This window comes from Streptomyces aurantiacus JA 4570, from assembly GCF_000414115.1.
GTDB classification, from domain to species: Bacteria; Actinomycetota; Actinomycetes; order Streptomycetales; family Streptomycetaceae; genus Streptomyces; species Streptomyces aurantiacus_A.
The window spans coordinates 1-56,756 of sequence record NZ_AOPZ01000228.1; the positions used below are offsets into that span (position 1 = coordinate 1).

Below are 56,756 nucleotides of genomic sequence, written 5' to 3' on the forward strand. Positions count from 1 at the left end.
CCGCGTACGGCTACCCGCCGGAGCCGCCCCGCTATCCCGCGCCGCAGCCCGCCTACGGCTATCCGCAGCCCGCGCCCACCCAGCCCCCGGTGCCGGCGTACGGCTACCCGCACCCGGTCGCGCCCGTGCCCGACCCGAACTTCCGGCTGCCTCCGCAGGGGCCGCAGTTCCTGCCCCGCTGAGCGGGACGCGCGGGGCGGTCACCGGCCGGGCCCCGGCCGGTGACCGCCCGCCCGGCGCGGCTCAGCTGCCGCCCACCTTGGTCTTGTAGCCGCGGCCCCACTGCAGCCCCCAGCCGTACAGTCGGTCGAGCTCGGCCTGGAAGCCGTACACGTACCGCACCTCGCGGCGCACGATCAGCTCGTCCTTGACGTTCTCGATCGTGAGGACCGCGCAGGAGCGGGCCTGCGGGGCGCGTTCCTCCAGGTCGATCTCGACGCGCGGGCCGTTGCTGGGGTACAGCGTCACCTTGGCGTGGGTGCGGTCGAACGCGGGCGTCTGGTCGTAGATGTAGACGAACACGAGGAGTCGCTTGATCGACTCGCGGTGGTCGAGGTTGACGTAGAGCGTCTCGCCGGAGCCCGAGCCGAACCTGTCGTCGCCGCTGCCCTTCACATACGGCGGGGAGTTGAGGCTCCCGAAGAAGTTGCCGAGGGGCTGCACCACGCCCTTGCTGCCGTCCATCAGCTCGTACAGGCAGCCCAGGTCCAGGTCCACGTTGACCATGCTCTGGGTGTGGGCCTGCACCGGCTCGGGCTGGAACAGCTTCAGCGGGTGCCGCAGCAGGCTGACGCCCCCGCGCTTCTTGCCGACCAGGTCGGACGTCCGCATCTGCCAGGTCAGGGTGACGCGGAGATTGCCGGTGGCCGCGCCCTGTTTGGTCAGGGAGACCGTCGGATGCCGTTTGGTCAGCTCGATGGAGTTGGTCGCGGCGCTGCCCGATGCGAAGTCCATCGAACGCCCCGGCCGCAGACCGTCCCAGAAGGACATGCCACCCCCAGAAGAAATGCCCCGTGTTCCTGTGCGTACGTCACGGGGCGGCCCGCGGGCCTCGCCTCAACTTCCGCCCCGCACAAGAGCGTTCCTCACCGAAGCGGGCCCCACACGTCCGGATCCCGAAGTCGGCTCACCGTACGACATCGTGGGTACGCCGATGGCGGCGCCCCCGGGTCGGGGACGCCGCCATCGCGGTGTTCGAGTCGGCGGCCGCCCGGCCGCCCCGGCGCCTAGACGCCGGACGAGACCTCGGCCTTGTCGCCCGAGTCCGCGCCTTCCTCGGCCGCGAGCCGCTTGTTGCGGCGCACGGAGGACCAGAAGGAGGCACCGATGAGGAGGACACCGATCGAGCCGGTGATGAACTCGTTGATCTCGTACTGGATGGTGACCAGCAGGATCGCGGCGAGGGCGCCGATGGCGTAGTGCGCGCCGTGCTCCAGGTAGACGTAGTCGTCGAGGGTGCCCTCGCGGACCAGATAGACCGTGAGGGACCGGACGTACATCGCGCCGATGCCGAGGCCGAGTGCCATCAGGACGATGTCGTTGGTGATGGCGAAGGCGCCGATGACACCGTCGAAGGAGAAGGACGCGTCCAGGACCTCGAGGTAGAGGAACATGAAGAACGCGGCCTTGCCCGAGAGCGCGATGGCCGAGACGGGCTTGCCGGCCTTCTTGGCCTTCTCCTCCTCCTCGTGCTCACGCTCCTCCTCTTCCTCGAGTTTGTCCTCGAAGAAGCCGGAGAGACCGCCCACGATGAGATAGGTGATCAGGCCCGCGAGTCCTGAGATGAGGACTGTCTCCGCCTTGTCGGCATGGACGCCGCCGTGCTGGTGCGCGTGCTTGGCGAAGGTCATCGAGGAGGCGAGCAGCACGATGAGCGCGATGCACACCGAGAGCATGTCGACCTTGCCGAGCTTGGCGAGGGGGCGCTCCAGCCAGCCGAGCCACTTGATGTCCCGGTCCTCGAAGATGAAGTCCAGGAAGATCATCAGCAGGAACATGCCACCGAAGGCGGCGATCGACGGGTGTGCGTCGGTGACCAGCTGCTGGTACTTGTCCTTGTCGTTGAGCGCGAGCCTGACCGCTTCGATCGGGCCCATCTTGGCGCTGACAGCGACGATCACGACCGGGAAGACGAGGCGCATGCCGAAGACGGCGATGACGATGCCGATGGTGAGGAAGATCTTCTGCCAGAAGGCATTCATCTTCTTCAGGATTCCGGCGTTGACCACCGCGTTGTCGAAGGACAGCGAGATCTCCATGATGGAGAGGATCGCCACGAGTCCGAGCGCCGCCCACCCCCCGAAGAGCACCGCTGCGACCAGGCCGAGCGCAGTGACTGCGAACGACCAGCCGAAGGTTTTCAGTACCACTGGCTACCCAATCGTATGTGTACGGGTCTCCCCCGCGCCGTCCCCGGTGATACGGCCTCCGGGGGACGCCCCCGGCCTTCCCAGTCGGCTGCCGGGCAAACCCGTCAGCCGTTTGGGGAACCCGGGGAGAGTCCTTTAGGAAACATTGACTCCGAAGTCTAGAGCGATGCCCCGCAGGCCGGACGCGTACCCCTGGCCCACGGCGCGGAACTTCCACTCGCCGCCGTAGCGATAGACCTCGCCGAAGATCATCGCGGTCTCCGTGGAGGCGTCCTCACTGAGGTCGTAGCGTGCGAGTTCCTGGCCGTCGGCCTGGTTCACCACGCGGATGAAGGCATTGCTGACCTGGCCGAACGTCTGCCCCCGGTTGTCCGCCTCATGGATGGACACGGGGAAGACGATCTTGTCGCAGTGGGCCGGGACCTGGGAGAGGTCGATGATCAGCGACTCGTCGTCGCCGTCGCCCTCGCCGGTCAGGTTGTCGCCGGTGTGCTCGACGGAGCCGTCCGGGCTGGTCAGATTGTTGTAGAACACGAACCATTCGTCACCGAGGACCCGGCCGGACTGGCACATCAGGGCACTGGCGTCGAGATCGAACGGGGCTCCGGTGGTGGAGCGAGCGTCCCAGCCGAGGCCGACCATCACCTTCGTGAGATCGGGTGCGGCCTTGGACAGGGAGACATTGCCTCCCTTGGCGAGCGTGACGCCCATGATGCTGGTCCTCCCCGAGGTGCTGGAGCGTTGGGCTGCCGCCGGGTCCCGGCGCGGCGGGCGGGGCACGGCGGCCATGCGGTGCCTAGCGCGTCCGGCGCCGCACTGTCGTGTGCGGCGCCGGACGACCCAGGCGATGGGGTGGTGCTGACTCGGCTCAGACGTTGACGCCGAAGTCCTGCGCGATGCCGCGCAGACCTGAGGCATACCCCTGGCCGACGGCGCGGAACTTCCACTCCGCGCCGTGGCGGTACAGCTCGCCGAAGACCATGGCCGTCTCCGTGGAGGCGTCCTCGGAGAGGTCGTAGCGGGCGAGCTCGGCCTCGCCGGCCTGGTTCACCACGCGGATGAAGGCGTTGCGGACCTGGCCGAAGGACTGCTGGCGGTTCTCCGCGTCGTAGATCGAGACGGGGAAGACGATCTTCTCGATGTCCGCCGGGACCGCCGCGAGGTTGACCTTGATCTGCTCGTCGTCGCCCTCGCCCTCACCGGTGATGTTGTCGCCGGTGTGCTCCACGGAGCCGTCCGGGCTCTTCAGGTTGTTGAAGAACACGAAGTTGGCGTCACTGCTGACCTTGCCCTCCGCGTTCGTCAGGATGGCGCTGGCGTCCAGGTCGAAGTCCGTCCCGGTGGTGGTACGGACGTCCCAGCCGAGGCCGACCGTGACGGCGGTCAGGCCAGGCGCCTCCTTGCTCAGCGATACGTTGCCGCCCTTGCTGAGGCTGACTCCCACGAGTCCTCCCAATTGGTGTCCAGGGGCGGGGAGCCCCAGTCGTGCTTGCCATCGGATCAACGTGTGGATCCTAGTGACCGGTTCCCGGTGGCCACAGGCTTCCACACGGGTGTTCTCAGAGGTTCTCGATCGCCTTCACGTAGTCGTTCAGGTCCCGCGCGTCGGGCAGGCCGTTGATCACGGTCCAGCGCACCACGCCGTCCTTGTCGATGATGAAGGTCCCGCGCACCGCGCAGCCCTTGTCCTCGTCGAGGACGCCGTACGCGCGCGAGGTCTCGCCGTGCGGCCAGAAGTCCGAAAGAAGCGGGTACTCCAGGCCCTCCTGCTCGGCGAAGACGCGCAGGGTGTGGATGGAGTCGTTCGAGACGGCGAGGAGCTGGGTGTCGTCGTTGACGAACTTCGGCAGCTCGTCGCGCAGGGCGCAGAGCTCGCCCGTGCACACCCCGGTGAACGCGAACGGGTAGAAGAGCAGCACCACGTTCTTGTGTCCCCGGAAATCCGCGAGCCGCACGGTGCGCCCGTGGTTGTCCTTCAGCTCGAACTCAGGGGCCTTCTCGCCCACCTCGAGAGCCACGGATACCCACTTCCCTTCGCATCGGCCATTGGGGTGCCCCTCAGCGTACGGGTGGCCCCCGAGCCGCCGCGGGGCGCCCCGGCCTTGCCCTCAAACGCCGGACGGGCTGAAGAGAAGAGGCCGACGGGTGGGAAAAAGCCCGTCCGGCGTTTGAGGACGAGCGCGCCAGCGCGACAAAAAGGCCCGCCCCCACGCACGTGAGGCCCCCGACGAACCCAATCGTCGGGGGCCTCACGGACAACTGCGGAGGGCCTACGGCCAGCTAGCGCTTCTTGGCGGCACCCTTCGGCGTGAGCAGTCGCGAGCCGTTCCAGTCCTTGCCCGCGTTGATGCTCTTGGTCTGGGACAGGCCCGCCGTGGTGGCGGCCTCCCCGATCTCGCTGGGCTCGACGTACCCGTCCCGCCCTGTCTTGGGTGTGAGGAGGAGGATCGAACCGCCTTCTTCCATGTACGCGATGGCATCCACCAGCGCGTCGGTCAGGTCCCCGTCTTCCTCACGGAACCAGAGCACCACGGCATCAGCCACGTCGTCGTAGTCCTCGTCGACGAGCTCCGTGCCGGTGGTCTGCTCGATGGCCTCGCGGAGCTCCTGGTCGACGTCGTCGTCGTAGCCGATCTCCTGGACCACCATGTCGGGCTGGAAACCCAGCCTTACGGCAAGGTTCGTCTCCGCGTGGTCCGCGGTCGCGCTCACGGATTGCCTCCTGATCGTGTTCTTGGGAATGCCTTCAGCCACGCGCGTGCGCGGGGCATTGGCCGTAGTCCACACGGGCGGGACGGATCGCGCAAGTACCCGGCCGTCGAGACCGCCGAAACGGTGACGTTCCCGACCGTGTCGCCGCAACTGTCGCCACATCCGGAAGGGGCCGGACGGCTCCACGGAGCCGCTGGGCAGGATGGGCGTATCGTTGCGATTTGGCCGAGCCTACCCCAGGGACGGCGGCCGTCGTCCCGGTTACCTGGAGGTAGAGATGACGTATCCACTGCCGGGGTAGACGATGGTGAGCGTCGTACGCACCGGTACGTCCGGACACCGTACGGGCAGGAAACGGCACCCGTGCCGGCACCGACGACAGAGTCCTGAGCAGACCCCAGGGACCCCAGAGTCCCCAGACAGTACAGAGCAGCGCCCAGCCAGAGCACGAATCCGCTCGCGCCGCACCGCGCGACAACACAGCGAAGGAACAGCGTGGCTTCCGGATCCGATCGCAACCCGATCATCATTGGCGGCCTTCCCAGCCAGGTCCCGGATTTCGATCCAGAAGAGACCCAGGAATGGCTCGACTCCCTCGACGCCGCCGTCGACGAGCGCGGCCGTGAGCGGGCCCGCTATCTGATGCTCCGCCTGATCGAGCGGGCCCGCGAGAAGCGCGTGGCCGTGCCCGAGATGCGCAGCACGGACTACGTCAACACGATCGCCACCAAGGACGAGCCGTTCTTCCCCGGCAACGAGGAGATCGAGCGCAAGGTCCTGAACGCGACCCGCTGGAACGCCGCGGTGATGGTCTCGCGCGCCCAGCGCCCCGGCATCGGGGTCGGCGGCCACATCGCCACGTTCGCCTCCTCGGCGTCGCTGTACGACGTGGGGTTCAACCACTTCTTCCGCGGCAAGGACGAGGGCGACGGCGGCGACCAGATCTTCTTCCAGGGGCACGCCTCCCCCGGGATCTACGCCCGCGCCTTCCTGCTCGACCGGCTCTCGGAGCGGCAGCTCGACGGGTTCCGGCAGGAGAAGTCCAAGGCTCCGCACGCCCTGTCGTCCTACCCCCATCCGCGCAGCATGCCGGACTTCTGGGAGTTCCCGACGGTCTCCATGGGGCTCGGCCCGCTCGGCGCGATCTTCCAGGCGCGGATGAACCGCTACATGGAGGCGCGCGGCATCGCCGACACCTCCAAGTCGCACGTCTGGGCGTTCCTCGGCGACGGTGAGATGGACGAGCCGGAGTCCCTCGGCCAGCTCTCCATCGCCGCCCGCGAGGGGCTCGACAACCTCACCTTCGTCGTCAACTGCAATCTGCAGCGCCTGGACGGCCCGGTGCGCGGCAACGGCAAGATCATCCAGGAGCTGGAGTCGCAGTTCCGGGGCGCCGGGTGGAACGTCATCAAGCTGGTGTGGGACCGCAGTTGGGACCCGCTGCTCGCGCAGGACCGGGACGGCGTGCTCGTCAACAGGATGAACACCACGCCGGACGGGCAGTACCAGACGTACGCCACCGAGACCGGTGCCTACATCCGCGACCACTTCTTCGGCGACGACCAGCGGCTGCGGGCGATGGTCGAGGGCATGACCGACGACCAGATCCTGCACCTGGGTCGCGGCGGCCACGACCACCGGAAGATCTTCGCGGCGTTCTCCGCGGCCAAGGCGCACAAGGGGCAGCCGACGGTCATCCTGGCCAAGACGATCAAGGGCTGGACGCTGGGTCCGAACTTCGAGGGCCGCAACGCCACGCACCAGATGAAGAAGCTGACGGTCGACGACCTCAAGGGCTTCCGGGACCGGCTGCACCTGCCGATCACGGACAAGCAGCTGGAGGACGGCCCGCCGCCGTACTACCACCCGGGGCGGGACTCCGAGGAGATCCAGTACATGCACGACCGGCGCAAGGGCCTGGGCGGTTATGTCCCGACCCGCGTCGTGCGCGCGAAGCCGCTGCCGTTGCCCGAGGACAAGACGTACGCATCCGTGAAGAAGGGCTCCGGTCAGCAGTCCATCGCCACGACCATGGCGTTTGTGCGGCTCCTCAAGGACCTCATGCGGGACAAGGAGATCGGCAAGCGGTTTGTGCTGATCGCGCCCGATGAGTACCGCACGTTCGGCATGGACTCGTTCTTCCCGAGTGCGAAGATCTACAACCCGCTCGGCCAGCAGTACGAGGCGGTGGACCGTGAGCTGCTGCTCGCGTACAAGGAGTCGCCGACCGGGCAGATGCTGCACGACGGCATCTCCGAGGCGGGCTGCACGGCGTCCCTGATCGCCGCGGGCTCGGCCTACGCCACGCACGGCGAACCGCTGGTCCCGGTGTACGTCTTCTACTCGATGTTCGGGTTCCAGCGCACCGGCGATCAGTTCTGGCAGATGGCCGACCAGCTCGCGCGCGGTTTCGTGCTCGGCGCGACCGCCGGCCGCACGACGCTGACCGGCGAGGGGCTCCAGCACGCCGACGGGCACTCGCAGCTGCTCGCCTCCACCAACCCGGGCTGTGTCGCCTACGACCCGGCCTTCGGCTTCGAGATCGCCCATATCGTCAAGGACGGTCTGCGCCGGATGTACGGCGAGACGGCGGACGGCAAGCCCGGCGAGGACGTCTTCTACTACCTGACCGTCTACAACGAGCCGATCCAGCACCCGGCGGAGCCGGACGACGTGGACGTCGAGGGCATCCTCAAGGGCATCCACCGCTTCAAGGCCGGGGAACACGGCGCCATCCCGGCCCAGATCATGGCCTCCGGCGTCGCGGTGCCCTGGGCCCTGGAGGCGCAGCGGATCCTGGCCTCCGAGTGGAACGTCAAGGCGGACGTCTGGTCGGCGACCTCCTGGAACGAGCTGCGCCGCGAGGCCGTCGACGCGGAGCGGCACAACCTGCTGCACCCGGAGGAGGAGCAGCGCGTGCCCTATGTGACGCGGAAGCTCTCCGGGGCCGAGGGGCCGTTCGTGGCCGTCTCCGACTGGATGCGGAGCGTGCCCGACCAGATCTCCCGCTGGGTGCCCGGCACCTACCAGTCGCTGGGCGCGGACGGCTTCGGGTTCGCGGACACGCGGGGCGCGGCGCGGCGGTTCTTCCACATCGACGCGCAGTCCATCGTGGTCGCGGTCCTCACCGAGCTGGCCCGCGAGGGCAAGGTCGACCGCTCCCTGCTGAAGCAGGCGATCGACCGCTATCAGCTCCTGGACGTCGCGGCGGCCGACCCGGGCGCCGCGGGAGGCGACGCGTGACGCCTGGCTCTGGCTCATAACACCTCCGTCCGGTGAGGGGCGGCGGGCCACCGGGCTCGCCGCCCCTCACCGTTTCCTTACGATGCGGGCATGAGGGATGAGACGGCACAGCCGACAGAGCAGGAGCGGTCGGCGCCGGAGCGGTCGGCGCAGGCCCGCTGGGAACGGCGCACCCAGCGTCCGCTGCTCGCGCTCGCCGTGGCGTTCGCCGTCGCCTACGCCGTGCCCATAGTGCGGCCCGAGGCGGGCGCGCCGGTGACGCGGGCGTGCACCGCGGTGGAGTGGTTCGTCTGGGGCGCGTTCGCCGCGGACTATGTGGTGCGGCTCGCGCTCGCCGAGCGCCGTGCGCGATTCGTCCGCACGCACTGGCTCGATCTGTGCGCCGTGGTGCTGCCGATGATCCAGCCGCTGCGGCTGCTGCGGCTGGTCTCGACGCTGTTGCTCGTCGGGCGGCGCGCCCGCATGGCGTCGCAGATCAAGCTGACGACGTATGTGGTGGGCGCCGTGGTGGGGCTGCTGATGTTCGGCTCGCTGGCCGTGCTCTCGGTGGAACGGGAGTCGCCGGACGGCAACATCAAGACGCTGGGCGACGCCGTGTGGTGGTCGTTCACCACGATGACGACCGTGGGCTACGGCGACCACGCACCGACGACCGGGCTCGGCCGGGTCCTCGCGGTCGGCCTGATGCTGTCGGGCATCGCGCTGCTCGGTGTCGTCACCGCCAACATCGCGGCGTGGTTCATCGCCCGCTTCGAGAAGGACGACGCCGAGGAGCGCCGCCAGACCGCCGCGATCGAGGCCCTCACCGCGGAGATCACGGCCCTGCGCGCGCAGGTGAGCGCGCTGTCCGGCGGTGCCGTGACCGCCACCGTGCCGCGTCAGCCGTCCGGTCAGGACGCCGTCGGCGGCGCCTCCTCCGTCAACGCTCCCAGATCTTGAACGCCCGCACCCGATACGGCGACTCGGGTGCCCAAGTGCCGTTGCCGGGATAGGTGTTGAACTCCGCCGTCTCGTCGCACTCGGCGGACTGATACGTGGTGACGGGCCGGCCGGTGCGGTTGGCGAGGGCCGCCGCGCTGTCCCCCTCCGGCAGCGCGACGCAGCTCTCGATGTCCGTACCGGCCAGCTCGTACGTATGCCGCTGGCCCTTGAACTCCGCCTTCTCCCAGAGGCAGAGCTCGCCCGGGCCGCAGCCGCGGAGCCGTGGTGGTCCGGCGGCTCCGGCGTGCGTCGGCGTCAGGACCGCGGCGGCCAGGGCGGCCGCGGTCAGGGCCAGGACGGCCGCGGTGCCGGGCATGGCGGAACGCATGGTCGTACGCATATGGATCAACCCCCGTGTCGCGAAAGCTCACTTGCCGCCACTCTCAGCCGTGGGACACGGAGGCGGGAAGGGGTTTTCGGGCGCCTCACCCTGATAGGCGAAAGCCCCCCGAGCGGACCCGGAGGGCTTTCCCTTGGACGGCTTCACTTGGCGGCGGGGTTCCCCCCTAGGGGTGGCGCCACCGACCTGACCGCGGCCGGACACGCCGGACGACTAAGCGCTCCGCTGGATGTGCCACACCATGCCGTCGCGAGCCCGCGGGTGCGTCGTGGCGCGGCGGAGCCGCATGTGTCAGGGCCCCGCGCCCCCTCAGGGCGCCACCGAACCGCGGCTTCACCGGGACCGCTCAGATGTGTGCCGCGCCCGCACCCGCCTCCGCGTTCGCCCCGCGCTTGGTGAGCGTCGCGACGACCGCCGCGATCACGCCGACGACGCCCGCGACGGTGAAGGCCACGCCCATGCCCGACATGAAGGTGTCGTGCACGACGTCCGAGATCTTGGCGAAGACGCCCTGGTCGACGCCGGGTGCCTGGGCGACCTGCTCCGGCACGGACCCGGTCGCGGCGGCCTTGTCGAGGCCGGGCGGCGGGGTGCCGGGCAGGCCCGCGTCCTGCCAGTTGCCCTTGAGGTCGGAGTCGACGGTGTTGGACATCACCGCACCGAGCACCGCCGTGCCGAGGCTGCCGCCGACCTGCATGCCCGCCTGCTGGAGGCCGCCCGCGACACCGGAGAGCTCCAACGGGGCGTTGCCCACGATGACTTCGGTCGCGCCGACCATGACGGGCGCGAGGCCGAGACCGAGGAGCGCGAACCAGACGGACATGGGCAGCGTGCCGGTCCCCGTCGTCATGGTGGTCATGCCGAACATCGCGACCGCCGTGCAGACCATGCCGCCCACCAGCGGGATCCGCGGTCCGAACTTGGTGATCAGGGCCCCGGCCAGCGGCGAGGAGACGATCATCATGGCCGTCAGCGGAAGCAGGTGCAGACCGCTGTCTACGGGGCTCATGCCGTGCACGTTCTGCAGATAGAAGGTGACGAAGAACAGGCCGCCCATGAAGGCGAAGGCCATCAGGACCATCAGGGCGGTGCCCGCGGACAGCGGCACCGAGCGGAACAGGCCGAGCGGGATCAGCGGCTCCGCGACCCGCTTCTCCCACAGCGCGAACAGCACGAAGCACACGACCGACGCCCCCAGGAACGCCCAGGTCTTGCCGCTGCCCCAGCCCCATGGGTCGCCCGCCTTGATGAGCGCCCAGATCAGGGCGAACATCGCGGCCGACAGCAGCACGATGCCCGGGATGTCGAAGGAGCGCGGCGCCTTCTCGGCCCGGTGGTCCAGGAGGATCAGTAGGCCGAGGAGCAGCGCGAGAGCGCCGACCGGCACGTTGATGAAGAACACCGACTGCCAGTTGACGTGCTCGACCAGGACGCCGCCGAGGATGGGACCGCCCGCCGTGGAGGCGCCGATGACCATGCCCCAGATGCCGATGGCCATGTTCAGCTTCTCGGCCGGGAAGGTGGCCCGCAGCAGGCCGAGCGCGGCCGGCATCAGCAGGGCGCCGAACAGCCCCTGGAGCACGCGGAAGGCGATGACCAGGGAGACGCTGCCGGACAGGCCGATGGCGCCGGAGGCCAGGGCGAAGCCGACGACACCGATGAGGAAGGTCTGCCGGTGGCCGAAGCGGTCCCCGAGCTTTCCGGCCGTGATGAGGGCGACGGCGAGCGCCAGGAGATAGCCGTTGGTGATCCATTGGACGTCCGCGAGGGAGGCGCCCAGGTCCTTGGTGATGGCGGGGTTGGCGACCGCGACGATCGTGCCGTCCAGGGCCACCATCATCACGCCGATCGCGACGGAGAACAGCGTGAGCCATGGATGACCGCGAAGTCCCTTGACCGGGGCCGGAGTCGGCACGGGCTCCGGCGCTCTGTCCGCCTTGTCGACGGTGGTCTGGCTTGTCATGCGTCGAGGTTAGAGTCAGTCGCTGACACTTGACAAAGAATCTCAGAAGTCGGCCGCTGTCATTTAGCTCACAGGTACGCCGCCACAGGTAGGGTGAGCCGGCAAAACGGGTGGGAAATCGGGAGAAACGGGGTACACGGCGTGACCGGTCCGGGCTTGCGCGAACGCAAGAAGCAGCGCACGCGGGACGCGTTGCTGCGGGCGGCGCTCGAACTGTTCACCACCAAGGGGTACGAGGAGACGACGGTCGACGAGATCGTCGAGGCCGTCGACGTCTCCCAGCGCACCTTCTTCCGGCACTTCGCGGGCAAGCAGGAGGCCGCCTTCGCCATGCAGGAGATGGTGGAGGCGCGGTTCATGCGGGCGCTGCGCGAACGCCCCGCCGGCGAGGGCCCGTTGGCGGCGCTGCGCGGAGCCGTGCTCGGCTCCTGGGACGCGGTGGGCGAGTCCATCGAGGCGATCGTCCCGGTCGAACTCCACATGCGGACCTACCAGATGATCGAGTCGACCCCCTCCCTGCTCGCCGTCCACATGCGCCGCTCCATCGAGATGGAGGAGCAGATCGCGGGCGTGATCGCCGAGCGCGAGGGCGTCGACCTCGCCACCGACTCGCGCCCGCGCGTGGCGGTCGCCGCGTTCAGCGGGGTCATGCGGGTCACCGGGCGGATGTGGGGCGCGGGCGAGGACATCAGCGTCGCGTCGATCCGCGCGATCACAGAGACGTACCTCGACCACCTGGGCCCGGCCCTCGCGGAGGACTGGCGCGAGCACTGACAGCGCCGCACGTGCGCCGACGACGCCCCGGTGCACCCCCCGACCACAACACCCTGATTCCACTCGTACGTTGAGTGGCCACGGGCGCACTCCGCGTCACCGCGCGCCGCACGCGCACCACGTACACGCCCCGCCTACACACCGTGACGAACACGCCCGCGAAGTGTCCGGTTCACCACAATTACCCCTCCGGAAACGTGATCTGCCTCACCCCGCGCACGGAGGGCAGCGCGCTTCTCCTAGGGTGTCCCGCAGTGACTTCCTTCGACTCCTCCCCTCAACTCGGCGTTTGGCGCGCTCTGCTCGCACTCACCGTGGTCTTCGTCATGCTCGCGACCACCGGCTGGACCGCGGTGCGCCAGCACAGAGGCGCCGCCTCGCCCCTCGAAGCCGCGGTCTCCGCCTGGGAGCGGGGACGCATCGACGGCCGGGACCTCCCCGACGCCGGCGCCCCGGCCGCCAGGCTCACGCACTTCTTCGCCTCCCTCACGGCCCGCCAGCGCGACCGGCTCGCCGCCCGCTACCCCCTCGCGGTCGGCAACATGAACGGCGCCCCCGTGGAGCTGCGTTATCAGGCGAACCGCATCGCCCTGCGCGAGGCGCGCGCGATCGAACGCGAACGCATGCACGACGACCGCCTGTCACCCGTCGGGAAACAGGAGGCGGAACGCCGGATGAAGCGGTTCGGCGTGATGATGCGCCAGGACCGCCAAGTGCTCGCCTTCGACCCGATGGGCTCGGGACGCATGGCCGAGGTCTTCGGAGACCTCGACCGGGCCGCCCGCGTGTCGGTCGTGGTGCCCGGAGTCGACACGAACGTCCTCACCTTCGAACGCACCCAGCGCAAGTACGCGGCCCCCGTCGGCATGGCGAAGTCCCTGTACCGCGCGGAGCGCAGCGCGAACCCCCGCACGCGTACCGCCGTGATCGCCTGGGCCGACTACACCGCGCCCGTCGGCCTCGGCGTGGACGCGGCCACCTCCATGCGCGCCGACGACGGGGCGGTGCGCCTCGACTCGATGGTGCGCGCGCTGCCCGGCCGGACCGGGGTGGCGCTGTACTGCCACAGCTACGGCTCCGTGGTCTGCGGAGTCGCGGCCCGCCGGCTGCCGCCGCGGGTCACCGACATCGCGGTCGCGGGCAGCCCCGGCATGCGCGCCGACAGCGCCGCAGGGCTCGGCTCGGGCGCGCGGATCTGGGCCGCACGGGACAGCGACGACTGGATCCAGGATGTGCCGCACATGGAAGTCGGCGGGCTCGGCCACGGCGCCGACCCCGTCTCGGCGGGCTTCGGCGCGCGCGTGGTGTCCGCCGACCGGGCCCGCGGTCACACCGGCTACTTCGTGCCGGGCACGGACAGCCTCCGCAACTTCGCCGAGATCGGCGTCGGCGCGTACGACGCGGTGCGCTGCGCCGGCGCGGACGGAGCCTGCCGGGAAGGTATTTCCGGTACGGCGACGGCCTGACGCGCGTAGAAATCGATGAAACAGCGGCCCGCCGCAGGAGAGACGGAGAAGCGCGTGCCGCATACGATGAGCCGCATGGGTGATGTACTGGCCGGATTTCACGCCGCCTGGGAGTTCGAGTCCGACTCCGTGCTCATCCGCTTCGAACGGGGGATCCGTACGCCGAAGCTGTTCCAGGCTCTCGGTGAGCGCCGCATCCCTCATGAGGCGATCGCGGCGGTGACGCTCACACCGGGCAAACGCGGGACGACCGTCCTGCACGCCGTCCCGAGACCGGGCGCCGACCCGCTCATGGAGGCGGCGGCGGGACAGCTCAAGGACGGCTCGGATCCGTACCGCCTGGTGCTGCCGGCGGAGCGCGAGACGCTCGCCGAGTACTACGCGGACGAACTGCGCGCCGCGCTCCCCACGGCCGACCCCGGCCCGGCGGACCGCCATCTGGTGGCCGTGCCCGAGGCGCCGCTGCAGTTCAAGGCGTACGACGGCAAGGCGTCCTTCGACGGCAAGTCGGTGGCCTTCCGCTGGTTCTGGACGGGGGCCTCGTCGGCGAAGTGGAAGGCCGGTGACCAGAGTTTCCCGGTCACCGACCTGAGCGGGGTCGAGTGGCGCTCGCCGGAGGTCTTCGAGGGCCATCTGCGGCTGCTGCGTCGCGAGGCGCAGCCCGCGCAGCCGTCGCAGGCCGACCAGGATCCGGCGGCCGTCGTGTTCGGCCTCGGCTACGGGCCGGTGCACGAGTCGCTGCCGTTCGCCGCGGCCGTGCTTGCCGCGGTGCGCTCGTCGGGGCCCGCGCCCGCCGTCGTCCCTGCCGCCGCGCCCGCCGTTCGGCGTGATCCTGCCGATATCGCCGAGCGGATCCGGCATCTCGGGGAGTTGCATCAGGCTGGTCTGCTGACCGATGACGAGTTCACGGCCAAGAAGGCCGAGCTGCTGGCCGAGCTTTAGCTGGCCCCTGGGCCCTGGGTAGCCCACCGGGGTGGGGGGGCTTTCTTGTTCGGCGGCCGCGGGTGCTTTGTGGCTGGGCGCGCAGTTCCCCGCGCCCCTTAAGGGCGCCTCCTGCGGGCGCCCTTACCGGTCCCGGCTACTGTTCCCGGCCCGCCGACGTGAACGTCATGTCCGCGTAGCGGTCGCCCGCCACCTGGGCTGCGATCGGGTCCAGGAGGGCGAGTTCGGTGGGCGTCAGCTCGATCCTCGTGGCCGCCGTGTTCTCCTCCAGGCGGGTGCGCTTGCGGGTGCCGGGGATCGGTACGACCGGCAGGCCGTGGACCTCGGCGCGCTGCTGCACCCAGGCCAGGGCGATCTGGGCCGGGGTCGCGCCGTGCGCGGCGGCGACCGTGCGCACCGGCTCCAGGAGCGCCGCGTTGGCGGCGGCGTTGGCGCCGGTGAAGCGGGGCTGCTGCCGGCGGAAGTCGTCCTCGCCGAGCTCCTTGTCGGCGCTGACGAAGGCGCCGGTGAGGAAGCCGCGGCCGAGCGGGGAGTACGGCACGAGGGTCACGCCGAGCTCGGCGGCGGCCGGGACGACACCGCGCTCGATGTCCCGGCTGAACAGCGACCACTCCGACTGCAGGGCCGCGATGGGGTGCACGGCGTGGGCGGCACGCAGCTCGTCGCCGGTGACCTCGCTGAGCCCGAGGTGCTTGACCTTGCCGGCGGCGACCAGCTCGGCCATCACGCCGACCGTCTCCTCGATCGGCACGTTCGGGTCCCTGCGGTGCATGTAGTAGAGGTCGATGGTGTCCACGCCGAGGCGGCGCAGGCTGGCGTCGACGCAGGCCCGGATGTAGTCCGGGGAGTTGTTGATGATGCGCTTCGTCGGCTCGTCCGGGTCCATGGCCAGGGCGAACTTGGTGGCGATGACGACGTCGTCGCGGTGCGCCTTGACGAAGGGGGCGAGGAACTCCTCGTTCTCCCCGCCGGCGTACGCGTCGGCGGTGTCGTAGAGCGTGACGCCCAGCTCCAGGGCCCGTTCCAGGGTGGCCCGTGCCTCATCGGCGTCCGTGGGGCCGTACGCGAAGCTCATGCCCATGCAGCCGAGGCCCTGGGCGCCTACCTCGGGGCCGTCCGTGCCGAGCCGTGCGGTGGTGATGCTCACTGTGGTCAGTGCCTCCGGTCGGAGTAGATGTCGATCTTGTGGTCGAGGACGGCGAGTGTGTCCTGGAGCTCGGCGATGCGGGCCCGCACGTCGTGGCGGGTCTGTTCGAGGAGGTCGCGGCGCTGCGCGAAGGTGTGGTCGCCCTCGCGCACCAGCTCGGCGTAGCGCACCATGTCCGCGACCGGCATGCCGGTCAGGCGCAGCTTGCCGACGAGGTTCAGCCAGTCCAGGTCGCGGTTGCGGTAGCGGCGCTGGCCGGTGTGGGAGCGGTCGATGTGCGGCATCAGGCCGATCCGCTCGTACCAGCGCAGGGTGTGCGCGGTCAGTCCGGTCACCGCGACGACCTCGCTGATCGTGTAGTGGTCCCGGCCCTCCGGACGCGGGTGCGGGGGCGGGGGCGTGGCGCAGACCTCGGGCGCGGTCCGGTCTGCCCGGCTCCGGGTGGGGGCGGGGGTGGTCTCCATCACCGTCATGACCCCCACGCTAAAACCTTCGAGTGCACTCCAAGCAAGGGGAAATCCGCGGGACGGCGCCGGGGTGCGCTGACTACCGTGCCGCCATGAGTCTTGTACGCCGCGCCGCCGCCGCGGACGCCGAGGAAGTCATACGCCTGCGCCAGGTCATGATCGACTCGGTGTTCACGCTGGACGGCACCGTCCCCAGCACGTCCGCCACCGACTGGCAGGACGAGTCCCTGCCCACCGTGCGCGCGCACCTCGCCGACCCCGAAGGGAACTTCGCCGCGTTCGTCGTCGACCACCCCGAGCGGCCCGGCGCCCTCGCCGCGCTCGCCGTGGGCACCCTGGAGTACCGCATCGGGCGCGCGGGCAATCCGCACGGCGTCGCGGGCTACCTCTTCAGCGTCGCCACCGACCCCGGCATGCGCCGCCGGGGCTTCTCCCGCGCCTGCGTGGAGGCGCTGCTCGACTGGTTCCGCGAGCGGGGCGCCGGACAGGTGGACCTCACCGCGTCCCCCGACGCCGAGCCGCTGTACGCCTCGCTCGGCTTCGTCCGCAAGCCCGACCCCTACATGCAGCTCAAGTTGTAGGGCGCTTAGGCTTCTGCGCATGCAGAGCCTGGCACTGATCGAGAACTGGCCGGTCCCGACCGCTGCCGCCGCCGTAGTCCGCGCGGACGGCACGGTGGCCGGGACCCACGGGCCCACCGAGCGCAGCTTCGCGCTCGCCTCGGTCACCAAACCCCTCGCGGCGTACGCGGTCCTCGTCGCGTACGAGGAGGGGGCGATCGAGCTGGACGAGCCCGCCGGACCCGAGGGGGCGACCGTGCGGCACCTGCTCGCGCACACCAGTGGGCTCGCCTTCGACGAGCACGAGGTGGTGGCGGCGCCGGGGACGCGGCGGCTGTACTCCAACGCCGGGTTCGAGGTGCTCGGCGAGCACATCGCCAAGGCGACCGAGATTCCCTTCGCCGACTATCTGCGGCAGGCCGTGCTCGAGCCGCTCGGGATGTCCTCGACGTACCTCGACGGCGGGGCTTCGCCCGCGAAGGACGGGGTGTCGACGGTGGACGACCTCGTGCGGTTCGCGGCCGAGGTGCAGCTGCCGCGGCTGCTCGATCCGCGGACCGTCGCGGCCGCGATGTCCGTGACCTACCCCGGGCTCAAGGGCGTACTGCCGGGGTACGGGCATCAGAACCCCAACGACTGGGGGCTCGGGTTCGAGATCCGGGACGGGAAGTCGCCGCACTGGACGGGCAGTTCGTCCTCGCCGCGGACCTTCGGTCACTTCGGACAGGCCGGAACGTTCCTGTGGATCGACCCCGACGCGGGAGCGGCGTGCGTGGCCCTGGCGGACCGGGCCTTCGGGCCGTGGGCCGTGGAGGTCTGGCCCCCGTTCACCGACGCGGTGCTGGCCGAGCTGTAGGCCCGCCGCGGACCTAGCTCATCTCCCACACCAGCAGCTCCGCCCGCCCCCCGTACGACACCACGTCCAACCCCGACTCCCCCGTCACCCGCGCCGAGTCCCCCGGGCCCAACTCCTCCTCCGCCAGGGCCACTTCGCCGTGGACCACGTGGACGTAGAGCGCGGGGGCGTCCGGGAGGGCCGTGCGTTCGCCGGGGGTGAGGCGGCGTACGTGGAGGAGGGCGCCCGCCGCGGGGACGGCGTAGGGGGTGGAGTCGGCGATGCCGCGGACGATGCCGTAGGACGGGGTGCCGCCGGGCTCCAGGGGGGCCAGCCACATCTGGAGGAAGGCCAGCGGCTCCGGGCCCGCGTTGCGCTCGACGTGCCGGACGCCGGCGCCCGCGCTGAGGTGCTGGACGTCGCCGGGGCGGATCACCGATTCGTGGCCCGCGGAGTCGCGGTGGGTGAGCTCGCCCGTGACCACCCAGGTGACGATCTCGGTGTGGCTGTGCGGGTGTTCGTCGAAGCCGGCGCCCGGCGCCAGATGCTCCTCGTTGCAGGCGAGCAGCGCGCCGAAGCGGAGGTTGTGGGGCTCGTAGTAGGGCCCGAAGGAGAAGGCGTGGAAGGAGTCGATCCCCGCCATGGGGTCACCCCCGGGATAGCGCTCGCCGGAGCGCCGTACATCAATCACGTCCCCACGTTAGACCCGGCACCGCACGCCGCCGTCCCGATAAGGCAGTCTTGTCCCCGTGCCCGAACCCTCAGCGAACGAAGCCCACCAGGACGCCGGCCACGACGCCCGGCGCGGCCACCGCGCCCACGCGCACGCCGCGACCCTGAAGCGCCTGGAGAAGTCGTCCGGCAGCCTCGCGGCGCAGGCGATCGCGCGCATGGACGAGACGCTGTCCTGGTACCGGGCGATGCCACCGGAGAACCGCTCCTGGATCGGTCTGGTCGCGCAGGCCGGTATCGCCGCGTTCACGGAGTGGTTCCGGCATCCGGACGCCCCGCAGGCGATCTCCACGGACGTCTTCGGGACCGCGCCGCGCGAGCTGACCCGGGCGATCACGCTGCGCCAGACCGTGGAAATGGTGCGGACCACCATCGAGGTGATGGAGTCCGCCATCGACGAGGTGGCGGCGCCCGGCGACGAGGGCGTGCTGCGCGAGGCGCTGCTCGTCTACGCCCGCGAGATCGCCTTCGCCACCGCGCAGGTGTACGCACAGGCCGCCGAGGCACGCGGTGCCTGGGACGCGCGCCTGGAGTCGCTCGTGGTGAACGCGGTCCTCTCCGGGGAGGCCGATGAAGGGGCCGTCTCGCGTGCCGCGGCCCTTGGCTGGAATTCGCCGGAACATGTGTGTGTGGTGCTCGGCACCGCGCCCGACGGTGACAGCGAGCTCACCGTCGAGGCCATCCGCCGGGCCGCGCGGCACGCGAAGCTCCAGGTCCTCACCGGTGTGCTCGGCGCCCGTCTGGTCGTCATCGCGGGCGGCAACGACAACCCCCTGGCCGTGGCCAAGGCCCTGATCGGCCCGTACGCGGCCGGTCCCGTCGTGGCCGGCCCCATCGTGCCGGACCTGCTCGCCGCCACCCGCTCCGCGCAGGCCGCCGCCGCGGGCCTGAAGGCGTGCGGTGCCTGGCAGGACGCCCCGCGCCCGGTGCTCGCGGACGATCTGCTGCCCGAGCGGGCGATGGCGGGCGATCCGGCGGCGCGCGAACAACTGGTGGAGGAGATCTACAGACCGCTCGAAGAGGCCGGTTCCGCGCTCCTGGAGACCCTCAGCGTCTATCTGGAACAGGCGAGCAGCCTGGAGGGCGCCGCCCGGATGCTGTTCGTGCATCCCAACACCGTGCGCTACCGGCTTCGACGTGTGACTGACGTCACCGGCTGGTCCCCCTCGGATGTGCGCTCGGCGTTCACGCTGCGCATCGCGCTGATCCTGGGACGTCTCGCCGACGGTGATCCCCAGAGCTGAGTCTTTGTCGGGGCCCTACAATTCCCTCAGCCGTTCTTCGTCCCTGTCCCCACGGGCGGTTCGTACTGTCCACAAGAGAGAGTGTGAGAGTGCTCGTACTCGTCGCTCCCGGCCAAGGCGCTCAGACGCCCGGCTTCCTGACCCCCTGGCTCGACCTCCCCGGCGCCGCCGACCGCCTCGCCGCCTGGTCGGACGCCATCGGGCTCGACCTCGCCCACTACGGCACGCAGGCGGACGCGGACGCGATCCGTGACACCGCCGTGGCGCAGCCGCTCCTTGTGGCCGCCGGCCTGCTCTCCGCCGCGGCACTGGGTGACAGCGGACCCGTCTCGCCGGGCGCCGTCGCGGGTCACAGCGTGGGTGAGATCACCGCCGCCGCGTACGCGGGGGTGCTGTCGGAGGACGCCGCGCTGCGCTTCGTACGCAAGCGGGGTCTGGCCATGGCCGACGCCGCGGCCGTGACGGAGACCGGCATGGCGGCGCTGCTCGGCGGCGACCCCGAGGTCACCCTGGCGCACCTGGAGAAGCTCGGCCTGACCCCGGCGAACGTGAACGGCGCGGGCCAGATCGTGGCCGCCGGCACCGCCGAACAGCTGGCCGCGCTCGCCGAGGACAAGCCCGAGGGCGTCCGCAAGGTCGTGCCCCTGAAGGTCGCGGGCGCGTTCCACACGCACCACATGGCGCCCGCGGTCGCCGCGCTCGAGGAGGCCGCCAAGGACCTCGACGTCGCGGACCCGAAGCTGACGTACCTCTCGAACCGCGACGGCAAGGCCGTCACCCAGGGCTCCGACGTCGTGGCCCGTCTGGTCGGCCAGGTCGCCAATCCGGTGCGCTGGGACCTGTGCATGGACACGTTCCGGGAGCTGGGGGTCACGGCGCTGATCGAGGTGTGCCCCGGCGGCACCCTGACCGGTCTCGCCAAGCGCGCCCTCAAGGGCGTGCGGACCCTGGCCGTGAAGACGCCCGACGACCTCGACGCCGCCCGCGCGCTCATCGCCGAGACCGCCGAGATCACAGCGGCCGACGCCGCGGCCGCGACGGACGCCTGAGAAGGAGCTGGAGAGCATGGCGAAGATCAAGCCCAGTCGGGGCGCCGCGCACGCGCGCATCATGGGCGTCGGCGGCTACCGCCCGACCCGTGTGGTGCCCAACGAGGTGATCCTCGAGAAGATCGACTCGTCCGACGAGTGGATCCGCTCCCGCTCCGGCATCGCGACCCGCCACTGGGCCTCCGAGGAGGAGACCGTGTCGGCGATGTCCGTCGAGGCGGCCGGCAAGGCGATCGCCGACGCGGGCATCCGGCCCGAGCAGATCGGCGCCGTGGTCGTCTCCACGGTGTCGCACTTCAAGCAGACCCCGGCCATCGCCACCGAGATCGCGGACAAGCTCGGCACGGGCCGGCCCGCCGCGTTCGACATCTCCGCTGGCTGCGCCGGCTTCGGCTACGGCCTGACCCTCGCCAAGGGCATGGTCGTCGACGGCTCCGCGGAGTACGCGCTGGTCATCGGCGTGGAGCGGCTCAGCGACCTGACCGACCTGGAGGACCGCTCGACGGCCTTCCTGTTCGGTGACGGTGCCGGCGCCGTCGTCGTCGGCCCCGCCAAGGAGCCGGCCATCGGCCCCACGGTGTGGGGTTCGGAGGGCGACAAGTCCGAGACCATCAAGCAGACCGAGTCCTGGGAGGCGTACCGCACGGGCGCGCCCACCAAGTTCCCTGCCATTACGCAGGAGGGCCAGGCGGTGTTCCGCTGGGCCGTGTTCGAGATGGCGAAGGTCGCCCAGCAGGCGCTGGACGCGGCCGGAATCACCGCGAACGACCTGGACGTCTTCATTCCGCACCAGGCCAACATGCGGATCATCGACTCGATGGTGAAGACTTTGAAGCTGCCGGAGCACGTCACGGTCGCCCGTGACGTGGAGACCACCGGCAACACCTCGGCCGCCTCGATCCCGCTCGCGATGGAGCGGCTCCTGGCGACCGGTGAGGCGAAGAGCGGCGACACCGCGCTCGTCATCGGCTTCGGGGCGGGTCTCGTGTACGCCGCCACGGTCGTTACCCTCCCCTAGGCACCCGCTGCGGATCTTCGGATCCACGCGGATGCCTTCACACCCTCTGGATACATACGAAGGAGCGCCAACATGGCCGCCACTCAGGAAGAGATCGTCGCCGGTCTCGCCGAGATCGTGAACGAGATCGCCGGCATCCCGGTCGAGGACGTCCAGCTGGACAAGTCCTTCACCGACGACCTGGACGTCGACTCGCTGTCCATGGTCGAGGTCGTCGTCGCCGCCGAAGAGCGCTTCGACGTGAAGATCCCGGACGACGACGTCAAGAACCTCAAGACCGTCGGCGACGCCACCAAGTACATCCTCGAGCACCAGGGCTGACATCAGCCCGGGCCTGACGACCGCAGGCTCGTGCCGGCCGGGGCTCATGCCAGCCGCCACCCGGCGGTGGCGCCGCCGCATCCGCATCTGAACCAAATCGTGGAGAGAGAAATCCAGTGAACTCGACCAATCGCACCGTGGTCGTCACCGGTATCGGCGCAACCACACCGCTGGGTGGCGACGCGGCCTCGACCTGGGAGGGCCTGCTCGCCGGCCGTTCCGGGATCAGCCTCATCGACGAGGACTGGGCGGCCGAGCTGCCGGTCCGCATCGCCGGCCGCATCGCCGTCGAGCCGACGGAGACCATCCCGCGCCCGCAGGCCCGCAAGCTCGACCGCTCGGCGCAGTTCGCGCTGGTCGCTGCCCAGGAAGCCTGGAAGGACGCGGGCTTCACCGGCAGGGCCGGCGAGGCCGCCGAGGGCCCGGACGTCGACCCCGACCGCCTGGGCGCCGTCGTCGCCTCCGGCATCGGCGGCGTGACGACGCTCCTCGAGCAGTACGACGTGCTGAAGGAGAAGGGCGTACGCCGCGTCTCCCCGCACACGGTCCCGATGCTGATGCCCAACTCGCCCGCGGCGAACGTCGGCATCGCCCTGAACGCCCGCGCCGGGGTGCACACCCCGGTCTCGGCCTGCGCGTCCGGCGCGGAGGCCATCGGCTACGCGATCGAGATGATCCGCACCGGCCGCGCCGACATCGTGGTCGCCGGCGGCACCGAGGCGGCCATCCACCCGCTGCCGATCGTCGCGTTCGGCAACATGATGGCGATGTCGAAGAACAACGACGACCCGCAGGGCGCGTCCCGCCCCTACGACCGCGACCGCAACGGCTTCGTGCTCGGCGAGGGCGCGGGCGTGGTGGTCCTGGAGTCCGAGGAGCACGCCAAGGCCCGCGGCGCCAAGATCTACGTGGAGGCGGTCGGCCAGGGCATCTCGGCGGACGCGCACCACATCACGCAGCCCGAGCCGTCCGGCAACGGCATCGCGAAGGCGCTGCAGAACCTGGTCGACAACACCGGCCTGAAGCCGACCGAGATCGCGCACATCAACGCGCACGCGACCTCGACGCCGCAGGGCGACGTCGGTGAGATCAAGGCACTGCGCCAGGCGTTCGGCGACGACGTCGACCACATGGCGATCGCCTCGACGAAGTCGATGACCGGTCATCTGCTCGGTGGCGCGGGCGGCGTGGAGACCGTCGCGACGGTCCTCGCGCTCAAGCACCGCATCGCCCCGCCGACGATCAACGTCGACAACCTCGACCCCGAGGTCGACGCGGACGTCATCCGCGGCGAGGCCCGCCCGCTGCCCGAGGGCACGATCGCGGCCCTCAACGACTCGTTCGGCTTCGGCGGCCACAACGTGGTGCTCGCCTTCCGGACGGTCTGACGGCCGCTCACGGTACGTACGACGAGGGCCCACCCGGTCTGACCGGGTGGGCCCTCGTCGTACGTGCGCTCACACGACCTGGTGCAGCCAGCGCACCGGCGCGCCCTCGCCCGCGTAGCGGAACGGCTCCAGTTCGTCGTCCCAGGGCTTGCCGAGGAGCCTCGCCACCTCGGCCTCCAGGTCGCTCTCGCCGCTCTGGGAGCGGGCGAGGGCGGCGCGCAGCCGGTCCTCCGGGATCAGGATGTCGCCGTGGATGCCGGTGACGGCGTGGAAGATGCCGAGCCGGGGCGTCGCGCTGTACCGCTCGCCCTCGACCGCCCCGGACGGCTCGGCCGTGACCTCGAAGCGCAGCAGGTCCCAGCCGCGCAGCGCGGAGGCGAGCTTGGAGGCGGTGCCGGCCGAGCCCTGCCAGGAGAACTCGGATCTCCAGGTGCCGGGTGCCGCGGGCTGTCGGATCCAGTCGAGGCTGACGCGTGCGCCGAGCACGCCCGCGACGGCCCACTCGACGTGCGGGCACAGCGCGCGCGGTGCGGAGTGCACGTACAGAACTCCACGTGTCGTCACCGGGACCTCCAGTGTGGGACGAGGTACGCCTTCCCCAGCGGCCTCGCGCCCGTGCCGAGCGATATTCCCCGAATTCCGCGAAAACGGAGAAAGTCAAGAAAAGGGGACAGATGTGACGTGATGTAATTTAGCGGAACCGAGAAAAGCGGGTGCCACTGGGTGGCGAGGCTACCGTGCGGCGAGGCAAGGAGTGTGACGTACCGTCGGTCCGCATGCCGGGAAACTCCCAGGTTTCACTCGCTGGGAGGCGCGGAAACCCCCGGCTGGGTGCCCGGGCGCACCCGAGCGGGGACGGACGGGGCATATCAACACTCAGCAGGACGCAACCCGAAGGGCCCGTACGACGTCACGTTGGACGACAGAGGGGACGAGGATGCGGAATTCAAGGCACCGCAAGCGGGCCGCCGTCGCCCTCGCGACGGCGGCTCTCACCGGCTTCGCCACGCTCACCGCGTGTGACGCGTCCGGCGGCGACGCCACGGCGCCGAACGGGCCGTCCGCCCAGGACAGAGCGGCCCCCGAGCCGGCGCCCGTCTGGGACACCGGCCCGCGCTCCCTCGCCGCCGTCGGCGACTCCATCACGCGCGGCTTCGACGCCTGCTCGGTCCTCTCCGACTGCCCGGAGGCGTCCTGGGCGACCGGCAGCGACGACGGGGTGCGCAGCCTCGCGCAGCGGCTGCTCGGCAAGCAGCGGGCGGCGACGCACAGTTGGAACCACGCGAAGACCGGCGCGCGGATGGCCGATCTGCCGGAGCAGATGACGCGGGCCGCGGCGCACGAACCCGAGCTGGTGACGGTGATGGCCGGCGCCAATGACGCCTGCCGCCCGTCGGTCGACCGGATGACCTCCGTGGCGGACTTCCGGGCCGATTTCCAGGAGTCCCTGCGGACGCTGCGGCGCGAGGCGCCCAAGGCGCAGGTGTACGTCATGAGCGTGCCCGACCTCAAGCGGCTCTGGTCGACGGGGCGCACCAACCAGCTCGGCAAGCAGGTGTGGAAGCTCGGGATCTGCGCCTCGATGCTCGCCGACGCCGACTCCATGAACCGCGCCGCCACCGACCGCCGCGCGTCCGTGCAGGCACGGGTGGTGGCGTACAACAAGGTGCTCAAGGACGTCTGCGCGAAGGACCGGCGCTGCCGGTACGACGACGGCGCCGTCTTCGACTTCCGCTTCGACGGGGACCAGTTGAGCCACTGGGACTGGTTCCACCCGAGCAAGGAAGGGCAGTCGCGGCTCGCGGAGATGGCGTTCCGGGGGGTCACGGCCTCCCGGTCGCAGGGGTAGCGCCGCCTCCTGGGGCTACGCCCGCCCGAAGGACGCGGCGTGCTCGCGCGCCCACTGGGCGAACGTGCGGGCCGGGCGGCCGGTGAGGCGCGGGACGGTGTCGGTCACCGTGCGACCCACGGGCGGGGTGTTCTTGTAGACGTCGAGGAGCCAGGCGATGGTCGCGTCGTCGTGCCCCTGGGCCCGCATCCCGGCCGCCGCCTCCTCCTCCGTCAGCTCGACCAGCGCGATCTCCGAGCCCCGCGCCTCGGCCAGGGCCGCCACCTTCTCGCGGACCGTGAGAGCCTGCGGTCCGGTCACGACGTACTCCTGCCCGGCGTGTCCCTCCTCGGTGAGCGCGACCGCGATCACCGCGCCGATGTCGCCCTCGTGCACCAGCGCGCTGAGCCGGTCGGCGAACGGGGCCCGCACCTCGCCCTCGGCCCGCACCGCCTCCGCCCACTCCAGGGAGTTCGCCATGAACTCCACCGGCATGACCACCGTCCAGTCCAGCTCGCCCGCGCACACCGCGGCCTGCAGCGGAGTCTGGTCACCGCCGTGGAGTACGGTGATCCGCCGCACCCCGGCCTCGCGGGCCAGCGCGAGGATCTCGGGGCCGGTCTCCAGGGGCTCGTAGCCGCCGGTGAAGGTGATCAGGTGCAGGCCGGTGACACCCTGAAGGGCGGCCTTGAGCGTCGCGGGATCCGCGAGGTCGCCCCGCACGGTCTCGACGCCCTCCGGGAAGTCCGCCTTCGCCGGGTCGCGGGTCAGCGCGCGCACCGCCTGCCCGCGCTCCAGGAGTTCGCGGACGACCTCGCGGCCGACGGTTCCGGTGGCTCCGGCGACGAGGTACGTGTTCTTGGTCGTCCGGGTGTTCTGGGTGTTCTGGGTGTTCTGGGTGTGCTGCGTTTTCGTCATGCCATGAACGTAGAAGGACTTGCGGTCAGCTACGGTCCTCGATTGCCGGGAGTGCCGCGACCACGTCCACCTCGATCAGCGCTTCCGGCCTGAAGAGGCGGGGCACCGCCACGGTGGTGCTCGTGGGAGGTGTGCCGGTGAGATACGTGCGGCGTACGGCGGCGTAGCCGGGGAGGTCGTCCATGTCCGTCAGGAACGTGCGGATGTTGATGATGTCGGCGAGGGCCGCGCCGTGGGCCTCCAGGAGGGCGGTCAGGGTGGCGAAGATTCCGTGGCTCTGCGCGGTGATGTCCGCGCCGTCGGCGATCTGCCCGGAGAGGTACAACAGGGCACTGCCGTCCGCGAGTTGGACGCGGGCGACCTGGGAGTAGGGGCCCAGGGGCCGGGGCGCGGTGGCGGGGTTGTCGAGGGTGATGTGCATGGGGGCGGTGTTCCGCCTTTCTGTTTTCTCTGAGGTCAGGGTCTTCTGAGGTGAGGGTCTTCTGAGGTCGGGACTTTCTGAGGTCACGCCGTACGGGCGCGGATGTGGGGGACGGCCCGGGCGATGTCCTCGTGGGCCACGGCAGGGTCCGCCACCGCGGCCTCGTAGTGGGCGCGGACCGCCTCCGTCGCGGGCAGCCGCGCCGCGCTCGTGGCCAGCGCGACGTCCTTCGCCGCGAGGTCGTTGCCGAAGTGCACGTCGTCGGCGAAGGCACGGGCGACCGCGCCCGCGAGCGGACCGCGGGCCAGGGCGCCGCGCGCCACCTCCTCGTCCAGGCCCAGCGCGTCGGCCAGGGCCATCGCCTCCGCGACCAGGGCGACCCCGCCGAGCACGGCGGTGTTCACGACGACCTTGAGCGCGGCGCCGGAGCCGAGCGGACCGGTGCGGGTCACGGTGCCGAGGGCGGCGAGCAAGGACTCGACGGCGGCGGCGTCCCCGCCCGCGAGGATGCCGAGCTCCCCCGTCGCGGCCTTGTCCGTGCTGCCCATGACGGGCGCGTCGACGAGCGTGACGCCGTCCGGCACACGCTCCCCCAACTCCCTTACCGCGTCCGGTCCGACGGTCGACATCTCCACCCAGTGGACGCCCTCCCGCAGCACCGGCACGATCTCGTCGGCGACCGAACGCAGCGCCTCGGGTCCCGCCAGCATCGTGAGGACCACGTCGGCGTCGCGCACCGCGTCCGCGGGCGTGGCGGCGAGCCGCGCGCCCGCGGCGACGAGGGGTTCCGCCTTGGCGGCGGTGCGGTTCCAGACGGTCAGCGGATGCCCGGCGGCCCGGAGGCGGGCGGCCATCGGGGCACCCATGTGCCCTAGCCCGAGAAACGCGACGTGCTGTCGGCCCTGAGGGTGTTCCGTGGTGCGTTCGTCCATGGGTACGACGCTAGGTCCGGGCAAATGATGCGACAAGCGAATGTCTAGCATGTCAGCCATGCGGGATCAGCATGAGTCAAGTGATGGGTCGAGTGATGTGTCCACCGTCTGGCTGCGCGCTTTCCTAGAAGTGGCCCGGCACGGCTCCTTCACCGTGGCCGCGCGCCGCCTGGGCTGGACGCAGTCCGCCGTGTCCCGTCAGATCGCCGCCCTGGAGACCGCGTTCGGCGGCGCGCCCCTCTTCGACCGGCTGCCGCGCGGCGTACGCCTCACCGCGCACGGCCGGTCCGCGCTGCCGCACACGGAGGCGGCGCTCGCCCAACTGGCGCGGATGCGGCGGGAGTTGGCGGACCTGGACGGCGCTGCGGGCGGGCTCCTTCGGTTCGGGGCGTTCGCGACGGCGGACGCGGCGCTGGTGCCGCGGGCACTCGCGCTGTTCCGCGAGCGGCACCCCGGAGTGACCCTCGCCCGCGAGGAGGGCTTCACGCGGCCGCTGCTCGGGCGCCTCACGGAGGGCGACCTCGACCTGGCGGTGGTGTCGACGACGGGCGGCCCGCTGCCCGAGGACGTCTTCGAGCTGCACCATCTCCTCGACGAGACGCTGTACGTCGCGGTGCCCGCCGACCACCCCCTGGCGGGCGAGCCCCTCGTCGACCTGGACCGGTTCGCCGACGACGACTGGGTGTCCGGCAGCGCCGAGCCGGCCGGCTCCCTCCTCGACGCGGCGCTGCGCCACGGCTTCCGGCCCCGGGTCGCCCACGTGGTGGGCGAGTGGACCGCCAAGCAGGGGTACGTGGCCGCGGGTCTGGGCGTGACGCTGGTCCCGGCGCTCGCGGCGCAGGGGGTGCGGCCGGACATCGCCCTGGTGCCGGTGCGGGACGCGGGCGCGCCCGCGCGGGCGGTGTACGCGGCGACGGCTCGGGGGCGGTCGCGGGTGCCGAGCGCGGAGCCGTTCGTCGCCGCACTGCGGGACGCGGCGCGGCTTGTGACCCGGAACCCGTAGCGCTCACCTCCCCCGTCCCGCGATACTTCCGCCACCTCACCTGCAACGGAAGGACTCACGTGGCTTCGTCCCTCACCCCCGGTCCCACCCCCGGGATACTCGGGCGGCGGCTCGGCGTGCTGGGTGTCGCGCTGCTGCTCGGCGTCTCCGCGTCGCCCGCCACGGCCGACTCCGCCAACACCTCGGCCAACGCCTCCGATTCGCCCACCGTCGAGGAGCAGCGGCTCGACCGGGCCGTGCCCCAGGAGATCCTGCGGCGCAGCGGGTTCGACGGCGTGGCGCCCGGCTTCGCGCGGGACCTCGGCCGGGTCCGCTCCTACCAGGCGGCCGAGCGTCTCGTCGCACGCCAGGGGCAGTCGCTGTGGCGGCGGGCGGTGGAGCGGGCGCAGGGGCGCGGTCCCGTGACCGGCGATCTCAGCAAGGACGACGACCGGCCGCTGTACTGGGCGCGGCTCGGGATGACGCGGGCGCTGCGGGCGTGGGAGCCGCGCGGGTTCGAGCTCGGGGACGCGCGCAGGCAGCGGCTGCTCGGGTCGCTGGAGACGACGTCCCGGGGCCAGGACACGATCCGCTACCCCAAGGGGCACCGGATCAAGCGGGTACTCGTCACCGGCTTCGACCCCTTCACGCTCGACCGGGACACCCGCATCAGCAACCCGTCCGGTGCCACCGCCCTCGCCCTCGACGGCACCGTCGTACGGACCGCCGCCGGGCCCGTGCGCATCGAGACCGCCGTGTTCCCGGTGCGCTGGACGGACTTCGCCGAGGGGGAGGTGGAGCGGACGCTGCGGCGGCAGTTGCCGCGCGTCGACCTGTTCACGACCGTCAGCCAGGGCCGGGTCGGCAAGTTCGACATCGAGCGCACCAACGGGGCCTGGCGCGGCGGCTTCGGGGACAACGAGAACCTGTCGAGCACCGGCCTGGTCCCGGTCGCCGACCCCGCGTCGCAGCCGCAGTGGACGACGACCACGCTGCCGTACAAGGACATCGTCGCGGCGGACACCGGACGGTTCCCCGTGTACGACAACACGGCCGTGACCGAGATCCCGGCGGGCGGCACCGCACCCGTCCAGCGGCCGGACGGGCCGACTCCGGGCTCGACGGCCCGTGCGGGTGGCGGTGGTGACTATCTGTCCAACGAGATCGCCTATCGGGCGACGCTGCTGCGCGATCGGCTCGGGCTGCACGACAGGCTGCCCGGTGGGCATGTGCACACGCCGGTGCTGCAGTTCGGGGCGGGGAACACCGATCCGGCGACCGGGGAGGTCACGGACGCCGAGTTCGTACGCAACCGGGTCGACATCATCGCGCAGGTGCGGCGGATCGTGGTGACGGCGGTGGAGCGCTAGCGCTGGGGCCTCGCGGGGGCGCCCCAGTCCCGCCCCTTCCCGTAACTGGAGGACGAGGCCGTTCAGGCCGATACGGGGGCCCGGGGGTCAGCGGCGCCGTCGTCCGTGTCATCCGCGCCGGAGGCGTCCTCGCCCATCAGGTCCCGTGCCATCAGCGTCGCCCCGGCCACCGCCCCCGGCATCAGGAACACGGCGACGAACGGCACCAGGAACGCCACCGCGAGGGGCGCGCCGAAGCCCCACGCCAGGGTCTTGCGGGACCTGAGCAGGGCCAGGCGGTCGCGCAGCCGCACCCCGCGGCGTCCGAGCGCGACCGCCGTCAGCTCCTCGACCAGGAAGAAGCCGGTGACGAAGATGCCGATGACGGGGATCACGGTCTGGCCGACGACGGGCACGAAGCCGAGGCCGAAGAGCAGCACGCCCCACAGCGCGGCCCGCACGACGACGCGCAGGCTGTCGCGTACGGAGATCAGCAGTTCGCGCCAGAGCGGCAGGCCCGACTCGGGGGCGAAGCCGGCCACGGAGATGTCGACCTGCTCGGAGAGCGACTCGTAGAAGGGCTCGCCGATCACGAGCGTCACCGCGGTGAAGGTCACCACGGACAGGAGCAGCGCCAGGGCGAAGAGCAGCACCGTCAGGAAGCCGCGGAACAGGCCCGGCCACGGGTCGGACCAGTCGTCGGCGAACGGCGTCGCCCAGGACACCAGGTCGGTGCCCCACAGGGCGAGCGAGACGAGCGCCGCCGCGTACAGCACGAGGGTGATGAGTCCCGGCAGCAGCCCCCACCCGTACTGCTTGCCGTGCTGGGCGACCCAGCGCTGTCCCTTCACCAGATAGCCGAAGCCCTGACCCAGTTCACGCATGCGGCACACCTTATCCGGCCAGGCGCGGTGCCCCGGACCTGGTGCGCGGGAGGTGAACGTTCCGCGAATACCCCCTTGTTGTAGGCGGATTCAGCCTGTAGACCTCCCGTACTGATCTCTCGGGTCGGCGCACGACCCATGTTCCGGAGGTACGTATGGGCATATCCCGGCCATCCAGACCCGTTCTCCTCACCGCGTCGGCCGCCGCGGGCACACTGCTGTTCACGGTGCTCACCCCGGCCGGCGCGAGCGCCGATCCCGCGCCGCGCCCGGTGATCCGCGACGAGGCCCCGCTCGACTCGCCCGACCGGGCCGCGCGGACGCCGGAGGGCGCCGCGGCCCGCGCCCTGGACGGCGCCGCCGCACCCGGCCGGGACACCGGCAAGGGCCGCGGCTACCCGCGCGAACAGCGCCTGGACGCGGTCCCGAAGAACCCGGCCGACAAGTCCATCAAGCTGGGCCTCACCCCGTACCACGCCATCGCCCCCAGGCTGAACAAGGTCCAGGGCGTCGGCGACCGGGTGAGCGTGGAGATCGCCGGGCGTTCGGCGGGCGGACACGACCTGTATCTGGTGACGGTCACGGCGCCCGAGTCGGCGCGCGAGGCCGCCCGGCAGGAGAAGATGCGCGAGCGCATCGAGAACGCGCCCGGGGCCGCCGCCAAGGACAAGGCCCTCAAGTCCGCGTACAAGACACCGGTGTTCATCAACAACAACATCCACGGCAACGAGTGGGAGGGCACCGACGCGGCCCTGAAGCTCATCGAGAAGCTCGCGAAGGCCAAGGACGGCAAGACCCGCGACCTGCTCGCGCACCACCGCCTCTACTTCAACGTCACGATGAACCCCGACGGGCGCATCGCGGGCACCCGCGAGAACGCCAACGGCTTCGACCTGAACCGCGACTTCATCACCGCGACGCAGCCCGAGGCGCGCGCGGTGCGGCAGATCGCGATCGACAAGCAGCCCGCCGTGATGATCGACCTGCACGGGTACGTGAACGGCACGCTGATCGAGCCGACCACACCGCCGCACGGCGAGAACTACGAGTACGACCTGTTCCTGAAGAACAGCTACGCCAACGCCCTCGGCATGGAGAAGGCCGTCAACGGCCTCGGCTACACCGAGGCGAAGGACGGCGTGCAGCCCGCGATCATCCCCTTCCGCGACCAGGAGGAGGGCTGGGACGACTGGCCGCCGATCTTCACCCCGCAGTACATGCCGTTCCACGGCACGGTCGCGGCGCACACCATCGAGTTCCCGATGCAGGTCAACAACGAGGAGTACGACTCCCGGCCCACCGCCGAGCTGCGCCGCCGCTCCGCCATCAACACGGACATCGCGGGCGCGGCCATGACGGCCACCCTCGACTACGCGCGCGAGCACCGGCGTTCGCTGATCGACGACCAGATCGAGGTGTTCCGGCGCGGGGCCGCGGGCGCGCAGCAGGTGGAGGTCTCCGAGGAGACCGTGCCGGGCGTGCCCGGCATCGGCCCGGAGGACGTCTACACGGCCGACTTCCCGCGCGCGTACGTGATCCCGGCGGGCGAGCGGCAGCGCTCCGGCGCCGCCGCTTCCCGTCTCGTCGACCACCTCCTCGCCAACGACGTCCGAGTCCGGCGCGCCACCCGGGACTTCCGCCTCGGCGGAGCCTCGTACGAGAAGGGGTCGTACGTCGTCGACATGCGCCAGCCCAAGCGGGGCATCGCGAACGTGATCCTCGCGGACGGGCGTGACATCAGCGACAAGGTGTCGGCCATGTACGACATCTCGGGCTGGAGCCTGGGCCGGTTGTGGGGCGCGTCCGTGGTGTCCGCGAAGAAGGGGAGCCCGGCGGCCGTTCCGTCGCGGGCGGTGGACTCCGCCGCGCGGGTCGGGTACGTGGCGCCGCGCGGGGACCTGCGGCTGCGGCTCGACGACCCGCGGGAAGTGGCAGCTCTCAACTCCCTTGTCCGGGAGGGTATTTCGGTGCGCCGCTCGCGTGACGGCGGGGGCGTGATCGTGCCGGGGGCGGCGCGGCGGGCCGCGTGGGACGCGGCGAAGAAGTACGACGTGGAGTTCTCCGCCACCAAGGCGCGGGGCGGGGACCCGGTGCGGCGCACGCGGGTCGCCGCGGCCGTGACGCCCGGGGAGCTGCTCGCGCTGCGGGAGATGAACTTCGACGTGGTGCCGGTCTCCACGGCCGTCCTCAACGACGGCTTCGACTGGCGCGGGGCCGATGTGCTCTTCGTGTCGTCCGGGCTCGCCTACGGAAAGTTGAAGGCGCCCGCGCGCAAGCGGCTCGACGCGTTCCTCGCCGGGGGCGGGGGGCTTGTCGGCCGGGGCGCCGGGGGTGCCGCGCTGAACTCGGCCGCGGATCTGCTGTCCGTGACGGCCGTCGAGGGCAACGGGGATGCCAACGGGGTGGTGCGGGTGCGCAACGCCGGTGGCCCCGTGGCCGGTTCGGGCTCCGGGTACAGCTTCGTCTACGCGCCCATGTGGTTCACCGGGCTCGGGGACGGGGTGCGGGTGGAGCAGGCGTACGCCGGCGGGAAGCCCCTGGTCTCCGGGCACTGGCGGGCCGACGGCTCCGGTGCGGGCGGTCCCGCCGACGCTGCCGGGGAGGCGTCCGTGGTGAGCGGGGCGCACGGCTCGACGCGGGTGGTTCTCTTCGGCACGGAGCCGTTGTTCCGGGGGCATCCGAAGGGGGTGTTCGCCCAGGTGGGGCGGGCGCTGTTCGCTGTGCGGTAGCCGAGCCGCGAGCGGTCGAACCCGGCGCCGAGGGCGGGACGGTGAACCGTTCGGTTCAAAGGCAGGCTCTCCGAGCCTGCCTTTGAACTCCCGCCTGCTCTCAGTGCGTCAGGATCGTGATGAGCTCGTCCCGGCTGTGCACGCCGACCTTGCGGTAGACGGCCCGGAAGTAGTCGTTCACCGTGTGGGGTGACAGATCCAGGTGGCGTGCGATCTGTTTGACCTGCATTCCTTCCAGGGCGTGCTGGATGACCAGGTGTTCCTTGGGCGTCATGCCGTGCCAGGCGGACACGGCGGTCAGCAGGTGGTCGGCGGGGGCCGCCTGGATGGTGACGGCCACCTGTCCGTCCAGGCGGCCGTCCAGCGGCTGTGCGGTGATGACGATCCAGCCGCCGGCCGTGGGGACGCAGGTGGTGGCGCCCCGGTCCCCGCGCCGGGCGGCGACCAGCGGCCCCCACATCGGGGTGATGGCGTGGTCGCCGCCGCCGGTGTGCAGGGGGTCCGCGGCCAGGCTCCGCAGCCACGCCCGCCCGTCCGGGGTGGCGGAGCTGGTCCCGTAGTACTCATCGATGATCAGCGTTCCGGGGCCGGGGCCGCCGCGCGCGGGCCCCAGCCGTCCCGTCCTGTTGACGAAGCTCCGTACGGCGGCGGCCAGGAGGGGGCCGAGCCGGACCGCGCGGTCGGCGTCCTCCGCGGCGAACGGCCGCACCCCCGACCCACGCACCAGCACGAATCCGCCCCAGGCACGGCCGCGCAGAGTGAGCGCCACACGCAGTTCACAGGCGACCCCCTCGGCGGCCATCACCTCGTGCCAGGGGGCCGTGACGTCGTTCTTGGGCGAGCCGGTGCCGAAGACGCAGACTCGGCGGGGACCACGGATGAGCTCCCCGAACGGGTTGAGGTCGCGGCCGGCGCGGTGGCCGATCCCCAGGTTGAAGCACGCGTACGGGCTGTATCCGTGGCGCCGGGCGGCGAAGGCGGGCGCGCCCGCGACCGGGTCCATGCCCATCAGGCAGAATCCGTCGTGCGGCAGGACATGCCCGACCAGACGTGAGATCTCGACGGCCAGGTCATCCAGGTCCGACGACTCGGACGCCGCACCCTGCACGCACCGGGTCACTTCCTCGACACTCCAGGCCACTTCGCCAGTATGCCCCCGGTGGAGGGCGACATCGTGAGCAACGGAAGAACGGAAAAGGGGCGGGACCGGGGCGCCCCTTGAGGGCACCGCGGTCCCGCCCCAGACGCTTCGCGCGTCAGGCGACCTTCAGGTCCACCTTGATGTTGCCGCGGGTGGCGTTGGAGTAGGGGCAGACCTCGTGGGCCTTCTCCACGAGAGACTGGGCCGTCGCGGCGTCCACGTTGGGGATGGAGGCGACGAGCTCGACCTCCAGGCCGAAGCCGCCGGACCCGTTGGCGCCGATGCCGACCTTCGCGGTCACCGTGGAGCCGGAGATGTCGGCCTTCTCGCGACGCGCGACCACACCGAGCGCCCCCTGGAAGCAGGCGCTGAAGCCGGCCGCGAAGAGCTGCTCGGGGTTGGTGCCCGCGCCGCTGCCGCCCATCTCCTTCGGCGGGTTCACGACGACGTCGAGGTTGCCGTCGTCGCTGGCGACACGGCCGTCACGGCCGTTCTCGGCGGTGGCCACGGCGGTGTACTTGACGTCTATCTGCTGGATGGACATAACTGCCGATTCCTCCTGGGATGTGCCGCGTCGCGCGCCCGCCGACCCGGCAATAGTGGAATTACTTTATCGGATACCGGAATACTGGAATACCCAGCCAGCGGCTCACGCGTCGAGGGAGACGATCATCTTTCCGGTGTTCTCGCCGCGCAGCATGCCGAGGAACGCCTCGACGCCGCTGTCGATCCCGTGCGAGACGGTCTCGTTGTACTTGAGCTCACCGGAGCGCACCCAGGCCCCGACCTCGCGCACGAACTCCGGCTGGAGGTCCTGGTGGTCCTGGACGAGCATGCCCTGCACCCGCAGCCGCTTGCCGATGATCATGGCCATGTTGCGCGGGCCCGGCGTCGGCTCGGTGTCGTTGTAGCCCGCGATCATGCCGCAGATGGTGATGCGGCCGTGGACGTTGAGGCGGCTGATGGCGGCCTCCAGGTGCTCACCGCCGACGTTGTCGAAGTAGACGTCGATGCCGTCGGGGGCGGCCTCCTTCAGCTGCTCGGCGACCGGGCGCTCGTCGCGGTAGTTGAAGGCCGCGTTGAAGCCGTACTCCTCGGTGAGGAGCTTGACCTTTTCGTCCGATCCGGCCGAGCCGATGACGCGCGAGGCGCCCTTGAGCCGGGCGATCTGGCCGACCTCGCTGCCGACGGCACCGGCGGCGCCGGAGACGAAGACGGCGTCGCCCTCCTTGAAGGACGCGACCTCGAGCAGGCCCGCGTACGCCGTCAGGCCCGTCATGCCGAGCACGCCCAGATACGCCGACAGGGGCGCGGCCTCGGGGTCCACCTTCGTCGCGTGCTGCGCGGGCACCGACGCGTACTCCCGCCAGCCCGCGAAGTGCAGGACGTGATCGCCCGCCGCGAAGCCGTCCGCGTTCGACGCCACGACGACGCCGACCGCGCCGCCCTCCATGGGCTGGTCGAGCTGGAACGGCGGGATGTACGACTTCACGTCGTTCATGCGGCCGCGCATGTACGGATCGACCGAGAAGTGCAGGTTCCGGACCAGGACGCGGCCCTCCGCCGGGGCCTCGACCGGGACCTCGCGGAGCGCGAAGTCCTCCGGGACGGGCCAGCCGTGCGGGCGGCGCACGAGGTGCCAGGCGCGACTGGTGGCCGGGAGCTGCTCGGGGGTGACGGACATGCGGGGCGTCCTCCTCAGGCTCAGAATGCTTCAGGTTCTGAAATAAGCATGCGCTTCGATATTTCATGTTGTCAAGTAAATGGGTAACCTGGTGGGCATGGTCACCCAGAAGCCCGGCACGCCCGCCCCCCGGATCGATCCGCTGACGCTCGAGGTCGTCGAGCTGATCGGCGACGTCGTGGCGCGCTACTACGAGGAGTACGAGGTCGCCGCGGGCAAGCACGCGCTGACCGGCGCGCAGGCGCGGGTGCTCGGGCTGCTCTCCATCGAGCCCCTGCCGATGCGGCGCATCGCGCAGAAGCTGAAGTGCGAGCCGTCGAACGTCACCGGCATCGTGGACCGCCTGGAGGCACGCGGCCTCGTCGAGCGGCGGCCCGACCCGGCCGACCGGCGCGTGAAGCTGGCGGCGCCGACCGAGGAGGGGCTCGGCACCGCGCGCAGTCTGCGGGAGTCCCTGGACTTCGCCCGCGAACCGCTGGCCGAACTCTCGCGGGAGGAGCGGCTTTCGCTGCGTGGGCTGCTGCGGCGGATGCTCGGCGAGAAGCGCGCGGCCGACGGGAAGTAGGAGGCGGCCGGGGCTGGTTCGCCGGTCAGTGTCGGCGCGGCGGCCACTCCGTCACGTACACCACCTACGTCACGTACACCACCACAGGAACCGGTCGCACGTCTCCGACGGGCTCGGGCTCGGGTCCTGCGGGTCGCTCGGCGGCTTCGTCGTGGAGGGGTCCGGGTCGGGGCCGGGATGCTGCGGGCGGCTCGTCGTGGGGGTGCCGGACGTGGGCCGGGGATCCGCCCCGCCGGAGGTTCCGCTTCCGCCGGTCGCTCCCTCGGTGGTGCCGTCGCCCGGCTGGCCCTCGCCTGCCGGGCTCGCCCCGTCCGTGCCGACCCTGTCGCCCTTCTCCTTCTTCCGCTTCTTCTTCTCCGCCGCGGACTTCGACGCCGAGGGCGACTCGGACGACGACACCGGCTCGGCGGACGCGCCCGCCGCGTCCGCCGCCCCTTCGGCGTTCCCGGAACCGTTCGCCGTGCCGTCCGACGACTCGTCGCGGTCCGGTGCGGACGCCGTCCGCTGCTCGTCCGACGCGGACTCGGTGCCGAGTTCGGCGAGGCTCAGGCCGCCCGCGGCCAGCGCGACGCCGGCGGTGATCAGCAGCAGGCCGCGGCGCCTGCGGCGGTGCTGGGCCGCCTTGCGGCCGCGTTCCCTGCGGCGGCCGCGGCCGCGGACCCCGCCGCCCGGCTCCTGCTCGTCGGCCGCCTCGTCGAGGATCTCGGGCTCGTCCTGGACGGAGAGCGCCTCCGCGTACTCACGACAGGCTTCGGCCGGAGTGCCGCACCCCGGGCAGGCGAGGGCGCCGTTGAGGTGCCTGTGGCACGCGTGGCAGTAGTCCATGAGGCTTGGAGGCTAGGTCCCGGGCCGGTACGGAGGAAGCCGAAGCTGTGAATGTTGTGTGCGGAACCCAACCGTCCGGCGTGTCTTCGCGTCCGGGCGGCGACATGTGTGCCCGGTACGCCGGGTCCGTCAGGTCCGGCCCAGTTCGCCCCGCAGCCTGCGGGCCCGCAGCACCAGTTCCAGCTCGAAGCGGCGGTCGGGGTCGTCCACCTCGTCGCCCCACAGCTCCCTGATCTGGCGCAGCCGGTAGCGCACCGTCTGCGGGTGCACGCCGAGCCGGGCGGCCACCTCGGGGGCGCCGCCGCGCGTCTCCAGCCAGGCGAGCAGGGTCTGGGCGAGGCGGCGGCCGTGGGCGGGTCCGCAGTGGTCCAGGGGTGCGAGGCAGCGCCGCGAGAGGTCCTCGATGAGCTCCTCGGGCTGGAGCAGGACGAGGGCCTCGGTGTGCTCGGTGCAGTACAGGACCTCGCCGGCGGGCAGCAGTCCGCGCTCCATCAGGCCGACCGCCGCCTGGGCCCAGCGCAGCGACTTGGCGGCGTCGGCGAGCGGCACGGGCGGGCCGATGGCGCCCGACCAGCCGGTCATGGCGCGGCGCAGGAGTTCGGGGCGGCCGGCCGCATCCGGGTCGGGCACGACCATGCGGGGCTGCTCGGCCTCCATGTCGAGCAGCACGCCCTCGCCGACGGCGGGCGCGACGGCCTCGCGGGCGGGGCGCAGGAGCACGCCGACGGCGACGCGTTCGGGCAGTTGCCAGCCGACGCGGGCGGCGCGCTCGTCCAGGCCGTTCTCGGCGCCGAGCGCGGAGGCGGCGGACACGTCGGGCCGCCGCTCGGAGAGCAGCAGTTCCATGAGTTTGCGCTGCAGGCGCAGGCGCTCGCCGGCCTGCCGGGCGGCGGCCTCCGCGTAGCCGCGTACCGACTGGTCGACCAGGCCGTCGAGGTACTCGAAGCCGGATTCGGCGAGCTCGTACATGGCCGGGGGCGGGATCTCGGTCTGCTGGCCGATCTCGGCGAGGCGGCGCCAGGCGAGCCGGACGCCGAGGCGGTAGATCGCCTGGAGCGAGTCGAGGCTGCGGCCGTGCAGGCCCTCGCCGCGGCCGAATTCCTGGAAGACCTCCGGGTGGTAGCGCGGCCGGCCCTCCCGGGTGGCGAGCTGCTGGACGAAGCCCTCCAGGGCGCGGCGGATGCCGACGAGCGCCATGGGCTCGCCGGAGTCGTCGAGGACGACGGGCAGGCCGGGGTACTCGGCGCGGATCTCGCGCAGGATGTCCTGGGCGAGGACCGGCACCTCCTCCAGGGCGAGCGCGGCGAACCGGCGCACCTGGAGGGGCGGCACATCGCGCCAGGCGGAGCGTGACGATCCGGGGGCCGGACTCTCGGGGGCGTTCCCGACGTCATTCTCTGCGGCGCCTGCCTCGGCGGCGCCTTCGGAGATGTTTTCGGACACGCTTCTCGGGCCGGCGGCCACGTCGGTCACTGATCCCGCTCGGGGGTCTCGTAGTGCACGAGCGGCCGGTTCGGCTGGTCGGGCGTGGCGTTCAGGAGCGCGACGATGCCGAGCGCGGCGCCCACGGCAAGGGCCGCGGCGACCACGACGGTCAGCGTGGCGGCGAACAATCGGTGCATACAGGGTCAGCCTCTCTGCATGGAGGTCGTCCCCACCCCGCTCCGCAGGTGCCCAGTGTCAACAACGCATTGACACTGCGTCAAGGGTCCGCCTAGCGTTCGCGACCCATACGGGTCAGTAACCCCGTGGAAACACTGCCGCAGCATTTCGGACATTCCGGCGGCAACAGCACCGCAGAAGACCCCCAACCCGTGGGTAATCCATCACAGTTGGCCGGTCCTCCCCTGTTCGTCCCCTGTTCGTTCTCATGGCAGGAGCGCCCGGATGACGCGCCGCACAGCCTCGCCCTTGTCCCTGGTCCTGCTCGGCCTGGGCGCCTTTCTGCTCGTCCTGGCGCCGATGCTGGCCTGGTACGTCGAACCGCGCGCCAAGCGCACGCCGACCGATATCGACCAGATCACCGTCTTCCGGGGCACAGGCAGCTATTTCGACACCAAGAAGATCAAGACCGTCCACGACCAGCGCCTGACCATCACCCGGCAGGTGCGCGGCGACGTCGCCGACAGCGAGAAGTCGGGCCGGGCAGTCTGGGACGTATCGACCTCGATCGACCCCGACAGCTCGCTGCCCGCGGCCGATCCGCATGACTCTCTGCAGTGGACGCTCGAACGCTGGGTGACCGATCGTAAGACCAACAAGCCCGTGCACTGCTGCGACGAGAAGCCCTATTTCGAGGGCGAGGCGTACCTGAAGTTCCCCTTCGACGTCGAGAAGCGCACCTACCTGTGGTGGGACCCCACCCTCGGCGACACCGTGCCGCTGACCTACCGCGGCAAGAAGAAGATCCAGGGGTACGAGGGCCTCCGCTTCACCGGCACCGTGAAGGCCGCCAAGACCGGCACCCGGCAGGTGCCCGGGCGGATGGTCGGCCTGCCCAAGCGCAGCCAGGTCATGGCCGAGGAGTGGTACGCCAATCACGGCGTCGAGCTGGTCGCCGACCAGCGCACGGGCCGGATCATCTACGCCGCGCTCGGACCCCGCAAGACATTGCGGGCACCCGGGGGCAAGAAGGACGTCACGGTGCTGCTCGACAGTGAGCGCATCGCCTTCACCACGAAGACCCAGAAGGCGCAGGTGGAGCTGGCGGACGACGACAGCTCGCGCCTGAAGCTGGTGGGCGAGACGCTTCCGCTGCTGTCCGTGGTCCTGGGCGGCGCCCTGGCGCTGCTCGGCGGCGCCCTCGTCGTACGTGGCCGGGAATCGGGGTCGAACGGGACGCGAAGGGACGGTGAAGGACCGGATGCGAGCGGTCCACATTCCGAAACGTCCCCAAATTCCCTGCAACCCACCACGATGTGATGAGACGTCAGGTCTAAGAAGGGCCGAAATTGTCACCTCGGTGAGTAGCCCCGCCGTTCCTTGCGGCGAAAACTATCCACTCCACCCAGACACAGTCCCCGCACAGTCCCAGCACAACGGCCGCGCAGATCGATCATCCGCAGTCCCCGAGTCCCACCCCGCGCGCACCGCCCCAGGCCCCGCCCCGCAGCACACAGCACGTACCCCTCAGCACGGAACCACCAGCACCACCGGGCCCCACCCCGGGAGCCACCCGTAAGCCCCCACAGTTCCGCACCCCGAGACGAGTTGGAGCACCGATGCCCCAGCACGTGCCGTCGTCGCTGCGCCCGGTCGCAACGCGGCCCGCGCGACGCCTTCCGGCGCTTCCCCCACAGCCCCGCCGGATCGCCTTTCTTGCCCGCCGCGACCTGGCCAACCCGGCCGCAGGCGGCTCCGAACTCCTCGTCGACCGCCTGGCCGACGGACTGACCGCCCACGGTCACCAGGTCACCCTGCTCTGCGGCGGCCCGGCCGCCTACCGCGACTACCGCGTGGTGTCGGCGGGCGGCGACCTCGGCCACTACCTGCGCGCCCGGTCTGCGTTCACCCGCCAGATCGGCGACTGCGACCTGCTGGTCGAGGTGTGCAACGGCATGCCCTACCTCGCCCCGCTCTGGCACCGCGGCCCCACCCTCTGCCTGGTCAACCACGTCCACACCGAGCTGTGGTCGATGCGCTTCCAGGGCCCCCTCGCCCCGGCCGCGCGCCTCGGGCGGCGCCTGGAGCACTGGTCGCTCTCGGGCGCGCAGCGCGGCAACCTGCTGGTGGCGGTCTCGCCGTCGACGGCGACGGCCCTGGTGGACCTCGGTGTCGAGCGTGACCGCATCCGCGTCGTGCACAACGGCGTCGAGGAGCCGGGGCCGCTGCACGAGCGCTCCGACGAACCTCTCTTCCTGGCCATGGGCCGGCTCGTCGAGTACAAGCGCGTCGATCTGCTCCTTCGGCTGTGGGAGCGGGTCCGCCCGGTCACCGGCGGCCGCCTGGTGATCGTCGGCGAGGGGCCCGAGCGGGAGCGGCTCGAACGGCTCGCGGGCCCCGGCGTGCAGTTCACCGGCCATGTCTCGGAGGCCGAGAAGCACCGGCTGCTCTGCGAGGCGTGGATGCTCCTGCACCCGTCGGCCGTCGAGGGCTGGGGCCTGGTCGTCACCGAGGCCGCGGTGCGCGCGACGCCCGCGATCGGCTTCGACGTACCCGGCGTACGCGACTCCATAGAGGACGGTGTGACCGGGCTGCTCGCGCACGGCGAGAGCTCGTTCGCCGCCGCCTGGTGCACGCTCGCGCTCAGTGCGGAGCGGCGCCGGTCCTTCGGCAAGGCCGCCGCGGAACGCGCCGCGCGCTTCCGCTGGGCGAACACGGTGCGCCAGTTCCGCGCGGTGGCCGCGGAGGCCGTCGCCGCGCACGAGGCACCGCGGAAGGCCAAGGGATCTGTGTGAAGGACCCGTCGCTGCGCCGCTCCGTGACCCTGTTCCGGGCCTTCCTGCGGGAGCAGCAGGACCCCGAGCGGTGCTACGCGCTGCTCGCCCGGGACGCCGCCGACCAGGTCGAACGGCATCTCCCTGTCAAGGACCGGGTGGTCGTCGACGTGGGCGGCGGAGGCGGTTACTTCACCGAGGAGTTCCGCAGGCGCGGCGCGCAGGCATACCTCTTCGAGCCGGACCTGACGGAGCTCGGGGCGAAGCCGCCCGAGGGCTCCGTCGTCGCCGACGGCTATCTGCTGCCGCTGGCCTCCGGCGTCGCCGACGTCACGTTCTCCTCGAACGTCCTGGAGCACGTCGACGACCCCCAGACCTTCCTCAGCGAGATGGTGCGCGTCACCCGCCCCGGCGGACTGATCTATGTGGCGTTCACCAACTGGTACTCCCCCTGGGGCGGCCACGAGTGGGCGCCCTGGCACTACTTCGGCGCCGAGCGGGCCCGCGCCCGCTACGAGCGCCGCACCGGCAGAACCGCCAAGCACAAGCTCGGCGAGAACCTCTTCGCGCACCACGTCGGACCCACGCTCAGACAGGTGCGGGCCCGCGACGATGTCACCGTCGTCTCGGCCCGCTCCCGGTACTGGCCGTTCTGGGCCGAAACGGTGGCGAAGGTACCGGGCGTGCGCGAAGTCGCCACCTGGAACCTCCTCCTCATCCTCAGGCGGTGTCCATGACCACCACGGTCCAGTCCCCACCCCCGGCGGCCCTGAAGCCGACGGCGCCCGCGCCCGAACCCGGGCGCGGGCCGCGCTCACGGCGCTGGCTCGCCGGGTTCTGGGCCGTGGTGCTCGTGTGCTTCCTCGCCGTGCAACCGGGGCGGATGACGTTCGACACCAAGCTCGGTGTCGCCGTCGATCCCTGGCAGTTCCTGTCCGACCTCGGCCAGCTGTGGCACGACCGGGGCGGCTTCGGCGGCATCCAGGACCAGTACATCGGCTACGCCTTCCCGATGCTGCCGTTCTACGCCCTGGCCGACCTCGTGCAGCTCCCGGTGTGGCTGGCCGAGCGGCTGTGGCTCTCGCTGATCGTCGCCACCGCCTTCTGGGGCGCGCTGCGGCTCGCGGAGCGGCTGAACATCGGCAGCCACGGCTCGCGACTCCTCGGCGCGGTGGTGTACGCGCTGTGGCCGACGTTCACCGTCGTGGTCGGGTCGACGTCGGCGGCGGCGCTGCCCGGCGCGTTCCTGCCGTGGGTGCTCATCCCGCTCACCAACCACCGTGTCACCGCGCGGATCGCGGCGTTCCGCTCCGCCCTGTTCATCCCCTTCATGGGCGGCGTGAACGCGGCGTCGACGCTGGCGTCACTGCTGCCCGTGGGCCTGTATCTGCTGTCGCGGCCGAACGGCCCGCGCAAGCGCAAGCTGATCACCTGGTGGGTGCCGGGGGTCATCCTGGCCACCGCCTGGTGGGTGGTGCCCTTGCTGCTGCTCGGCATCTACGGCGAGAACTTCCTTCCGTACGTGGAGAACTCGGCGACCACGACCGGCACCATGTCGGCCACCGAGACGCTGCGCGGCGCCGGCAACTGGGTGGCGTATCTGCACTTCGGCGACGCCTGGCTGCCCGCCGGGTGGACCGTCGCGACGGCCGTGGTCACCATCGTCGGCTCGGCGCTCGCCGCGGCCCTCGGCCTCGCCGGCCTGGCCCGGCGTGATCTGCCGGAGCGGCGCTGGCTGGTGCTCACCGTCGCCTCCGTCGCCCTGGTCACCCTCGCCGGGTACGGCGGCGCGTTCGGCGCGCCCTTCCACGGCACCGTGCAGGACTGGCTGAACGGCTGGCTGGTGCCGTTCCGCAACATCTACAAGTTCCAGACCGGGCTCGCCCTCGCCCTCGCCTTCGGCCTGGCGCATCTGGCGGGCGTGGCGGTGCGGGCGCGCGGGGCGCGGCCGGTGCGGGGGCGGCGGTACGCCCCGCTGGTGGCGGCCGTCCTGGTGCTTCCGGGGCTCGCCTGGCCGTACCTCAACGGCTCGATCCTGCAGCCCGGTTCGTTCCAGAAGCTGCCCAACTACTGGGACGCGACGGCGGACTGGCTGGACAAGTACTCCCCGGACTCGCGCGCCCTGGTCGTGCCAGCGACCGCGCACGGCATCTACACCTGGGGCTCGCCCATCGACCAGCCCCTCGACGTGCTCGCCGACTCCCGCTGGGCGCAGCGCGACTACGTGCCGTTCGGCACCAAGGGCAACCGGCGCGCCATGGACGCCGTCGAGCAGGCACTGATGACCGGCGGCCAAGTCCCGGGATTGCAGGACTACTTGGGGCGCGCGGGCCTGCACTACGTGGTCGTACGCAACGACCTCGACCCCGACCAGATCGGCCAGGTGCCGACGGCGACCGTCAAGCGCACCCTGGAGGAGTCCGGGTTCTCGCGGGTCACCGGGTTCGGGCCGCAGGAGACCGGCGGGCGGATCGCCGACGACACACCGGTGCAGGTGGAGGGCCTCTACCCGCGCCAGCGTGCGGTGGAGATCTACGCGCCGGGCAAGGACGCCGCGCGTCCCGGCCAGGCGGGCCTGAAGCCGGTGTCCAACACGGCCGTCGTCAGCGGCGGCCCCGAGGCGCTCCTTCCGCTGTCCGCCGACCCGGAGATGAAGAACCGGCCGGTCGTCCTGACCGGCGACAACCACCCCGGACTCGGCTCACCGCCCGGCCTCCAGGCCGTCGGTGACGGGCTGCGGCGCGCGGACACCCGCTTCGGCCTGGTCAACACCAACACGTCGTACACGTACACCAAGGACGAGAAGAACGCGCCGGACGCGCTCCAGGACGGCGGCGAGAAGCCACGGCAGATCCTGCCGACCACGGGCGTCGAGCACCAGACGACGGCCGAGCTGCGCGGCGCCAAGTCCGTGACGGCCTCCTCCTACGGCAACTGGCTGTTCCACCTGCCGCAGTACGACCCCGTGAACGCCTTCGACGGCAACCCGGACACCGCCTGGACCGAGGGCAACCCGGGCAACCCGGACGGCGAGTGGATCAAGGCGGAGTTCCGGAAGAAGACGGCCGTGCCGTCGTCGTTCAAGGTGACGCCGCTGCCGCAGCAGGGCGTGCGGTCCGCGCCGACGAAGGTGCGGGTGGAGACCGAACAGGGCAGCGCCACCACGTACTTGCAGGCCGACGGCTCGACGCAGCGCGTCAAGGCCAAGGCGGGCGACACGAGTTGGGTGAAGCTGACCATCGAGGACGCGCAGGTCGCCCACAAGGGTCTGACCGGCGCCGGGTTCGCGGAGATCAGCATCCCGGGCGTGCAGGTCACCAAGCTCCTGAAGATGCCCGCCGACACCGTGGGCCGGGAGGGTGCCGACGCCGAGGCCGACGCCACGACGTACTCCATGCACCGCTCGGCCGACCCCAGCGGCCTGTCGCCGGTGACCGCCGAGGCCGGACTGCACCGCCGCTTCACCACCACGGGCGACGGTGACTACAAGGTGAAGGCGAGCGCGGTCTCCGTGCCGGGCTCCGCGTTCGACGAGCTCCTGTACAAGGTGGCGCCCGAGCAGCGCCGGAAGATCATCGCCAGCGCGGACTCGACGTCCGACCTGGGCACGCTCTCCCCCCGCAACCTCACCGACGGCGACCTGACGACGGCGTGGATCGCCGGTGACCGGCCGGTCATCCATCTGCGCTGGCCGGGCAAGGTGAGCGTCGGCGAGATCGTGCTGCCGCCGGCGGGCGGCCTGTCCACCCGCGCGGAGAAGATCGAGATCAGCTCGCCCGACGGCGCGGCGACCGCCGGCGTCGACGAGAACGGCGTGGCCCGCTTCACGCCGATCAACACCGACCGCCTCGACATCACGATCACGAAGACGGCGCCGCTCACCCTGCACAACCCGGTGGCTGACGACAAGCTGCAACTGCCCGTCGGCCTCACCGAGGCGTACATCCCGGCGCTGGACGAGTTCCGCGTCAAGCAGCCGTCCCCGAACCGCACGTTCAAGCTCTCCTGCGGCGAGGGCCCGGCGGTGAAGGTCGACGACAAGGTGTACGCGACGAGCGCCAAGGGCACCGTGCGGGACCTGATGGACCGGCGGCCCGTCGAGCTGACGCTGTGCGACGACGGCGAGAAGCAGACCTCGGTGCCCCTCACCGCGGGCGAGCACCAGGTGGAGGCCGGTGACGGGGGCCCGCTCGCCGTCACCGACGTCACGCTGACGCGCGGCACACCGGGCCGCGTCGACACCACGTCGCGCGAGCTGAAGATCAACGACTGGCTGGGCGACAAGCGCGAGGTGACCGTCGGCGACGGCGCCGCCTCGTACCTGACGACGTACGAGAACGCCAACGACGGCTGGAAGGCCACCCTGAACGGCAAGGAGCTGCGCTCGGTGCGGCTCGACGGCTGGCAGCAGGGCTGGCTGGTGCCGGCCGGCGAGGGCGGCAAGCTGAAGCTCGTCTACGAGCCGTCCACGGCGTACGAGGCCGGGCTCATCGGCGGCGGTGTGGGCGTCCTGGCCCTGGTGGCCCTGGTGTTCGTGCGGCGCCGCGAACCGAACCCGGACGGGCCCGACGTGGCGCCGCCCGCGCCCGGCCCGGTGCTCGGCACGGTGGTGCTCACGCTGGTCGGCGTGGCCGTCGCGGGCTGGTTCGCGCTGCTCGTGCCCGCGCTCGCGCTGGTCGCCTGGCGCTGGCACCGGCTGCTCGTGCCGGTGGCGTTCCTGGCGATGGCCGGGGCCGGCATCGCGGCCGCGACCGGCGCGGGCGAGGCCGTCGCGGCGGACGAGGGCGCCTTCGGGCACGCGGCTCAGCTCCTGGCGTTCATCGCCCTGTTCGCGGCTCTGGTGAGTGTGCGGGAGCCGGTGCGGGGTGGGGCGGCTGTTCCTGTGGGGGCGGCTGGGCTTGGGTCCGGTGGGTCTGGTGGTCCGGGTGGGCCTGGTGGTCCGGCCGGTGCCGGTGGTCCTGGCGGACCGGCTGGTCCTGGCGGGTCCGGTGGCCCCGGCGGCCCTGGTGGTACCCCGCCCGTTCCGCCGCGGCCGGGCGCCTCCCCCGACGCGACCACGATGCCGCTCGGCCCCGACCGGGACCTGGGCGCGCCGACGGTCCCGCCGCCGCTGCCGCACCGCAAGCGCGGCGAGGACGAGTCGGGTGCCGACCACGCTTCGGGTGAAGCCCCCGCCTCCGGCCGGGACTTCGGCCGGGGCGGCGCGGACGGCACCGCGCAGCCCCCGTCCGGCGCCGCCGCACCCGGCACGTCCGGCACCGACCCGACACAGCCCCTGCCTCCGTACGCCGCCGGGCCGACCCTCTCGGCCCGCGGCCCCGACCCCCTGCGCAAGGACGACCCCGCCGCCGTGGAGGACTCCCGCCCGGGAGAGGACACCCCCACGGGTGAGGGCGACCACCCCGGAAGGGGCACCCGCTCGGGCGAGGATCCCCGCCCGGGAGAGGACACCGCACCATGACCGCCCTGGAACACCCGGCCCGGCGTGCGGACGGCTCCGGCCGGCCGCCGCGCCGGGTGCCGTTCCCCGTCGTCGACGAGGTCGCCCGGCACTGCCTGCAGGAGCAGGAGCCGGAGACCGTGCACATCGAGGTGCACCTGCCGGGCACGCCCGATCCGGCGCGGCTGAGGACGGCGTTCGGCGAGGCCCTGCGGCGCCACCCGCGCATCCTCATGCGGGAGGCGCGCGGGCCCTGGTACCGGCGCCGCTACGAGTGGGAGCTCACCGAGGCGCCGGACGTGGAGGTGGTGACGTTCCCGGCGGCCGAGCGGGACGCCCTGAAGCGGGCCCGCGAGCGCGCCCTGTGCGACGCGCCGCCGCTCACCGCCTCGCCGCCGATCCGCCTCGAGGTCGTCGCCGACCCGGAGGCGGGCGGCGACTCCAGCGTCCTGTTCCTGACCATCAACCACACCGCCCTGGACGGCCCCGCCTGCCTGCGCGTCCTCGCCACCGCGGCCGAGCTGTACGGCGGCCGGGACAACGCGCCCGCGGCGCCGCCGACGCGTACTCCCGTGTCCGCCGACGCGTCCGCCGCCGACACCGAGGCCCCGGCCGGGCTGCCCTCCCCCTGGGCCGCCCCCGCGCGCGTCGCCCACGGCGCCCCCGAACCCTCCCCGGGCAACGGCATGCTCGTCGCCGACCTGCCGGTGCCGCGCCGCCCCAAGGGCGCGCCGTACACCGTCAACGACCAGCTGATGGTCGCGACGGCGCTGATGATCGCGCACTGGAACCGTGAACACGGCTCCAGGCCACGCCCGTTGCGCATCACCATGCCCGTCGACGACCGGCCGCGCGACATGACGATGCCCATCGGCAACGGCACCCGGCTCGTGGAAGTGCCGTTCGGCGCGGGCGAGTTGGTGCCGGGGGGCGACACCGGCCGGCCGGGGCCCGGCGACCTGGGCCCGGAGGACATCCATGCCCTGCTGCGCCGCACCTCCGACCGCACCCGCGCCCTCAAGGCCCTGTCGCGCCCGCAGCTCGGCCACGGTGCCGCGCTGCTCACCGCGCCCGTCCTTCCGGTGACGATGCGCGCCGCCCTCACCCGCGGGCTGCGCCGGGCCGCCGCGCCGTGGACCTCGACGACGCTGCTCAGCAACATCGGCCGGGTGCCGTACGCCCTGGACTTCGGGGACGCCGGGGCCGCGTACGCCGTGTGGTTCTCCGCGCCCGCCCGGATGCCGCGCGGCCTGACCGTGACCACCGCGTCCACCGCGGGCCGCCTGCACCTGGCCCTGCGCTGGTCCCGGACGCTGCTCGGCCACGGCGACGGCGCCCACCTGCGCGACCTCTTCGAGCACTATCTGCACGCCACGCAGAACCTCCACCCGACCCCGGAGGACAGCGGCTCATGACGACGACCAGCGCCACACCACGTACAAAAGAGTCCCAACGCCCGCGCGAGCTGCGGGACTTCTACGAGAACCCGGACGTGCCCGTCGCGTCCGGCGACGCCCGCAGCCTGCGCCAGGCCCGGATGCTCGCCGCCGCGCTCGGCCCGGCGACCTCCGGCCAGGGTGTCGTCCTCGACATCGGCTGCGGCGACGGCAGCGCGGCCCGGGTCGCCGCGCCGCTGCTCGCCGGGCACCGCGTCATCGGCGTCGACTGGTCCCAGGACGCGCTGCGCCGCGCCAGCGGCCACCTGCCGCACGTCGTACGCGGCGAACTCACCGACGGCGGACTGCCGTTCGCGGACGGCTCCGCGGACGCCGTGCTGTTCAGCGAGGTCATCGAGCACCTCGTCGACCCCGACAGCGCGCTCGACGAGCTGCGCCGGGTGCTGCGGCCCGGCGGCCACCTGATGCTGTCCACGCCCAATCTCGCCGCCTGGTACAACCGCGGGCTGCTGCTCGCGGGCGTGCAGCCGGTGTTCTCCGAGGTGAGCCTGCGCGGCATCCACGGCCGCCCGGGCCGCGAGGTCGTCGGTCATCTGCGGCTCTACACCGCCCGCGCGCTGCGGGAGTTCGTGGCCGCGTCGGGCTTCGACGTCGTACGGCTCGCGGGCGCGCCCTTCCACGGCGTGCCACGGCCGCTGCGTGCCCTGGACAGACTGGCCTGCGCCGTGCCGGGCGCCGCCTCGATCCTGCTGCTGCACGCCCGAAGGGCATAGCCATGTGGTGGGGTGTGGCCGCGGCGCTCCTCGCGAACCTGCTCTACAGCACCGGTTTCGTCCTGGAGAAGCGGGCCCTGACCGCGATGCCGTCGGTCAGCGTCCGCAAACCGGCCCGGCTGCTGCGCCAGGTGGTCTCCAGCCCGCTGTGGATCGGCGGTTCGCTCGCGCTCGCGGCGGGCTTCGGCGCGCAGCTCATCGTCTACCGGACGCTGCCGATCGCGGCGGCGCAGGGCATCTTCGTCTCCGGCCTGGTGCTGCTCCTGCTCCTGTCGGCGGCGCTGCTCGGCGAGCGCACGTCCGGCCGCGAGCGGTACGCGGTCGGCGCGATCCTCGTGGCGCTCCTGATGGTCGTGCTGTCCCTGAAGGAAGGCACGGACACGGTGGGCCGCGACGCGCCCGCGCCGCTCGTCCTCACCGTCTGCCTGCCCTCGCTCGCGCTCGGCCTGTGGCTGTACGGATCGGCCGAGCGCCGCACGCGCAGCAAGCACCGGCAGCCGACGACGGGCGTGGAGTACGGCGTCGCCGTGGGCCTGCTGTACGGCGTGAGCTCGCTCGCCATCAAGGGCGTGTCCAGCCATCTGACCTCGGACGGGCTCGGCGGCGCCCTGGTCGACCTGCTGCGCTCCCCGTACCCCTATCTCCTGCTCTTCACCGGCGCGTTCGGCCTGATCATGTCGCAGGCGGCGCTCCAGAAGTGCCGCGCCTCGCTGATCGTCCCGGTGTGTACGACGGTGACGTCACTGTTCACCGCGGTGCTCGGGACGCTCGCGTTCGGCGAGGCGCTGCCCGACGACCCGGTGCGGCTCGCGCTGCGGGTCACGGGGACGGTGCTGGCGGTGGCGGTGCTCCTGATGATGCCCAAGCACGACCCGCCGCCACCGGCCCCCGACACCGAACCGACCTTGCCTCCCAAGGAGTTGATGCCCTGATGAACCCCGACGACCCGCTGCTGAAGATCCTCGCCTGCCCCCTGGACAAGGGTCCGCTGGTCCTCCTGGAACCCGAGGAACCCCCACTCGGCGAAGCCCCCGACGCGGGCGGCGCGGCCGAGGTGTCCGGGGACCCGATACCCGTGCCCGAGCAGGCCCTCTACAACCCGCGCCTGCACCGCCGTTACCCCATCGTCGACGGCATCCCCCAGCTCCTTCCGTCCTCCGGTGAGCAGGTCGCGGAGGACGAGCACGAGCGCCTGCTGAAGCGGATCTCGCCGTGACGGCAGCCGCCAAGAAGACCCTCGCCGCCCGGATCGCGCCCCGGCTGCCCACCCGGGCCGTGGCCGCCCTGGCCCGCCTCGTCTATCCCCGCTTCGAGCCCGAGCTGGCCCGCCTCGGCGATCTCTGCCCGCGCGACTGCGGCACCGCCGTGGACGTCGGCGGCTGGTACGGGCCCTGGTCGCGCCGCCTCGCCGGGCGCGCGCGGCGCGTGGTCACCGTCGAGCCGGTGCCGCACCTGGCGCGGCTGCTCGCGACCGCCACGCCCGGCAACGTCCGGGTGATCCAGGCCGCGGCCGGCGACCGCGAAGGCACCGCGCGGCTGTGGCTGCCGCGGGACGACCGGGGTGACCGGGGCGTGTCCTCCCTCGTACGCAGGGACGGCGTGCACGCCACCGCCCTGGACGTGCCGTGCGTCACGCTCGACGGGCTCGGCCTGCGCGACGTGCACTTCATCAAGATCGACGTGGACGGCAACGAACTGCCCGTCCTGCGCGGCGCCCACGAGCTCCTCGACCGGGACCGGCCCGCGCTCTTCGTCGAGCTGGAGTCCCGCATCCAGCCCATCACGCCGGTCGTCGACCACCTCGCCCACGCGCACGGCTACCGCGGCTGGGTGCTGCCGGGACACACCTGGGTGCCCCTCGACTCCTTCGACCTGGAGGCGCACCAGCGCGCCACCTCGTACGTCGTGACGCAGGGCCTGCTGCGACGGGTGCTGACACCCCGGCGGCCGCGGTATGTGAACTCGGTCCTCTTCCTGCCCGAAGGGCGGAGTCCGGGCGGGCACGCCGTGCGGGACCATGGGGCGTATGTCCGCTAGCTCCGCCGCCGGGCCCGGCTCCGGCTCGTCCCGTCCGCCAGGGCCGCCGTCGCGGCCGTTCACACCGCTCGACTTCCAGCTGGTCCTGCTGCGCCGCATGGCCGACCACAATCCGGACCTCGTCGAGGACGCCCGGCGCGAACTCGGCGTCTCCATCGCCGACATGCGCGAGGCCAACCGCCGCTGGCAGGCGATGCTGCACGCGCGCAAGGGGCGCGCTGCGGTCTCCCGCTACCGCTCGGTGCTCGGAAAGCCCGAGGCGACGGCCCCCCGGAAGATCGGCGACCTGGAGTGCGAGGCGCTGCTCTGGCCGGTGCCGCTCTGGCCCGGCCTGCGCTTCGAGGTGCTGCTGGGGCCGAACGCCGCGGTGTGGAACGAGTGGCTGATCCGCGCTCCCGGCGCCCCGGGCCCCGCCCTGCGCACCCTCGCGGACCTCACCCCCTGGTCCTGCACGGTCGACGAGGCCGCCCGCGCCTTCGCGCCCGCACGCCCGATGGAGGGCACGGCGCCGACCCGCTGGCGGCTGGCCTTCTCCGCGCCGGACGGGGAGACGGGGGAACGGCGGCGGTGCGTGGCGGAGTTCACGTGGGGGCTGCTGCAGCGGGTGTCGTTCCCTGAGGGGTGACGTACGCGGTGCGGGTGGAAGCCCAAGGCCCGGGTGGCTCACGGGAGTTCGTATGATGCGCCCATGGCAAGCACGGGGGAACTGGTCGCCGGACGCTACCGCATCGAGACGCGGCTCGGCCGGGGCGGCATGGGCACGGTGTGGCGGGCGCGGGACGAGCTGCTCGGGCGGGCCGTCGCGGTCAAGGAGCTGCATGTCGACGCCGCGCTGACGGCGGACGACGCGGAGCGGCAGCAGGAGCGGACGCTGCGCGAGGCGCGGTCGGTGGCGCAGCTGAAGCATCCGGGCATCCTCGTGCTGCACGACGTGGTGCAGCACCCCGAAGCGTCCGCGCGGCCCTGGCTGGTGATGGAGCTGGTCGAGGGCTGGTCGCTGGCCGACCGGATGGCGGCCGAGGGTCCGCTGCCGCCCGCCGAGGCGGGCCGGGTGGGCCTGGCGCTGCTCGCCGCGCTGCGGGCCGCGCATACGGCCGGGGTGCTGCACCGCGACCTGAAGCCCGCGAACGTGCTCCTGGAGGCGGAGACGGGCCGCGTCGTCCTGTCCGACTTCGGCATCGCGCAGGTCGCGGGGCAGACGACGCTGACGCAGACCGGGGCGTTCGTGGGTTCGCCCGAGTACACCGCGCCGGAGCGGATGTCGGGGCGGCGGTCGGGCCCGGAGTCCGACCTGTGGTCGCTCGGGGTGCTGCTGTGCGCGGCGGTGGCGGGCACGTCGCCGTTCCACCGGGACTCGGTGGCCGGGGTGCTGCACGCGGTGGTCCTGGACGAGATCCGGCTCCCCGACGAGCTGGGCCCGCTGCTGCCCGTGGCCCGGGGCCTGCTGGAACGCGATCCGGAGCACCGCCTCACCACGTCCGGCGCGGAACAGGCCCTCCGTACCGCGCTGAACGAGCCCGCGCCACCCGCGCCCCACGCCCCGGCCACGACCGCGACCCCGGGCGCCCCGGCCACCACCCCCGCCCACGCGCACCCCGACCCCACCCCGGCCCGCACCGTCCCCGAGCCCCTGCCGCCCGCCCGGCGCGGTGCGCGCTCCCGCCCCCGTTCGCGCACCGCGGTCCTGGCCGGCGCCCTGGTCGCGGTCCTGGCCGCGGGAGGTATATCCGCGGGGATATGGCTGGCGGGGACGAGGCGGGCGCGGGCGGCGGCGGGAGGACGACGGAGGCCGCGGACAAGAAGGACCTGGAGCCCACCGCGAAGAAGTCCCCGAAAGGCCCGGCCGAGCCGCGCGAGACCCCTCGGCCCGGCACATCGGCCGACGGCTCCCAGCGCACCGGCAAGCCCGCGAAGACGCCCCCGCCGAAGGGCGCCGAGCCCCCCGCCGGCTACCGCGCGGTCACCGACCCGGCCGGTTTCGCCCTCACCGTCCCCGAGGGCTTCACCCGCTCCCCCGAGCCGCCCCGCGTCTACTACTACTCGCCGGGCAAGAGGTTCCGCATCGGCGTCCACCCCCAGCCCAAGAGCCCGGCGGGCCCCCTGTCGACGATGCGGAAGGCCCACGCGGACGGCCCCTCGGACTACCCCGGCTACCGCGCCGGTTCGGTCACCCGCACCACCCACAACGGCCACGCCGCCGCCCTGTGGACGTTCACCTGGAACGGCACCGCCAAGGACGGCGGCCCTCGGGTCACCTACGACCTGAGCTGGAACGAGAACGGCAAGATGTACGACCTGTGGGTCTCGGCCCCGGCGGCCAGCGGGCCCGAGGGCAAGCGGTACTTCGACCGCGCCCTGCGGTCCTTCAGGCGGACCTCCTGACACCGTCGCTGTCGGGATAGAACTCGCGGCGCGCGCCCCGCGCGTCCCGCGCCTTCCCGAGCAGCCCCGCCGGGTACTCGATCAGCCAGTAGCTGACCGTCCCCGCCGCGGCCGCGACCGCGACGACGATCAACGTACCGGCGGCGAAGCCGAGTTGACCGCGCGGCAGCAGCCCCCACTTGTCCAGCTCCAGCATCACCGGCTCGTGCCAGATGTAGAGGCTGTAGCTGATGAGGCCGACGCCGGTCACCCAGCGCGCCCGCAGCAGCCCGTGCCACCGCACCCGGCGCCCGTCCCGCTCCCGCAGGTGCAGCGTCGCGAAGAGCAGCACGAACCACAGCAGTGCGGCCAGCGGGTGGTAGTAGGTGTGCGGGACGTTCTCCGGGTCGGCGGTGTACGACAGCGCGAGCAGGCCGCCGAGCGCGGCGAGGGACAGCGGCGTCGCGACCCGCGCGTCCACCCGCCCCCGCTCCCCCAGCGCCACGAGCAGCACGGCGAGCGCCATGCCCGCCGCGAACCCGCCGAAGCGGGCCTGCGGGCCGAAGTACACGGGCCAGTCGGTGTACGGGACCTCCATGACGTAGTGCGCGTAGCTGATCCACAGCACCGGCACCGCGAACAGCGCCGCGCACCCCGACAGACACAGCGCCACCCGCGCCCGCCGCGTCGCGAGGCGCCGACAGGCCCGGATCGCGAGCGGCCCGATGGCCACCAGGGCCAGATAGAAGGCCACTTCGAGGGACAGCGACCAGGTGGGGCCGAGCGTGTAGAAGATCCGGTCCCGGTCGAAGACGTGCGTGAAGGTGAGGTGGCCGACCAGGTCGCGCCAGTCGCCGGGCAGTGTCGGGTTGCGGCTCGACCAGACGACGAGCACCGCGAGGAAGTACAGCGGCAGGATGCGGATGGCGCGCCGGAAGAGGAAGTCACGGCCGGACCGCACGCCGCTCCCGCCCGCCGCGGGCCCGTCTATCGCGGCCCTGGCGTACGACAGCGTCAGCAGGTACGCCGACATCACGAAGAACAGGTCGATGACCTCCAGGGAGATCACCGCGCCGAGGTACGGGTTGTCGACCGGCGGGTGCGCCCCGGCGGCGTCGTACGTGTAGTACTGCTGCCACACGTGGAAGACGACGGTGCTCAGGGCGGCGAGGCCGCGGAAGCCCTGGAGTTCGACGGCGCGGGCGCGGGCGGGCTTGTTCGTACGGGGCGAGGGGACCGGCTCGGCGGGGAGCGGGGTCTCCTTGGCGAGCGTGACCGCGGGGGCGGTGGTGGCCGTGCTCACGATGCCTCCGCGTCCGCCGTCGCGGCGCGCGGGGTGACCCGCCACTGCCGCTCGCCCAGCGCCTCCTTGAGGTGCGCCTGCCGGGCCACGAGGTTCTTGAAGTGGGTGTAGAAGACCGTGGTCACCAGGAGATAGCGCCAGAACCACACCTTCCTGCGCCGCAGTTCGGGCACCGCGAGCCGCCACGCGAAGGCGGCCTGCACCACCCCGGCGGACATCGTCACGGCCGCGGCCATCAGGCACACCGGCACCGCCCAGTCCAGCTTGTCCGCGCCGCCCGCGCGCCACGCGGCGTGCAGCAGCACCGGCAGGATCTGGAGCGTGAGCCAGGGCTGCACCTCGCGCCAGCCCAACAGCACGAACAGGCCCGTCTTCTGACGGCGTGTGAACCGCTCCGACCGCAGGGCCGCGCCCAGGTGCCGCAGGGAGACCTGGAGCCAGCCCTGTGCCCAGCGCGAGCGCTGGTTCCACAGCGGCCGCAGCATCGTCGGCGCCAGCTCGCGCGAGATGAGGGTGCGGTCCATGGCGATGCGCGCGCCCTCGCCGAGGGCCCGCATCGTGGAGTCGATGTCCTCGGTCAGCATGGAGCCGTGCATCCGGGTCCGGGCCAGGACGTCCGTGCGCCAGAAGCCGTTGGAGCCCCCGAACACCCCGAAGCCGTACAGCCGCGTACGGCCCGGGTGACTGACCGCGTAGATCGCCTCGAACTCGACCGCCACCATCCGCGCGACCCACGAGCTGTCGCCGTTGCGCACCACGCAGTGCCCCTGGACGACGTCGTAGCCGTGGGACAGCCAGTCCCAGGCGTGCCGGAACGCGCCCGGCGCCGGGTGGTGGTCGGCGTCGAAGACGCCCACGAACTCGCCGCGCACCCGCGTCACGGCGGCGTTCAGGTTCTGCGCCTTGGACGTGGAGCCCGCGACGGGCAGCAGCACCAGGCGCGGATCACGGCGCGCGACCTCGCGCAGGGTGTCCTCCACCGGCAGCGGGTGCGGGGTGTTGTAGGCGAGGACGATCTCCAGCTCGCCCGGGTACTCCAGGCGCAGGAAGGACTCGACGGTGTCGACGATCGTCGCCGCCTCGTTCGGCAGATACGCCGCGATGACGGCGCTCGCGGGCGGGTACGGCTGCGCGGGCGCGGCCGGACGCGGCTCGGCGTCGAGCGAGAACAGGCACTCCAGGACGATGAGCAGCGCGGACGCCACGAGTCCCGCGACGACGACCCAGTAGGCGTACGCTGCCACGTCCCAGTCGAGCCGG

General features: G+C 71.9%; 52 protein-coding genes and 2 pseudogenes (1 of these 54 running past the window's edge). 30 read left to right on the plus strand and 24 right to left on the minus strand.

The window, feature by feature from the left end:
- Window positions 1-182 (plus strand): annotated as a pseudogene (locus STRAU_RS21915) (TerD family protein); the annotation flags it as partial.
- Window positions 183-243: 61 nt separating this feature from the next.
- Here STRAU_RS21915 and STRAU_RS21920 read toward each other — a convergent pair.
- From STRAU_RS21920 to STRAU_RS21945, 6 genes are all read right to left on the minus strand, one after another.
- The gene (locus STRAU_RS21920) at window positions 244-990 is read right to left on the minus strand and encodes a TerD family protein (RefSeq protein ID WP_016642560.1); all 747 of its coding nucleotides are present in this window, start codon (window positions 988-990) and stop codon (window positions 244-246) included.
- Between the two features lie 236 nt (window positions 991-1,226).
- Entirely contained in the window at window positions 1,227-2,369 is a 1,143-nt protein-coding gene (locus STRAU_RS21925) for a DUF475 domain-containing protein (RefSeq protein WP_016642561.1), read from the minus strand.
- 135 nt (window positions 2,370-2,504) lie between these two features.
- Window positions 2,505-3,080, minus strand: coding sequence for a TerD family protein (locus tag STRAU_RS21930; protein ID WP_037661052.1), 576 nt, complete (start codon window positions 3,078-3,080; stop codon window positions 2,505-2,507).
- Between the two features lie 157 nt (window positions 3,081-3,237).
- Entirely contained in the window at window positions 3,238-3,813 is a 576-nt protein-coding gene (locus STRAU_RS21935; protein WP_016642563.1) for a TerD family protein, read from the minus strand.
- 115 nt (window positions 3,814-3,928) lie between these two features.
- Window positions 3,929-4,387 (minus strand): peroxiredoxin, encoded by a 459-nt coding sequence (locus STRAU_RS21940; RefSeq protein ID WP_016642564.1) that lies wholly within the window; start codon window positions 4,385-4,387, stop codon window positions 3,929-3,931.
- A gap of 262 nt (window positions 4,388-4,649) precedes the next feature.
- Complete coding sequence (locus STRAU_RS21945; RefSeq protein ID WP_016642565.1) at window positions 4,650-5,081, minus strand: DUF3052 domain-containing protein; 432 nt, start codon at window positions 5,079-5,081, stop codon at window positions 4,650-4,652.
- A gap of 495 nt (window positions 5,082-5,576) precedes the next feature.
- Between STRAU_RS21945 and aceE the strand changes: the two genes are divergently transcribed.
- Both aceE and STRAU_RS21955 read left to right on the plus strand, forming a co-directional pair.
- Window positions 5,577-8,324 (plus strand): pyruvate dehydrogenase (acetyl-transferring), homodimeric type, encoded by a 2,748-nt coding sequence (gene aceE, locus STRAU_RS21950; RefSeq protein ID WP_016642566.1) that lies wholly within the window; start codon window positions 5,577-5,579, stop codon window positions 8,322-8,324.
- Window positions 8,325-8,414: 90 nt separating this feature from the next.
- Window positions 8,415-9,263, plus strand: a complete 849-nt coding sequence (locus tag STRAU_RS21955) for a potassium channel family protein (RefSeq protein ID WP_016642568.1) — start codon at window positions 8,415-8,417, stop codon at window positions 9,261-9,263.
- On the opposite strand, the gene STRAU_RS21960 is transcribed toward STRAU_RS21955, so the two are convergent.
- Both STRAU_RS21960 and STRAU_RS21965 read right to left on the minus strand, forming a co-directional pair.
- Window positions 9,244-9,645 carry a peptidase inhibitor family I36 protein gene (locus STRAU_RS21960; protein WP_016642569.1) on the minus strand — a complete coding sequence of 134 codons (402 nt, stop codon included), beginning with the start codon at window positions 9,643-9,645 and terminating at the stop codon, window positions 9,244-9,246. The genes STRAU_RS21955 and STRAU_RS21960 overlap by 20 nt on opposite strands.
- Window positions 9,646-9,991: 346 nt before the next feature.
- Window positions 9,992-11,485 (minus strand): MFS transporter, encoded by a 1,494-nt coding sequence (locus STRAU_RS21965; RefSeq protein WP_397892432.1) that lies wholly within the window; start codon window positions 11,483-11,485, stop codon window positions 9,992-9,994.
- A gap of 264 nt (window positions 11,486-11,749) precedes the next feature.
- Here STRAU_RS21965 and STRAU_RS21970 point away from each other — a divergent pair, with 264 nt between their 5' ends.
- The 3 genes from STRAU_RS21970 (at window position 11,750) to STRAU_RS21980 (ending at window position 14,790) form a co-directional block, all read left to right on the plus strand.
- On the plus strand, window positions 11,750-12,382 hold the full coding sequence (locus tag STRAU_RS21970; RefSeq protein ID WP_037661054.1) for a TetR/AcrR family transcriptional regulator: 633 nt from the start codon (window positions 11,750-11,752) through the stop codon (window positions 12,380-12,382).
- A gap of 254 nt (window positions 12,383-12,636) precedes the next feature.
- Window positions 12,637-13,848, plus strand: a complete 1,212-nt coding sequence (locus STRAU_RS21975) for an alpha/beta hydrolase (RefSeq protein ID WP_016642572.1) — start codon at window positions 12,637-12,639, stop codon at window positions 13,846-13,848.
- Window positions 13,849-13,923: 75 nt separating this feature from the next.
- Window positions 13,924-14,790 (plus strand): DUF4429 domain-containing protein, encoded by an 867-nt coding sequence (locus tag STRAU_RS21980; RefSeq protein ID WP_016642573.1) that lies wholly within the window; start codon window positions 13,924-13,926, stop codon window positions 14,788-14,790.
- Window positions 14,791-14,926: 136 nt separating this feature from the next.
- Here STRAU_RS21980 and STRAU_RS21985 read toward each other — a convergent pair whose 3' ends face one another.
- Both STRAU_RS21985 and STRAU_RS21990 read right to left on the minus strand, forming a co-directional pair.
- Complete coding sequence (locus STRAU_RS21985; protein ID WP_016642574.1) at window positions 14,927-15,937, minus strand: aldo/keto reductase; 1,011 nt, start codon at window positions 15,935-15,937, stop codon at window positions 14,927-14,929.
- Window positions 15,938-15,942: 5 nt separating this feature from the next.
- A complete protein-coding gene (locus tag STRAU_RS21990) occupies window positions 15,943-16,410 on the minus strand; it encodes a MerR family transcriptional regulator (RefSeq protein ID WP_016642575.1) in 468 nt (155 codons plus the stop codon).
- An 86-nt stretch (window positions 16,411-16,496) separates the two neighbouring features.
- Between STRAU_RS21990 and STRAU_RS21995 the strand changes: the two genes are divergently transcribed.
- Window positions 16,497-16,985: a GNAT family N-acetyltransferase gene (locus STRAU_RS21995; RefSeq protein ID WP_016642576.1), complete on the plus strand. Its 489-nt coding sequence runs from the start codon at window positions 16,497-16,499 to the stop codon at window positions 16,983-16,985.
- Between the two features lie 19 nt (window positions 16,986-17,004).
- Window positions 17,005-17,820: a serine hydrolase domain-containing protein gene (locus STRAU_RS22000; protein ID WP_016642577.1), complete on the plus strand. Its 816-nt coding sequence runs from the start codon at window positions 17,005-17,007 to the stop codon at window positions 17,818-17,820.
- A 13-nt stretch (window positions 17,821-17,833) separates the two neighbouring features.
- Here the strand turns inward: STRAU_RS22000 and STRAU_RS22005 are convergent, their stop codons facing one another.
- Complete coding sequence (locus STRAU_RS22005) at window positions 17,834-18,490, minus strand: pirin family protein (protein WP_037661064.1); 657 nt, start codon at window positions 18,488-18,490, stop codon at window positions 17,834-17,836.
- Between the two features lie 58 nt (window positions 18,491-18,548).
- Here STRAU_RS22005 and STRAU_RS22010 point away from each other — a divergent pair, with 58 nt between their 5' ends.
- The 5 genes from STRAU_RS22010 (at window position 18,549) to fabF (ending at window position 23,551) form a co-directional block, all read left to right on the plus strand.
- Window positions 18,549-19,775, plus strand: coding sequence for a PucR family transcriptional regulator (locus STRAU_RS22010; protein WP_016642579.1), 1,227 nt, complete (start codon window positions 18,549-18,551; stop codon window positions 19,773-19,775).
- Between the two features lie 89 nt (window positions 19,776-19,864).
- On the plus strand, window positions 19,865-20,824 hold the full coding sequence (locus tag STRAU_RS22015; protein ID WP_016642580.1) for an ACP S-malonyltransferase: 960 nt from the start codon (window positions 19,865-19,867) through the stop codon (window positions 20,822-20,824).
- Between the two features lie 16 nt (window positions 20,825-20,840).
- A complete protein-coding gene (locus tag STRAU_RS22020) occupies window positions 20,841-21,842 on the plus strand; it encodes a ketoacyl-ACP synthase III (RefSeq protein ID WP_016642581.1) in 1,002 nt (333 codons plus the stop codon).
- Window positions 21,843-21,914: 72 nt separating this feature from the next.
- Complete coding sequence (locus tag STRAU_RS22025; protein ID WP_016642582.1) at window positions 21,915-22,163, plus strand: acyl carrier protein; 249 nt, start codon at window positions 21,915-21,917, stop codon at window positions 22,161-22,163.
- 116 nt (window positions 22,164-22,279) lie between these two features.
- Window positions 22,280-23,551, plus strand: a complete 1,272-nt coding sequence (gene fabF, locus STRAU_RS22030; RefSeq protein WP_016642583.1) for a beta-ketoacyl-ACP synthase II — start codon at window positions 22,280-22,282, stop codon at window positions 23,549-23,551.
- 69 nt (window positions 23,552-23,620) lie between these two features.
- Here fabF and STRAU_RS22035 read toward each other — a convergent pair whose 3' ends face one another.
- Window positions 23,621-24,115 carry a DUF3145 domain-containing protein gene (locus STRAU_RS22035; RefSeq protein ID WP_016642584.1) on the minus strand — a complete coding sequence of 165 codons (495 nt, stop codon included), beginning with the start codon at window positions 24,113-24,115 and terminating at the stop codon, window positions 23,621-23,623.
- Between the two features lie 373 nt (window positions 24,116-24,488).
- On the opposite strand from STRAU_RS22035, the gene STRAU_RS22040 reads away from it, so the two are divergent.
- The gene (locus STRAU_RS22040) at window positions 24,489-25,400 is read left to right on the plus strand and encodes an SGNH/GDSL hydrolase family protein (protein ID WP_016642585.1); all 912 of its coding nucleotides are present in this window, start codon (window positions 24,489-24,491) and stop codon (window positions 25,398-25,400) included.
- A 15-nt stretch (window positions 25,401-25,415) separates the two neighbouring features.
- Here the strand turns inward: STRAU_RS22040 and STRAU_RS22045 are convergent, their stop codons facing one another.
- The 3 genes from STRAU_RS22045 to STRAU_RS22055 all read right to left on the minus strand — a co-directional run bounded on the left by STRAU_RS22045 (window position 25,416) and on the right by STRAU_RS22055 (window position 27,650).
- The gene (locus tag STRAU_RS22045; protein ID WP_016642586.1) at window positions 25,416-26,297 is read right to left on the minus strand and encodes an NmrA family NAD(P)-binding protein; all 882 of its coding nucleotides are present in this window, start codon (window positions 26,295-26,297) and stop codon (window positions 25,416-25,418) included.
- 25 nt (window positions 26,298-26,322) lie between these two features.
- A complete protein-coding gene (locus STRAU_RS22050) occupies window positions 26,323-26,718 on the minus strand; it encodes a RidA family protein (RefSeq protein WP_016642587.1) in 396 nt (131 codons plus the stop codon).
- An 83-nt stretch (window positions 26,719-26,801) separates the two neighbouring features.
- Window positions 26,802-27,650 carry an NAD(P)-dependent oxidoreductase gene (locus tag STRAU_RS22055; protein ID WP_078621395.1) on the minus strand — a complete coding sequence of 283 codons (849 nt, stop codon included), beginning with the start codon at window positions 27,648-27,650 and terminating at the stop codon, window positions 26,802-26,804.
- A gap of 49 nt (window positions 27,651-27,699) precedes the next feature.
- On the opposite strand from STRAU_RS22055, the gene STRAU_RS22060 reads away from it, so the two are divergent.
- Window positions 27,700-28,653 (plus strand): LysR family transcriptional regulator, encoded by a 954-nt coding sequence (locus STRAU_RS22060; RefSeq protein WP_397892419.1) that lies wholly within the window; start codon window positions 27,700-27,702, stop codon window positions 28,651-28,653.
- Between the two features lie 131 nt (window positions 28,654-28,784).
- Window positions 28,785-30,002, plus strand: a complete 1,218-nt coding sequence (locus STRAU_RS22065; protein ID WP_259299960.1) for a pyroglutamyl-peptidase I — start codon at window positions 28,785-28,787, stop codon at window positions 30,000-30,002.
- 62 nt (window positions 30,003-30,064) lie between these two features.
- Here STRAU_RS22065 and STRAU_RS22070 read toward each other — a convergent pair whose 3' ends face one another.
- Window positions 30,065-30,865, minus strand: coding sequence for an EI24 domain-containing protein (locus STRAU_RS22070; RefSeq protein ID WP_016642591.1), 801 nt, complete (start codon window positions 30,863-30,865; stop codon window positions 30,065-30,067).
- Window positions 30,866-31,020: 155 nt separating this feature from the next.
- Here STRAU_RS22070 and STRAU_RS22075 point away from each other — a divergent pair, with 155 nt between their 5' ends.
- Window positions 31,021-33,594, plus strand: coding sequence for a M14 family zinc carboxypeptidase (locus STRAU_RS22075; RefSeq protein ID WP_016642592.1), 2,574 nt, complete (start codon window positions 31,021-31,023; stop codon window positions 33,592-33,594).
- 100 nt (window positions 33,595-33,694) lie between these two features.
- Here STRAU_RS22075 and STRAU_RS43750 read toward each other — a convergent pair whose 3' ends face one another.
- The 3 genes from STRAU_RS43750 to STRAU_RS22090 form a co-directional block, all read right to left on the minus strand.
- Window positions 33,695-34,735, minus strand: a complete 1,041-nt coding sequence (locus STRAU_RS43750; RefSeq protein ID WP_016642593.1) for a helix-turn-helix transcriptional regulator — start codon at window positions 34,733-34,735, stop codon at window positions 33,695-33,697.
- A 115-nt stretch (window positions 34,736-34,850) separates the two neighbouring features.
- Window positions 34,851-35,279: an organic hydroperoxide resistance protein gene (locus STRAU_RS22085; RefSeq protein ID WP_016642594.1), complete on the minus strand. Its 429-nt coding sequence runs from the start codon at window positions 35,277-35,279 to the stop codon at window positions 34,851-34,853.
- Window positions 35,280-35,384: 105 nt separating this feature from the next.
- Window positions 35,385-36,419: an NADP-dependent oxidoreductase gene (locus STRAU_RS22090; RefSeq protein ID WP_016642595.1), complete on the minus strand. Its 1,035-nt coding sequence runs from the start codon at window positions 36,417-36,419 to the stop codon at window positions 35,385-35,387.
- Window positions 36,420-36,516: 97 nt separating this feature from the next.
- Here STRAU_RS22090 and STRAU_RS22095 point away from each other — a divergent pair, with 97 nt between their 5' ends.
- Window positions 36,517-36,984 carry a MarR family winged helix-turn-helix transcriptional regulator gene (locus STRAU_RS22095; protein ID WP_037661086.1) on the plus strand — a complete coding sequence of 156 codons (468 nt, stop codon included), beginning with the start codon at window positions 36,517-36,519 and terminating at the stop codon, window positions 36,982-36,984.
- Between the two features lie 69 nt (window positions 36,985-37,053).
- On the opposite strand, the gene STRAU_RS22100 is transcribed toward STRAU_RS22095, so the two are convergent.
- From STRAU_RS22100 to STRAU_RS43060, 3 genes are all read right to left on the minus strand, one after another.
- Entirely contained in the window at window positions 37,054-37,809 is a 756-nt protein-coding gene (locus tag STRAU_RS22100; RefSeq protein ID WP_016642597.1) for an SCO2400 family protein, read from the minus strand.
- Between the two features lie 129 nt (window positions 37,810-37,938).
- Window positions 37,939-39,141, minus strand: coding sequence for a PucR-like N-terminal domain-containing protein (locus STRAU_RS22105; RefSeq protein ID WP_052029191.1), 1,203 nt, complete (start codon window positions 39,139-39,141; stop codon window positions 37,939-37,941).
- Between the two features lie 137 nt (window positions 39,142-39,278).
- On the minus strand, window positions 39,279-39,431 hold the full coding sequence (locus STRAU_RS43060) for a hypothetical protein (RefSeq protein WP_203227449.1): 153 nt from the start codon (window positions 39,429-39,431) through the stop codon (window positions 39,279-39,281).
- A gap of 265 nt (window positions 39,432-39,696) precedes the next feature.
- On the opposite strand from STRAU_RS43060, the gene pgfA reads away from it, so the two are divergent.
- The 12 genes and pseudogenes from pgfA to STRAU_RS44465 all read left to right on the plus strand — a co-directional run bounded on the left by pgfA (window position 39,697) and on the right by STRAU_RS44465 (window position 54,214).
- Window positions 39,697-40,731, plus strand: coding sequence for a cell envelope lipid trafficking protein PgfA (gene pgfA / locus STRAU_RS22110; RefSeq protein WP_037661073.1), 1,035 nt, complete (start codon window positions 39,697-39,699; stop codon window positions 40,729-40,731).
- A 299-nt stretch (window positions 40,732-41,030) separates the two neighbouring features.
- Entirely contained in the window at window positions 41,031-42,206 is a 1,176-nt protein-coding gene (locus STRAU_RS22115; RefSeq protein WP_016642601.1) for a glycosyltransferase family 4 protein, read from the plus strand.
- Complete coding sequence (locus STRAU_RS22120) at window positions 42,203-42,922, plus strand: class I SAM-dependent methyltransferase (RefSeq protein WP_016642602.1); 720 nt, start codon at window positions 42,203-42,205, stop codon at window positions 42,920-42,922. Before STRAU_RS22115 ends, STRAU_RS22120 begins: the two co-directional genes overlap by 4 nt.
- The gene (locus STRAU_RS22125) at window positions 42,919-47,646 is read left to right on the plus strand and encodes an alpha-(1->3)-arabinofuranosyltransferase (protein WP_037661075.1); all 4,728 of its coding nucleotides are present in this window, start codon (window positions 42,919-42,921) and stop codon (window positions 47,644-47,646) included. Before STRAU_RS22120 ends, STRAU_RS22125 begins: the two co-directional genes overlap by 4 nt.
- Window positions 47,643-49,040 (plus strand): hypothetical protein, encoded by a 1,398-nt coding sequence (locus STRAU_RS22130; protein WP_016642604.1) that lies wholly within the window; start codon window positions 47,643-47,645, stop codon window positions 49,038-49,040. Before STRAU_RS22125 ends, STRAU_RS22130 begins: the two co-directional genes overlap by 4 nt.
- Window positions 49,037-49,795, plus strand: a complete 759-nt coding sequence (locus tag STRAU_RS22135; RefSeq protein ID WP_016642605.1) for a class I SAM-dependent methyltransferase — start codon at window positions 49,037-49,039, stop codon at window positions 49,793-49,795. Before STRAU_RS22130 ends, STRAU_RS22135 begins: the two co-directional genes overlap by 4 nt.
- 14 nt (window positions 49,796-49,809) lie before the next feature.
- Window positions 49,810-50,727: a hypothetical protein gene (locus tag STRAU_RS22140; RefSeq protein WP_037661087.1), complete on the plus strand. Its 918-nt coding sequence runs from the start codon at window positions 49,810-49,812 to the stop codon at window positions 50,725-50,727.
- Window positions 50,727-51,011: a Trm112 family protein gene (locus STRAU_RS22145; protein WP_016642607.1), complete on the plus strand. Its 285-nt coding sequence runs from the start codon at window positions 50,727-50,729 to the stop codon at window positions 51,009-51,011. Before STRAU_RS22140 ends, STRAU_RS22145 begins: the two co-directional genes overlap by 1 nt.
- Complete coding sequence (locus STRAU_RS22150) at window positions 51,008-51,832, plus strand: FkbM family methyltransferase (protein ID WP_016642608.1); 825 nt, start codon at window positions 51,008-51,010, stop codon at window positions 51,830-51,832. Before STRAU_RS22145 ends, STRAU_RS22150 begins: the two co-directional genes overlap by 4 nt.
- On the plus strand, window positions 51,822-52,457 hold the full coding sequence (locus STRAU_RS22155) for a hypothetical protein (protein ID WP_052029189.1): 636 nt from the start codon (window positions 51,822-51,824) through the stop codon (window positions 52,455-52,457). Before STRAU_RS22150 ends, STRAU_RS22155 begins: the two co-directional genes overlap by 11 nt.
- Before the next feature lie 129 nt (window positions 52,458-52,586).
- A pseudogene (locus STRAU_RS44460) lies at window positions 52,587-53,267 on the plus strand (serine/threonine-protein kinase); the annotation flags it as partial.
- A 302-nt stretch (window positions 53,268-53,569) separates the two neighbouring features.
- Window positions 53,570-54,214, plus strand: a complete 645-nt coding sequence (locus STRAU_RS44465) for a hypothetical protein (RefSeq protein ID WP_016642610.1) — start codon at window positions 53,570-53,572, stop codon at window positions 54,212-54,214.
- On the opposite strand, the gene STRAU_RS22165 is transcribed toward STRAU_RS44465, so the two are convergent.
- Both STRAU_RS22165 and STRAU_RS22170 read right to left on the minus strand, forming a co-directional pair.
- The gene (locus STRAU_RS22165) at window positions 54,198-55,496 is read right to left on the minus strand and encodes an acyltransferase family protein (RefSeq protein ID WP_016642611.1); all 1,299 of its coding nucleotides are present in this window, start codon (window positions 55,494-55,496) and stop codon (window positions 54,198-54,200) included. The genes STRAU_RS44465 and STRAU_RS22165 overlap by 17 nt on opposite strands.
- On the minus strand, window positions 55,493-56,756 hold the 3' portion of the coding sequence (locus STRAU_RS22170; RefSeq protein WP_016642612.1) for a glycosyltransferase. Its footprint extends 1,130 nt past the window's final position; only the last 1,264 of its 2,394 coding nucleotides appear in the window; the start codon falls outside the window, past its right edge — the gene reads right to left on this strand; the stop codon is at window positions 55,493-55,495. Before STRAU_RS22170 ends, STRAU_RS22165 begins: the two co-directional genes overlap by 4 nt.

Bases quoted from the DNA above. Each gene is read 5' to 3' on its own strand.
- STRAU_RS22050 (WP_016642587.1), bottom strand. From the start codon at position 26,718: ATGCACATCACCCTCGACAACCCCGCCACCGCGCCCCGGCCCCTGGGC.
- STRAU_RS22045 (WP_016642586.1), bottom strand. From the start codon at position 26,297: ATGACGAAAACGCAGCACACCCAGAACACCCAGAACACCCAGAACACC.
- STRAU_RS22145 (WP_016642607.1), top strand. From the start codon at position 50,727: ATGAACCCCGACGACCCGCTGCTGAAGATCCTCGCCTGCCCCCTGGAC.
- STRAU_RS22155 (WP_052029189.1), top strand. From the start codon at position 51,822: ATGTCCGCTAGCTCCGCCGCCGGGCCCGGCTCCGGCTCGTCCCGTCCG.
- STRAU_RS22125 (WP_037661075.1), top strand. From the start codon at position 42,919: ATGACCACCACGGTCCAGTCCCCACCCCCGGCGGCCCTGAAGCCGACG.
- STRAU_RS22060 (WP_397892419.1), top strand. From the start codon at position 27,700: ATGTCAGCCATGCGGGATCAGCATGAGTCAAGTGATGGGTCGAGTGAT.
- STRAU_RS22055 (WP_078621395.1), bottom strand. From the start codon at position 27,650: ATGGACGAACGCACCACGGAACACCCTCAGGGCCGACAGCACGTCGCG.
- STRAU_RS21920 (WP_016642560.1), bottom strand. From the start codon at position 990: ATGTCCTTCTGGGACGGTCTGCGGCCGGGGCGTTCGATGGACTTCGCA.
- STRAU_RS22040 (WP_016642585.1), top strand. From the start codon at position 24,489: ATGCGGAATTCAAGGCACCGCAAGCGGGCCGCCGTCGCCCTCGCGACG.
- pgfA (WP_037661073.1), top strand. From the start codon at position 39,697: ATGACGCGCCGCACAGCCTCGCCCTTGTCCCTGGTCCTGCTCGGCCTG.
- STRAU_RS22085 (WP_016642594.1), bottom strand. From the start codon at position 35,279: ATGTCCATCCAGCAGATAGACGTCAAGTACACCGCCGTGGCCACCGCC.
- STRAU_RS22115 (WP_016642601.1), top strand. From the start codon at position 41,031: ATGCCCCAGCACGTGCCGTCGTCGCTGCGCCCGGTCGCAACGCGGCCC.
- STRAU_RS22000 (WP_016642577.1), top strand. From the start codon at position 17,005: ATGCAGAGCCTGGCACTGATCGAGAACTGGCCGGTCCCGACCGCTGCC.
- STRAU_RS22135 (WP_016642605.1), top strand. From the start codon at position 49,037: ATGACGACGACCAGCGCCACACCACGTACAAAAGAGTCCCAACGCCCG.
- STRAU_RS22100 (WP_016642597.1), bottom strand. From the start codon at position 37,809: ATGGACTACTGCCACGCGTGCCACAGGCACCTCAACGGCGCCCTCGCC.
- STRAU_RS22090 (WP_016642595.1), bottom strand. From the start codon at position 36,419: ATGTCCGTCACCCCCGAGCAGCTCCCGGCCACCAGTCGCGCCTGGCAC.
- STRAU_RS22070 (WP_016642591.1), bottom strand. From the start codon at position 30,865: ATGCGTGAACTGGGTCAGGGCTTCGGCTATCTGGTGAAGGGACAGCGC.
- STRAU_RS21990 (WP_016642575.1), bottom strand. From the start codon at position 16,410: ATGACGGTGATGGAGACCACCCCCGCCCCCACCCGGAGCCGGGCAGAC.
- STRAU_RS44465 (WP_016642610.1), top strand. From the start codon at position 53,570: ATGGCTGGCGGGGACGAGGCGGGCGCGGGCGGCGGCGGGAGGACGACG.
- STRAU_RS21930 (WP_037661052.1), bottom strand. From the start codon at position 3,080: ATGGGCGTCACGCTCGCCAAGGGAGGCAATGTCTCCCTGTCCAAGGCC.
- STRAU_RS21960 (WP_016642569.1), bottom strand. From the start codon at position 9,645: ATGCGTACGACCATGCGTTCCGCCATGCCCGGCACCGCGGCCGTCCTG.
- STRAU_RS21980 (WP_016642573.1), top strand. From the start codon at position 13,924: ATGGGTGATGTACTGGCCGGATTTCACGCCGCCTGGGAGTTCGAGTCC.
- STRAU_RS22130 (WP_016642604.1), top strand. From the start codon at position 47,643: ATGACCGCCCTGGAACACCCGGCCCGGCGTGCGGACGGCTCCGGCCGG.
- STRAU_RS22075 (WP_016642592.1), top strand. From the start codon at position 31,021: ATGGGCATATCCCGGCCATCCAGACCCGTTCTCCTCACCGCGTCGGCC.
- STRAU_RS21965 (WP_397892432.1), bottom strand. From the start codon at position 11,485: ATGATGGTGGCCCTGGACGGCACGATCGTCGCGGTCGCCAACCCCGCC.
- STRAU_RS43060 (WP_203227449.1), bottom strand. From the start codon at position 39,431: ATGCACCGATTGTTCGCCGCCACGCTGACCGTCGTGGTCGCCGCGGCC.
- STRAU_RS21995 (WP_016642576.1), top strand. From the start codon at position 16,497: ATGAGTCTTGTACGCCGCGCCGCCGCCGCGGACGCCGAGGAAGTCATA.
- STRAU_RS22020 (WP_016642581.1), top strand. From the start codon at position 20,841: ATGGCGAAGATCAAGCCCAGTCGGGGCGCCGCGCACGCGCGCATCATG.
- STRAU_RS22025 (WP_016642582.1), top strand. From the start codon at position 21,915: ATGGCCGCCACTCAGGAAGAGATCGTCGCCGGTCTCGCCGAGATCGTG.
- STRAU_RS22095 (WP_037661086.1), top strand. From the start codon at position 36,517: ATGGTCACCCAGAAGCCCGGCACGCCCGCCCCCCGGATCGATCCGCTG.
- STRAU_RS21955 (WP_016642568.1), top strand. From the start codon at position 8,415: ATGAGGGATGAGACGGCACAGCCGACAGAGCAGGAGCGGTCGGCGCCG.